Here is a 57671-nt window from a genome sequence, read left to right on the forward strand (position 1 = left end):
ATGATTCCAAAGGTCCTTAACGTAGGTTCGTTTACCTCGTGTTCTTCACCTCTCATTTTAACTTTCAGAGGTTCACGGATTATTTTATCTATGTCGTAAATTATCATTTATTTTCACCTCTAAAAAAAGCCTCCCCGTAGGAAGGCTATGTATTTTATGAATATGTACCAATGGTATAAGGCATACCATAATCTGCGTCAGTTTCTTCCGGATTTGCTGAAAAGTAAAAAACTAGATCCGCTCTTGTCTTACCTTCATTCTTGTACTCAACTTGATTAGTTACTACACAATAAACTCTTTTTCCGATTATGTCGTGAGCTGTAGAGGCTCCGGCAGAAACAGGATGAACATTTATAGCTCCGAATTTAATTGCTTGGCCATGTGCTGCCATCCCTAGTCCTGTTGTACCGGACTTGTAAGCTCCTGTAAGGTCTGGAAGTGTGTCAAGGTCTAATTCTACCGAACAAGTCAAAGTTGGCTCCTCAGAAATAAAATGATTTCCGGCTTGTGCTCCTGCTAGTTGGTCAAATTTTATCTTGTTAGTTTCATAAGGTGCTGTGAAGATTGTGTCCTGCTCTTCCAATGTTCTATTGATTGTTACAGCATTTCCACCTTCAAGAGTAAAGTCTATCTTACATACTCCAAGTGTTATAACGTCCATTATTTCCCTCCTTCCTACGAAGTTATTTCAATATTATATTTAAAGCCGTAGCTGTTTTTTAATCCTGTGGCCTCGATACTAAGAGTGTTGAACTTGCTATATGAGTATCTTTTATCCAAAGACATAGTAACAGCCGCTTTGTATAGAGTTATTTTTATTCCAGACGAAATTATTACAAGTTCCCCTGTTCTTAGAAGCTCTAGACTATTGCCTTTAAGACTTAGCATTTCAGCTAGATCTGAGGTATACGGAATCGCACATTGGAATTTAACCTTTTCATCAACTTGCTTGATTTCAACTGGTTCTTTCACTACGTCCGTTTTTATCTCTTCTGTTATAGGCGTTATTGTCAATTTGACTTCTTCACTTTCCAGAGTTGGACCTAAATTTATTCCGTCTAAACTTATTAATGCCGGGCCTATAAAATAATCTGTATCAAATCCCCAGACTAACATTTAAAACACCATTATCCCCGGTGCATATTTTTCCGGTTCCTCTTCTGGACTTATTGAGGCTTTCTCCTGTGCCTCTTTTATCTCCTTTATGGTGTCCCAGAATCCAGTCATAAGGTTATCAACATACCCTTCGTAGTCGTTATTTGATATCTGCTCAAATAACTTTGCTCCTACGTAGGAAGTACAGAGATCACTCAAGAGGCTAGGCCCGTTTACCCCTTCTTTAAGTACTGTTAGATTCACAGCAGCGTCAATTACTGCTATAGCTACATTTTCCAGCTGAAGGGCCTTAGAGATAAAGTCAGACTCCCCAAATCCCCAGTGATGTAAGATTGCATTTTTGGTCTGCTCCGGCATGAATTTATCCGGCATGTAATTATAATTAGCCATTTACTCCAGGCCCTCCCATCTATCTTATAGTCCTGTACAGTTGTATCTATTGAATTTATTGGTGTTTACCACGATTGGCATTGGAGCTGATTTAGCCCAGATACCTTTTTGACCTGTAGTTTCTTCCACTCTGAGTTCTCCAGCTACTAACTCGGCTCTTGCGATTTTAGATTCGTTGGATTTTACATCTCCCCACACAAGGCATCCGTACCCTACTGCAAGAGTTGCTGGATCTGAAAGGATAAGCATTGCAGAAGTATCAATGTTATTTCCATCTGTACCTGTGGCATCCATGAGCATCTCTATTTTCTTTCCTGCTACAGTAAGGATAGGAATCTCACCTACAAAAGAGAAAGATACACCATTTATATTTTGCGCTGCATTTAGAGCCTCATTTTTAACAGCATTAAATACTGTTACACCGGCTTCTACTTTTGGAGACACTCCGTATTTCTTGATATAAGCTGTGATTTTAGCAAGGACCACATCTGAAGCCACCTTATCTGCAAAGGCAAGAGTTATAGCAGAAGTTACTCCTACATTATGAGTAGTTCCTGACTTATCAGTGTAAGTCCCTTTTAGGTATGCATCGGCACATTGTCTTTCTATTCTGTTTGCAACAGATGCAGAAGCGATTCTTGCATATTTGGCTTCCATAGCCGCTATAGAGTCGATCTCCTTACCATCTGTTGTATAAGTAGGTACACCGGCCTTTATATTTGTCAGGTCAGATGCAGAGTAGGCATAAGTTCCTCCAACTATATCAGGAGTGAACTCTATTGATTTAAACCCGTCTTTCCCTAGCAAAGGAAGAACGTCCTCTCTTCCTACTATTCCAGCCACGACAAAGTGATCTAACATCTCATCTACTCTTATGGCTTCGGTATTAGAAAGAAATTTATTTCCGGCAGCCATGAACTTGTTCGAGTAAACCTGTGGAACCTGGATTCTTTGTTTAGCCGCATTGATAAGGGCTATCAAATGTATCATTTTTTCATTCATCTAATTAAACCTCCTCTGTTCCTTCGATTTTGTCAGTAAGGATGACTCCGCACTGTTTGAACTGGGTGATTGCAGCTGTATCAGTGTCAAAGTCCACCCCTACAATATCTTCCTTCGTCACTATAGCAAGAGATGTTATTGTCCCGGCTACGTCTGATCCCAAAGCTGTCAATGTAACTTCAGGTCCAGTATAGATACCTGCTATAACTCCAACTGCCGCATCACCATCTACATAGTTATAGAACTTCCCATCTGTATTGTCTTGAGCTAGCACTTGAAAAGTTTCTATTGTTGCATCTGCCGCTCCAAGAACGATTCTCATGTCAGGTGCTATTCTTTTTATATCTGCCGCAGGTGTTGTTGTTGATCTTGTGAATTCTGCCATCTTTTTATACCTCCATCATTAATTTTTGTGCATTTTCTATTATCTCATCTGCCGTCTTGCTTTTCTTCGGACCGGAATCAGATCCCAACTCTTTACTAAACTCTTTAAACAAGTGCTTGAAAGGCCCTCCCTCTTCTGCCATCTTCATAATATGATCCTTCATAGGCGTTTTTTCATTCTCTGAAAATTCAATTATGTTTCCATAATTTTCCCTTACAAAGGCTTGATCTACAGCAAACTCCATTATTCCTTTAATGGAAGGTGGAACCATAGCCATAACTTTAGCCTTAAGATTATCCCTCTCCATCTCTCTTGCAAATTCAGCTTTTACTTCTGCTTTTATCTCTTCTTCCGTTTTATTAGGTTTAGGTTCTGTTTTTTCTACTGTATATCCTTCAGACTGTAATTTTTCTATCATCTCTGCAACTTCCATCTCGGTTTTTACCTCCTCTTCTGTAAACTCTATATATTCCACCTCTCCAACTTCTTCAGAGAACTCAGAAAAAGCCTTATCCAGTTCCTTGATGTGCGGCGGGGCATAGCCAAGTAAAGCCAGATGATCAGGATCACCTGCAGGACTGATACCGATAGAAAAGTTTTCATAGGCTCCGCCCTCTGTGACTTTTTTTCCAAACTCGTTGTATTTGATTTCTCCATACAGAAACCCATCATCATCTACAGAGGAGCATTTGACTCTCCCTCCTATAGGTATGGCGGTCTTTGCATACCCAGATTTTATCCAGTCTTGGATGTGACCTGGTATTACTGAAAATTCTTTTCCAGCTTCCACCCACTTATTAAGAGTTTCTATAGAATAGTTTCCTTTCGTTCCATAGTTTCCAGCCTTGAATATTTTCTTTAAAATTTTAATCACCTCCCGAAATTAATCTCACTATATGAAAAAGAACCCCCAAGGATATGTGGGGGTTAGAGAATTTTTTTTAAATAATTGCATAAAACAAAAAAAGATGATTGCTCAAAAATTAATCTGAACAACCATCATTCTTTTAAAATACTTATATATTTGATTTGAAAATATTATTTATCATAATTTACTTTCATCATTTCTGTTTTAACTTTAGATTCTAAAATTGCTATCTCTCCATTTAATTTCTCAATTTTTTCCCAATTTGGTTTTTCTTTCATTAATTCAGATTCTAATTCCAGTTGTTTTCTTCTGATTTCTATTGAATATTTTTTATGGATTTCAAAGCTTTTCTCCCTCATTTCAAAATAAGTCTTTTCTTCTTCAGGAGTAAGTCTTCGCTGTGGCATATATCTGTCATCTCCATACATTCCTCTGTGATATCCGGATCCCATCATATAGTCATCGTAACCCGGACCCATCATATGTCCTCCATATCCTGACCCCATCATGTACCCGCCCATCATATATCCTCCATATCCTGGCCCCATCATACGCCCGTTGTGATACCCTCTAACTTCATAGTTTTTATCATTACTATCTGCATAAGCCACTGATGATAAAGCCAAAATTGTAGTTAAAACTAATATCCCTTTTTTCATGATCTCCTCCTCTGAGTTTGAATAGTTTAATAAAGATACGCTTTTATAAAATACTCTATCAATCAAAAAAAATTTATAAAAAAAAGGAAAAATGACATGTCTTGTGTAATATATAATTTACTTCATACTTTTCCAGTCCAAATTTCCCAAAGAGCAACCATATAAGTTGAATATATGGTTGCTCCCATCAACAAATGAAATATTCAAATCCTAATTGAGGTGATGCATATGAAACAAAATACAAATATTGAATTTTTTAAGTTTATAAGTAATTTAAAAATAAGAGCACAAAAAGATGCAGAGAATGCAAGTTTATCTAGAGAAATTTTAGTACCCACATACGATTATTATAACAGTCTATTTTCTGATTATCTTCCTTTGCATAAAGATGATCACTATGTTGCAATGGAACTGGAGGAATTAAAATTATATATAAACAAATTAAAATCTAGAATAGAATTTTTCTCTAAATAATATTAATCACTATATAAAATAGAAATATTTTTAATTTTTTCATTTTTAAATTTAAAAACCATTTTTGAAATTTGTTCATTCATATCCCAGGCTTTAGGACCATCCGGAATATCTTCCAGAAAAAATATTTTTTGCCTCACAATTACCTCAGTAAATTCATCTTTTATATTATGATTGATAATTTTCCAATAAATAAACTGATATTCTATATTAAAAAAATTAAAAATACTTTTAAACTCCTCGATCCCAAAAGCCAATTTTACAATATCACCATTTTTCATGCTGTAAATACCTATATCTTGGTGAACTAAAGAAATAATTTTGGGAAGATCCAAAGAGTTTAGGCTACTCACATAGTCCTCTGTTATTCTTTTTATTTGATTAATGTGCATAATATCACCTTCAAGGTTTTTACAATCATTTAAATTCATATAAAAAATACTACTAAACCAGACTAAAAGAGTAAAAATAAAAATGCAAGTGAATTTTATTTTCTAAAGTATTACTTATGTACTTATGCTAGAAAGCCAGACCTGAGCCTGGCTTTCTAGGGTGGGAAAGTTAGAGGAAGGTTATCTATAAAAGATAGCCAAAAATATAGACATATTCTTGAGAGAGTCTATTTAAAACTCCATACTTAATAATAGACGTTTTTCCTTTAATTATAAAAATATATATTCTCATAATTTTTAATCTAGTCTTTCTTTCTATTTTTTTTATTCACAAGTTATTTGTTTTTAATTTCATCAAAAAAACTATACAAATTAATTTATTTTATTTAAATATTTAACATCTTATATTTATTTCCAATAATTCCTACAATTACTCATTTTAATACTTTTTACAGAAATGCTTTTGTTAAAAGCATACGTCATCCTTTAAAAGTCAATCATCCTCTTCCTCATCAATTTCAAGCAATTCTTTTATCTCATTCATTCTTACGCTATTATCTTTCCCAGTTATTTCTTCTTCCATTTCAAGCATTCTAAATTCATTTAATAGCTCCATGTACTCTGTTTGAGTCATTATTTTATCAATTTTTTCCATTTAAAACACCTCTTTAAAAAATTTATCAAAATAAGTATTAAATTTTTTCATAAAATCTGTTTGTTTTTCTACTGGAATATATCTACTTGCAGAAAAAGCCTCTGCTAAAAACTCACTTGTATCACTTGCGGCATAGGTTCCATACTCCTCTTTAATCTTTATGTTGATTTCAAACTTATCAAGTCCATAATCCTCCATAAGTTTATTTTTTATTTTCACAGAAAGCCTATTTTTAGAGCTGAAGAGCTCATTATTAACAGCGTTAATTTCTGAAATGTCTTCTCTGGTAGTATACTCTTTCCCTACCCATTTAAAAAACCTTTCTTTCAAATCAGAATCAGTTTTCAGAGCATAAGCCGTATCTATAGCATGTCCATATTCATGTTCTACAGTAGCCAGAGCAGCCATATTTTTACTACCTCTTTTAGTTGATTCTAAAACATGCATTTTCTTTGCAGTATCATAATTTTTCATATGAACATTAGAAAAAGTTAGATCATTAGCAAGTTCGAGTAGGCTTTTATTTTTATTGGAGCTTTTTAGACCCATTCCATAACTTCCAAACTCTCCATTCCTTTTTAACCCCTTAACATTCATAGTAAGAACACTATCTATAGGATAATCATTCACAACTTTAAGAAGTTTCTTATCTATCTCTTTTGAAAAGTCAGCATCGATACCAGTATATTTTACACTTTTAAAAGCTTCCTGTGTGCTCTTATATAATGTTAGGTCCCCCCCTATATTTTCCTCTAAAATTCCCAGGATCTTATCTATATCATTTTCCTTTTGCTTAACAGCTTTTTTAATCCCCTTGGCAGGATTCCCTGCAAAATCTCCCATCTTACCCTTTAAGTCCTCTATGCTCTTAGGTATGGATCCAGATGTCTTCAATCCATACTCTTTCACGTCCTCTTTTGAAAGTGAGATACGCTTGGACCTGCAGTTATGATGGTTTGGTGGCATAAATGTAAACCAAAATTCGTGATCCAGAGGATATACTTTACCATCAAGAGACTTGCATATGCTAGACTCTCTACCATCCTCTATAGCATCATACAGTCCATAGGGTTTATTCTCTCTGTTCTCCTCTTGCTGGATATAGGCCCCGGTGTTATAAGCAGAGTGGAGATTATTTCTCCATACTAAATTTAAGTACCAGCCATTCTCCCCAAACCCTGTATTCTTAAGTATTTCATCTGAGTTTTTAATCCATTCCTTAAAAGTCTTACCAGATTTCAGGGAGTTCTGTAGGTTCCCTATGAGCCTCTTGGTAGTTTCAAGTTCAATGCTCTTCTTTATCCAGGTAAATCTTGCCCTAATCTCCTCTGTTATCGGCTCTATTGTAGTATACATTGCAGGGACTCTTTCCAATATAGCAGATATGGCCTCATCATAAGGAAGCTTAAAAGGATTTACCTCTTCTGAAAATTCTGCCATATCCATCTCTTTTTCATCCATAGCCCCTATAAGTGCCCCTATAATAAGCTTATTCTGAAAATCTGATAGGTCATAACTGAACCCTTTTTTTAGATCCTTTATAGACTTTATTTTTTTTAATTGCCTCAAGGCCTGCTCAAATATTTCCTTTGTAAAATCCTCTCTTTTTTCCTCAATAAATTCATCCAGAGTTTCAATATTTGCCTTTGTCTTTTCAAGGTAAAAATCTATTTTTTTTTTAGACTCGGAGAACTCAGACCCTATACCCGCTGACACCTCTTCCAAGTCACCTTCGTCCACCCCTATGATCTCAGCGGCTTTTGCTTTAGAGATTTTATAACCAAGATCCTTTGTCCTATTGAGTGTTTCTATTTTTATAGCTATTGTATCAGCTTTTTTCTTTTCAAGTTCCTCTTTTACAGTTTCCCCTTCATCTAGTTCCGCTACCCAATATAGGCCCTCTGTATCATAATTAAGGATAAGCCCGTCATATTTTAGAATCTCTTTTAATTCTCCTGTAATAAAGACAGCTATATCATCCTCAATCTTTTCTTTTTCTATCTGCTGTACAGAGTCCCGGCTATAAGATCCCGTTTCTCCCTCTGAGAATACAGAACCTTTTATAAACTTCTCTATTTTCTTCTCAAGCCTCTCCAAAAGGATCTTGTGCATTTCTATTTTGAGATCTGAAAGAGATATAAAAAAGAATGAATCTTTAAGAGAGAAGTTGCCTCCTAAAGGAATTGCCATAACATTTCCACTGGTCATAGCTTTAACAGACTCAGCCCTTGCTTTTACCTGTTTTCTTCCCTCTTCTGTTTCGGCCTCCATTTCATCAAATCCAAATACTGGGATAATCTCGCCATATTTAGCTTGGATCCCTCTTACTTTTGCCTCAAGGTCATTATAATCTTCAAAGGCCTGTGCCAATCCGTATGAAAAGAGTGATTTCCCTTGAGGGTATTCAAGATTGCCTTCCCAGATAGCTATTTGAAATTTATCCGGTGTCATTTCTATCTCCGTTTCACCTCTAAGATACCAGACTCCTGTGGATCTCTCATATTTGACTTTAGATCTAGGGATCTTAACAAGCTTTTTTAGAGTGAAGTCATCATTATAGATTTTTTCAAATACTGTGAATCCATAATAAGGAGTTAAAGACAGCTCTTTCAAGTATCCCTGCCAATTTTCTATTTTTCCAAATTTTCCGTTGATCTCTTGTATAAGGTCATTATCTTGAGGTCCGTTCTTGCTCCTAAGTTCTATGATTCTAGAACATACACCTCTCACGAGGGACAGTACAGGTGTTGAAACAGTTATGTTGTGCAACATTTTTTCTATGAGTTCCGGTTCAATAGATTTTGTTTCTGGATATATACTTCCGATACTCAAATTTGAAATGGCAATTTCTCGAATAAGATTTCTATTTTTAACAGGTTCTTTTGAAAATTCTGCAGGTTTCTTCTTTTTAAAAAAATTTAGCATTAAATCCTCCTCTCTAAATCCGAATTATTAGTTATACCCAAAAGTTGACTAAAGGGTTCATCTGTACTTCCCTATTTTTCTACATTCTTTGAGAAACCTTGATTTAAACCCTTTGAATGTCAACTTTTAAACCCATATTGGGGCACTGTTAAGAGTTCCTTTTCTAGCTTTTGATATGTATTCTTCTATGCTGTACCTGAAAGCATCCATGAGATGGTTGAATTCATCAATTGGTTTATTGACTGTATTCCCAAACTTATCTTTATCCCAGGTGTAGTTGCTTATCTCAGTTATGAAATTAACACATCTTGGATGAATATAGATTTTAAACCCCTGGATAAACTGGATTCCGTTGTTAATGGAGTCTTTCCCTTTAGCTGCACCGATTATTCTCCTGAGTCCCAGATCTCTTAGTTCATCTATAGATTTTGGTTCTGCTGAGTCAGCCGTTATTTTTTCTTTAGAGTAACCTCTTTTAGAGATCTCCTCGTATATCATTTTATTTCTTAGGGCTTTTTTGTAAATCTCATCAAATACAAAGATCTCTTTTTTTTCTAAATCTATTAAGCCACAAAACAATGCCGTAGGATCATTTGTATAACCAAAATCTAGACCAAAAATAGATTTAACGCTTTTTCTTGCAGATATATCATCTGTATCAAATTCTTTTTCTTCCCAGTTCTCATAGACAAGGCCATCTACAATACCCCATTCTCCAAGTCCAGCCACCTGATAACGTCTGGGGTTATTCTTTTTCATATTCTCAAAAACTTTCAGATCTGCCTTATCCAAAAACTCATTGCACTTGTAGTTGGTAGTCTTAGCCAATATGTCCGGGTCATTTTCTGCATCAAAGAACCTTTTCTTAACCCAGTGCTTTTCATTCCAAGGATTCATCGTGAGGGTGATCTGTTTAAAGAGGTTTCCTGGAGACTGCCCCCTTATAGATTCATCCAGCATATTAAAACTATCTTCATTGGTTATCTCGTAGCATTCCTCTAGCCACATCCAACAGAGCATGCCTGTCTCTACTGTTATGGATGTGATTTTGAGTGGGTCATCAAGTCCTCTGAAAAGAATCTTTTGTCCAGTAGGTTTATATGTAATTTCTATCGGAGATTCTTTTGTTTCCCAAAACTCACTTACTCCCAGCCTGTTAATTGCCCACTTGAGATCTGAGTAGCAGCTATCTTTTAAAGTTCTGAATACTTTTCTTACAACTAAGAGGTTTGACTGAGGATGCTCCATCATTTTGTAAATATAGTAAAGTGCTGTGGTCTTTGATTTTTTAGATGCACGGGATCCTTTACATACTTTGTAACGGCCTTTAAAATTCCAGTAGTCTTTATATCCTTTTCCAATGATGTCTGGCAGATATATTTTCTTACTCTTCAAGGGCATTCTCTCCATGAATTATTACTGGTATAGATCCTTCAACATTAAGCTTATCTGTGAATATGCTGTACCTCTTCCCCAAGAGCTCTGCAGCTTTTAGTCGTTCCTTCTCATCTGGTGCTTTCAATAATCTTCTTGCAGAAGAACATCCGTCCCCTTCACCTTCTACAACTACGATCTCCGCTACAGACTCTCCCCTCATTACCGATGTAAGATATTTTAAAACCTCAGAAGCATTAGCAATTCGTTTACTTTCAATTTGTTCAAGCCTCTCATCTATGTAGGCCTTTACTTCAGGTTTTTTCAAGTTTTCATTTCCAATTGAATAGCAAGTCTTTTCTGAATAACCTGCCCTTTTTGCTGCCTCAGTGGCATTGGCCAGTTCTATATAGAAATCAGCAAATGCCCTCTGTTTCAATGTAAGTTTCACAATGCCACCTCCAATACAAATTTTAAAACTCTCATATAATAAAAAATAACCCCCAAGGATTCATAGGGGTTAAAAAAAATTACTACCTCTTATTTTTAATCTTCTGAGGTGATAGCCTAGTTTAACATTAAGTCTATTGATTGTATTTTCAGAAGTTTTTACACTTATTCCAAGGTCATTTGCTATTCTTTCATGGGTAAAACCCAGTTTATTTTTCCTCCTCCAAACCTCAATCTCTACTTCAGTGGCGATAGATGTTCTTAGATCCTCTAAAAAAGCTTGCTGTATATGCTCATCACCCTCTGAAAATATATTATCGTTATCTACATTCAAATCCATCTTCTCACTATAAACTTCCAAATAAGCAGTTTTTGACATTTATCTTATCTCCTTTTGCTTTATACCTAGCAATTGTCTAATATATTGATTACCATTCCAGTTTTGGCCTTATCGACCTCATACCCCAAGAACACTGGTATCACATTATGACAATCGTCATCTTCCAGCCATCCATACTTCTGCATAAGATCCAGAGGTAATTGAGCTGCGTTGATATAATCAAATTTTCTCCTGGAATCCCTGATAAAATAAAATCCTATCCTGTAGGGCTTCTCTTTACCTTGGAGTAATTCCATAAACTTGTTCCTTTTGATTTTATATTCCATTTCAGAGGTCTTAATATATCTTTTGCAGGTGTCAGACATTACTAGGAATTTCCCAGTCCACTGTTTCGAGTTTTTAGAGCTTGGTACATTCCCTGGTATAAATATTTTAGTCTTGTCCATGGTTCGCCTCGGTTTCAATTTTAGCTATATACCTGTCCAAATACCATCTGGCTTTTTTTAAGTCTTGGATTTTGTTTTCTTTGTGTTCTGCTCGTGCTACGTATTTGACTACATTTCCTAGGTGGTAGGGAAGTCTCCAGTCCTCTATGGCATCTATGACCTCAATCTCCCCAAAAGTATAATGCTTAGGGTGGTTGATATTATCTGTCATAGTGTCCACTCTCCATCCTGGATAAAGTCCGGTCTATCTTCTGCTCAATGATACGCCTAATATCGCCCCTGTGCTCCTCTAAGACGTTTTGAAAGAGGTGGTGGAGGTTGTGCCCCTCTAATGCATTCTTGAAGTGGATACAGTGAATCTCGAAGTCTCTCTTGATAGCTCCAGCTGAATTAACAATCATTTGTTCAGCAGTAATAATCCTGTCTGCTATTTCATCTTTGACCTCGTTGAGCCTTTTCTGGGAAGGATCCATAAGAAACCTCTGAAGGGACAGAAGCAACTCCAATCCCTCACATTTGGTCTGTTCTAGTTGTGCAGAACCACCGAAGTGGTTGTATATGCTACTGTTCTTGATTTTATAATCCTTTGATATCATATGCCCTCCCTGTGAGATTATTTAGTATTCCCATCGTCTGGTTATATATTTCAAGCTTTTCTTTCAAAGCCTTATTTTCAACTCTGTACGCATCTATATTTTCATGTGCTATTTCAAGGTCAACTGCCATATCTGTATTCATTACCTCAAATTTTTTTAGCTTGTCATTAAGTTTTTCAATGCATGGATGAGGTGTTTTCAGTTTATGAGGCACACTCTTTTTAAGCTCATTATCCAGATACTTGTTGACGTTATCCGCATATTCTATTTGGGATTTGAGATCCGAAATAATATTATCTTTTTCAGCTATCTCTTTCTCCCTCTCCGAAATCACTTCTAATGCATCTTGGAGCATATTTTGCTTATTTAAGTTCATCACACCATCTCCACTTATTTTATTTTTAGGCTTTAAACGGGCTATTTTATTTCTTACTTGTGCCACTGCGACACCTAGTTTTTCCGCAATTTCATTTGCAGTCATTTTGCCCTTGTTGTCGATTATGAACTGCTCTTCCTCTTTGGTCCAAACTTTCCGCATTACTCCCCCTTTATGTCATCGAGTTGTTTTCTCTTGAATTTCCAAAACCTCCTCAGACTGTCCATGCTGCCTATGCTATACCTGGCCAGATATTTTCTCTGATCACCAGGCATCATGTTGCTGGCTTTCTTTCCCAGTTCTTCCAGGAAGGCCACAGTTTTTTCCAGGATCTCTTTTTCAATCACACTTAAGCGTTTTCCCTTTAGTATTTTTCATGTAGAGCCAGTACGCATATAGCTTTATCTCTGATTTAGTCATGGTTATAACCCCCTTATGCATTCGTTAAATCTTTGTATTTCGCCTTTAAACATAAACATATCAGTCCCTGTTGTTCCGTTCCTATTTTTCACTGTTAAGACTTCTACAACGCCCTTAAACTCACTATTTTCGTTGTAATAATCGTCTCTGTAAAGCATTTGAATGACTGAGGCATCTTGCTCTATCTGTCCCGACTCCCTCAAATCACTCATCATAGGTCTTCTGTCTGCTCTCTGCTCTACCGCTCTGGATAACTGAGAAAGAGCTACTACGGGGATTCTCAGCTCCCTAGCAAGATCTTTCAGACCAAGTGATATATTGGTTATCTCCTGTGTCCTGTTTTCTCCTGAGCCTCTTATAAGCTGCATATAATCCACAATTATGAAATTTAAAGGCTTTATCTGGTTGAGTCTCTTAGCTTCTGCTCTTATTTTCCCTATTGTGGCTCCTGGCATATCAACAATTTCAAGGTCTAGTTTCCCGGCTATTTCTCTAGCGGTTCCGATTCTACCCATGTCCTCATCGGTGAGCTTTTTCATGCCATAAGAAGTCATTATTTTTTCTAACTCCACACCACCAAGAATTGATATCATCGTTTCATAAGTTGTTTTTTATCCATTTCGAGTGAGAAAAAAGCTCCTCTGTGCTTTTGGAAACATAACTTTGACGTGAGATTCAAGGCGTAAGCAGTTTTCCCCATGGCAGGTCTTGCAGCTATTATCACAAGATCTCCCTGCTCGAAGGAAATTCTTTTGTCGAGATTATCATAACCTGTTTTCAGGTGGTCGCTCTTTAAGTCACAGTTGTCGATCTCGTCAAAAATACCATTCATGGTTTCCGAGAGTTTTTCCGTATAGTGTGGGTTCTCTCTCCCTTTTGCCTGTTCCAATTTCCCAGTTATTTTTTCAAGCATCATATCTGCTGTGGAATGTTCATCTGACAAGATTACGGTAATCTCTTTCGTGATAAATTCTCGCTTGATAGTGTCTTTCAGCTCGTCTATATACGCTGTAACATTTGAACTGTTGAATTCTACCTCAGTGAGCCGCTGTAGATATTCCATATCGAATTGATCTAGCATACCAGGCTCAACTTTATTTCCGGACTTAACAATCTCAGATATCTTTTTATGAAATTCACGTTCTTTCCCGGTAAAAAGTTTGTTGCTTAGTTCCGCTACTTCCTGTGCAGCCGTATCACTCAAAAGAGTCGTGGCCAATATTCTGAGCTCATAATTTTTCCTAAGGCTTACCATGATTCCACCTCTTTCAGGCTAGAATAGTAATCTGGTACTGTTGGAATGGCATTCTCTACTGGATCACTGTCTTTGTAAAACCCACCAATTATTTTATCCAGTTGTTTATTGCCGGTAAAAGTTTTTATTGGCGGCTTTTTATTACTTAGACCTTGTAAATATTTAGATTCACTAATAGCTTTTACCAGCTCTTTTGTAGAGTGGTTTTTTAGATCACTTGGATTAATACACATTTGAACTCTCATCAGAGGTGTATCGGTTGCTTTTGACACTAGTTCACAATAATTTTCAAAATCTGATTTTTGCATAGATATATTAATCTTATTTAGTCTATTTGTATTATTCTTATTCGGGTACGGTTTTTCGTACTGGTCATCGGTACGGTTTTCCGTACTGGTAGCAGTACTATTTTTAGTACCGGTACTATTTTCCGTACTGGTACTATTTTTAGTACTGGTTTTTGATTGAGTCTTTTCTTTTATTTCATCAATTTCAGGTTCAGTTATAAAGTATTTTGTAGCAGTTCCATTTTTCTTTTCAGCTTCAAGAAGCCCTATCTCAACTAGAAGCCCAATAGCTTTATTGATGGTCTCTCTCCTGGCTCCTGTAAAATCTACCAGTGCAGCATAACTTAGTTTAAAATAAACCTCGCCTTTTCCGTTTATCCAACCGTTATTTCTAGAAAGGTTGTAATTATTTAAGGCAAGCATATAAATTTCTCTATGAAGGCTTTTAAGACCTTTAATCTCATAGATCCATTTAGGCATCTGATAAAATTCTTTCTTTTCCATATCTTTTGCAGTAAGTCGTTTTGCCATAATTAAAAAATCACTCTCCTGTTAGAGCCGTGCCACCGACCCTCTTTATTTTTGTATTTTTATTGAAAGGCCCCACAGGGCAGAGTCGGTGGCTGACCCTGGAGACACTTCAAAAAAAATACAATTTCATTAAATTTTTGACCAAAAACGTAAATATGCTGGCTATATTTATGTCCGAACCAGCAACGGACAACCGATTTTAATTCAAGAAGGATCCTGCACATGCAGTAAAGACTCTTCCAAAGAGCCTCTTCGATACAGTCAAGAGAAGCGAAAGGCATGGATAGAGTACCCTTCGGGGGAGCCCCTTGACTGCACTGAGGAAGCCCTGAAATAGGCTTCTTGTATATATGCATCAAAAAAGGTAAATTTTAAGTGGTTGCTGTCTTACTACCAAAGGAGGTAATTTTGCACAAACAAAAATTTAACACCATACTTGCAATGAAATCATTTCAAAGTGTCCCTGGAATGGAAACTAATTATTTAATATTTACTACCCCACTAGGATTTGTGAGCGGTAATTTAATATCTGAAAATGAACATGACAAAGTATCGTTTGATGCCGAAGATATATCAAAGTTAAATTTAAGTTTCGGTCTCAAAAGTTTCAATCAAGCTGCCGATAATCAAGAAAAAGATATAGAAAAAATTGATTTTACTAAAGTTATCCCACTAAAAGATGTAACTATATCACTAGCTAATGGAAAAATAATAAATACCCCTTCGTATTTATTGTTTATTGATAGTGTTTTAGGCATCACAATTGGTAATTTGAATCTAGGATAAGTTTTTTTTAATAGAAGACAGCAACCTATTTTTAACATCGTTTTTATTTATTTTTCTTGGCATTTCCACTTTTATAGTGACATTCTTCTTGATAAAATTTTTATTAATATCTTCTTTAGCTTTCTCCACGCGTTTTTTAATATATCTTCTCAGTACTCTCTTTTTTCTCTTTTGAAAATTCCTCACTCTCTCACCTCCTTGGAATTTTGTTTTCTACCAATTTGTAGAACTAGTTTGTAAAAAAATATAACAAATCTATATTAGTGACATCTTTTATTATTTTTATTTGCTCCAGATTAAAAGTAAGACGTCCGTCTTTTAAATTTTTAAGATGGTAGTGTAAATTTTGTCGGGTACATCCTATTTTATTACTTAATTCATTTTTTTTTATATTTTTTTCTTTCAAGGAATTGTTTAAAATTTCTAACACATTTGCCTCCTTCACAAAATCACCTCATGTTACTTATTCTACATTATTGTAGATAATACGTCAAATTAATTTTTACTTTTTGTTTTTTAAAATAAAAGTTTCTTTTCTTACAAAAATAAAAAAGCCCCTCTATAGGGGCTTAAGAAATTTTTATTGACTCATAATTTGTTCTAGCTCTATGAATTCCTCTTGTGTAAGAGTCCCAGATTCTTTTTTGTAATTTAGATACTTATATCTTTTTCTTTCTTTAAGAGGTTTGAGTGCTTCCTCTTCTTTTTCCTTTTCCTGAGCTATTTCCAATTCTTCCAGCCTGATTTTCTCCAAGAATTTCTTTTTTCTTTCTTCGGCTTCGGCCTTGGTTTGCTTTTGTTTTATCTCCTCTTTCACCAGATCTTCTTTGCAGAAAAGAACGATAATCATCAGCAATGGCGAAAGCAGGATAGACAGCAATAGCCAAGCACCGAAACCTCTTCCCCTGTCTGTGGCAAGTTTTGCCACAAAGAAAGAAAAAGCCAACCAAATTAAAAATAACATAGTATATTCCCTCCCCCTAGATTGATATGAATAAGTATACCCCGAGGATGATGCAAATTCAAATAAAGAGATAAAAATATGGAGACATTATTTTTTCTTGAAATTTCATATTTTATATGGAAAACTTACATTAAAATATATATTAAAAAATAATTCAAAGGAGAGAAAATTATGAAAAAATTAATTTTAACGTTATTACTATGTATTAGTATCACTGTTTTAGCTGTCCCACAAGCATCTCCATGGGATAGTGTTACATATGCAGTAAAAAATTATTTGAAGGATAATGCAAACGATCCGAAAAGCATCAAATATGTAGAATGCAGCTATATACTAAAACTCAGCAACGGAGGGTGGGCTCAACGAGTTAAATTCAGAGGTAAAAATGCTTATGGTGGAATGGTTCTTAATGAATATGCATTTTTGATATCTGGAGACGGGAACAGTGCTGTGGTTGTTTCGGCTGGTTCTATGGGTGAATTTAGTAAAGCTCTTTCATCAACAGGAGTCAGTATAGTCGGATCTTATAATCATGAAGGAAAGAAAGTAGATTAGTAATAAAAAAAGAGCCCCGTATAGGGGCTTTTGGTTATGAAATAGCATTAAAAATCTTTAATTTAAGTTCTTCTGAAAAATCCACCTCATTTATCATAGATGTTATTATTTCTTCTAATAATTCTTTATCTATTTTTCCTGAGGCGACATGATAACTTATATTTTCCATATCTCTGATAAATCTGTCAAGCATATAAAGATAACCGTTTAAAAGTAAGAATTGTGCACCTAAAACAATTGCTATTCTTTTATTTCCATCATTAAAGGTATGAAATTTATTTGCACAAAAAAATAAATGTGTAAGTTTTTTTTCGAATGTTGGATAATAAAGATCATTTTGAATATGGGCTAAAGCACCCTCTAATATTCCCAAATCTCTTATACCAGTATCCCCACCGCCACTGATCTGTACTGTTTTTTTATGAAGTTTTTTTACAATATCTACTGGGAAATAGTTATACATATTATTCCCTTTCCTTTAAACGTTTAAATTCATCTTTATAATCTTCAAGCCTTTCCGAAAGTTCCTTACTTTTTTCACCCAAAAATCTTTCAAATTCAGCTGGTGGCAAGACAGATATATATTCTTTTAGATTTTTATGAAGTGCATCTCTGAAAGCTAGATCTCTACTAGCCATTTTTAATCTAGCTTTTTCTCTTAGTGGTTTAAATAAGACCATATTTTCAAATTGGTGAAATAATACATCCACTTCGTGACTTTTAAGCTTTCTTCCTAATTCAATACTTTTTTTGTTTAAAATATCAGCAAAACCATACTCGTAACTTGAAATTATATCTAATATCTCACTATACATAGTATCTCTTATATTTTCAGAACTATTTAACCTTAAAATTTGACGGTATTCTTTAGCTTTTTCATTGAAGATTGATACATATATTTTATCTGTGTATATAGCATATTTAAAATTTCCCATATCTACGCAATTTTTCAACGCATCTGTAAATTCTTTTCTGTAATTTTCTTGCTGAAAATAACTTATTATGAAATCTTCATCTCTTTGATTTATATACTTTGTGCTACCGCCTGTTTTCTGATTAATAACATCTATCACAATATCTAGTATCGCACTTCTTAGTTCTGAAGCTTTTTCACTTTCAGTAAGAAGCATACCTATGTTTAAAAATGCTCTGAAATTAAAGATACCTAATACGGTAGTTTTGGTGCCGACATCTATGTCGGTACCACTATGCTCTTTTACTAATTCTTTTAATGTTTTTAAGCGTTTCCCACGTAAAACAACATAACCATTTTTTCCTATTTCATCTGAATTTTTTTCAATATATCTTTCAACAGTTCTTTCGTCAATCTCATAAAATTCAGCTAATTGTTTTTTTGTAAACTTTATTTCATTTTCAAAAATAAACCCCTGCACCCCAATAGCCTTTTCAATTTCTTTTAAAGCAACTGGATTATTTAATATATTCTGTCTGTCTATTTCAGAAACAGTTAAATCTTTACCCAAAAGAATCACCTCTAAATCCTATTTTATACTATTGTGTAATATTTCTAATTATTTTGCTCATCTCGTCCCTTTTAAATTGTGGCTTAAACTTAATATTTAAATTTCCAGCAAAAAGCTTCTCAACACATTTGATTTTCATTTTTTCTTCAGTTGATAAACCTATCTCGTCTTTGCCTTTAGATTCGACTACAAGATTTAAAGTTTCTTTACCATCTTTATATCTCACCACATAAGCAAAGTCTGGAGAGTAGGTTCCTCCTGCAACTACTGGAATTTTAATACTATTTTTAGGTATTTTAGAAAAAACTACCACTTCTGAGATATGTTCTATAATATTTTCTTTTTCAATCTCAGAGTCAAAATAGAGTTCATTGAACAGGTAGTTGCTGTCAACTTTTTCTATGCTGTTATTAACTCCTACTTCTGATGAACAGATACTTTGTTTAGCTTTTCCGATTTCATCGGTTAAGGTAGTTGGGTGAATATTTGTACTGACCTCATCATATGATATGAACATATTTTTCAAAGAATTTTCAATTAGGTAATCTCTATAATATTTTTGAATTTCCCTAATTGTAGTTCTGTTTAGGTAGTTGTTCAAATTGAAATTATTTTTTGATATTCCATCTTTAATTTTAATTGAACTATTCTCTTTGAGATATAAGAACATATTATGAATCATGACGAGTGGAACCTTCATTATTTTTTCCAGCTCTAATAAAAACTCTTTATAGGTTAAGTGAGACATGTTTTGAATTTTATATGACACACTTTTTTCCTCGATAAAATCTATTTTATCTCCTTTTTCCATCTTATGTACTTTCAACTTGAAACCGCTGTTTTCAAAAAGGCCATTCCCCCAAAATTCTAAAATCATATTGTTCAACAACTCTTGCTGTTCTTGGTTGCTCTTAAAGTCATATTTTATAAGTACCTTTTTATTTAGCTCTTCCCACAGTTTTTTAAATTCTAAGTATTTTTCCTGCCTCAAAGTTACTTTTTTATCTCCATCTTTACTGCTTCTAACTTTATTTTTCTTAAGCTGTTCAAAAACTAAAGGATAGATCTCTTTTATTCTCTCAAATCCCTGATCTAAGAAATTTTGTTTTCTGTCAATTATCTTCAAGGTTTTAAGTTCATCAAAAACATCATCATCTTCTTTATTGTATGTTTTGGATATCTCTTTAAGAAGTTCATCAGTCAAAACCTTTGGTTGCTCGTCAAAAAGAGACCCGCTGTTTATCTCTTTTTGAAGATTTTCTACAAAATCTTTCTCTTCAAAATCTACAAAGTAATGGAGATAATGTTCTTTATCGGTAACCCTATTCATATACTCATTTACCGGGATTCTTAATCCTCTTCCTACTTCTTGGAGTTTATTTGTCTCACTTCCGCTTCCACGTAGTTTACATATAACAAAGATATTGGGATTGTCCCAGCCTTCTCTTAAGGTCCATTTAGAAAATATAAACCTCCTTGGGTTATCCAAATCTAATAGGGATTCCTTATCATGGAGTATCTCGTTGACCTCTTTCTCTATTTTTTCATCACTACCACTGTTATCTTTAGAAAAGTATCCTCCATGACAGTTTCTTATATCTTTTAAGCTATCTTCTAGATATTTTTTATATTCAAGATTATTTGTTCTTTCTATTCTTGATTTTATAACCCTTTCCAGTTCCTGTTCAAAAAATATTCTTATATGTTCCTTACTGCTGTCTTCCTGATTTCTATAGGATTCGATGGAGTCAATAAAGAAAAGAGACATTGTTTTTATCCTAGGAGAATTTACCTTAGTCATATTTTCTTCTTCTATATCAAAGTGTTTCTCTATAGCCTCTCTTATCATCTTTTCCTGTAATATTTCGCTGTAAGAATAAGGGTTAAGTTTATCTTTTTTCTTCATCTCTATCCCGTTAGACAAAAGAGCTCTAGTTTTATTAATAGCTTCAATAGTGAGACCCTTCATTTCAGAATGGACAACTGAAAAGTCATCTTTTTTACTAAGAGTAAAAGTCTGCTTTTTACCCAGTTCATTAATATAAATAAACTTGGCTTCTTTTCCGTCGTTATCATTTAAAACTATAGATTCATTTTTTCCGTCTTTGTTTTCCTCGATATTTACAACTATTCCCTTAACAAGATCGTTGTTAAAGGCTTTTATAGCATCGAGAGAGTAAACCAGATCATAATATTTTTTATCAAAGGTCGCTCCGTACCTAATAAGAAACTGTGGATTAAAATTCATTAGATTTTTCCATGTTTTTTTATCACTTTTAAATTTATGAGGTTCATCTATTATGATCACAGGCTTAGTTGATGATATACCGTCCAAGCAGCAGGAAAATCTGTCAAATAATGTAACATCATATTTCTCTTCTTGAATTGTAGGGCTATTTATCATCCCCTGGTTAATTACCAGTACATAAATACTGTTTTTATCCATCTTTGAACCTTCTATGTACTCCTTTACCTTTGGAGGGAAAGGTCTTTTAGCCGTGGTCTTTTTATTGCCACTATCTACAACTAGACAGTTGATATCTTTTTTATAAATACTGTTAAAGTGAAGTCTGCAAGCATCACTCTTTAAAAAATTAACTGTCCCGGCTTTTATTGATAGGGTGGGGACAACAACAATAAACTTGTTTAATCCATATTCTCTGTTCAGTTCAAAAATAGTTTTAGTATAGGTATAGGTTTTCCCAGTTCCTGTTTCCATATGAATATCCAAGATCAGAGGATCTCCCTCCTTATACTCTTTTTTGAGAGTGCTAAGCTTCTTTTCTCCTCTTATCCTCTCAATATTTGAATCTATGACATCTCTGTCCTTTGCCAAATTATAGTTACTATGCGGAGTAGTCTCATATATCCCTGCATCTCTAAAGACATCCACGATAGATTCTATGGCATCATTTTGATGTTTCAGATTATTTTCAAAATTAAGGTGTTTACTCATTAATACCTCACCTCAACTTCAATATTGGCTCCCTTTTTGTTGTTGTAGTTCTTAATATTTTCTTCTAGTTCAACTCTATATTTTCCTATTGTATTAGTAAACCCATAGATCACTATTTTATTTATCTCAAATTCAGGATCGTTGTCTATCTTTTCAATTATTTTACTCTGAACCTTACTAGAACTTATAGAGTCAATTAGATATAAAATCTCACCAACTCTATACCCCTCATAGATATATGTTCCCGAACCATCTCCACCCACAACAGTTTTTTCCCAGGAAAGTTTGACTGTCTCAATTTCTGTATTCAGGAAGTTTCCATCCTGTAATTTATACGTGTGAACAAGATCTAACCTGTCATTATTTGTTAAGGAAATATGTTCAGGTAATGTTATTTCATCTGTAAATTCAATCATTTCATCCAACTCTTTTATCTTATTATCTATTCCAAAGATCTTGAAACCAAGCTTTTTCTCCAGTTCTATCCTATCAAAATCTTCTTGATTTTTAGTCTCTTCCTCATCCAACATCTGCTTATTGGCTCTCTTGATTCTTTCGATACCTATTGAAGTGATGTTTTTAGGAAGTTTTTCTTTTTCACAAAACTTATATGCCTCGCTTTTTTGAGAAAGTTCCTCCTCAAGCTGGACCATTATCCATTTTCTGTTCCCGCCGTCTTCCAAATTAAGCTTATTTACTGCGTGGGATGTAGTGGCAGAACCTGAGAAAAAATCAAGAATAATATCCTCATCTTTAATTCCTTGACTTAGGCAGTAGCTTATAAAATCTACAGCTTTTGGTGAAGAGAAAACTTTAGTTCCGAATAATTCCCTTACACTTTTTGTTCCAGCATCACTAGAAAAAGATTTGTCTAGCCAAAACGATTTAGCCTTTACTATTCTCTGCTCTCCATTTTGAATCAAATAATCTTTTTGATAGATATCAAATTCATTCCTTTTATTTATATATTTCGCTTCTAATTCGTCGATTCTTTCCACTGCCGTAGCTTTTCCCCATCTCCAACAACCATCAGATCCATCTGATAGTTTAGGGTAAATTTTTATAGACCCTTCATTTTCATCTAAATAAATTTTTTTAGTCTCTTGATTATAGTAAATAGGATAGAACATTTTAGGTCTATCTTCTCTCTTTGAATTACTTCCTCTTTTTCTCAAACCTTGTAATCTATACTTTCCATTACAATCTTCTAAATCATATTCTTTAATGTAATCTTCTGGCATAGGGATTCCATAAGTAGAGTAAGATGTTGATTTTCTGTATATTAGAAGATTTTCATGAGCAGTTGCAATATATTCATCATCACTTCTTCCCTTTAAATTATTTACAACAGCAATATTAGCAATAAAATTTTCCTCGCCAAATATCTCGTCACACATAAGTTTCAGTTGTGCCAATTCGTTATCATCTATGGATATAAAAATAACTCCATCCTCTGTGAGAAGTTTTCTAGCCAAATACAATCTAGGAAACATAAATGTAAGCCATGCTGAATGTGAAGAGGAGTTCCCTTCCCACTTCAGTATTCTTTCCTTTTCCTCTTCATCTATGATGTTAGATCTTACAAGTTTATTAAGTTCCTTTGCGCTAAAATCCCTATTATCATTATAAACAAACTCCCCACTCTTTGTGTTGTAAGGCGGGTCTATGTAGATCATTTTTATCTTTTCTCTGTAGCCGCTATCAAGGTGTTTCAATACCTCTAAGTTGTCCCCTTTTATATAAAGGTTTTCACTGTCTCTGTTTTCCTCTTTACTGTTATGCTCCACATCCTCCCTGAGCATCTTTCTGGCTTCCCCTTGAGCCAATGCTCTGGCATATGATTTACCCAGCCAGTTAAGCCCGTAAGAGTCTTTAAAGACTTTTGTTTCAGGGCTTATAATCCACTGGAATTTTTCTAAATTAAAATTTCCATCTCTGTCGAAACACTCTGGAAATTCTTTTTTTAATATATCTATTTTCAATTTATTATTTTCCACTTTCTGCTCCTTTAGTCGATCTGTTATAATTCCATTTCCATTATAGCCTATGCCCTCTCCCCTCTGCTCAAAGTAAGTCTTAACAACCCTTCTGTGCCTTCTACGCTTTCTCCATAATCCAAATAACCTTCCCACAGACCTTGAACTCATCATTCTTACGAATCTCCCTTGGAGGGTAGTTCTGATTATCTGAATAAAGATAACACTTGCCGTCAAAGCACCTGTACCGTTTCACTAAGGCCTCTCCTTCATGGATAAAGATGCCTATGTCGTTGTTGGCAACCTCGATTTCTCTTTTGACCATTACGGCATATCCGTCTTTTATAGTCGGTTCCATAGAATCTCCCCAGACATTTATTATGACGCATCCCTCCGCCACGGATTTGGGTAGCAATAAAACATCTACTGGCTCTGGACTTGGCTCTAATCCAGAGCCAGCTGATACTGAGTTATACACAGGAACTTGAATCATTTCTGTTGATCCTGATTTTAATTTGGAAATGGAGATGTTGGATTGGTTTTTTATATTCTTACTGTCTTCAAGTTTTCTTTCTAAGTCTTCTATTTTTTCTATTATAGGTCTTGGGGTTCTATCTCTTGAAATTAAATACCTAACTTTCTCAGATTCTTTATTATCTGAAATAAAAGCAGATATAAATTTTTCTATAAAATCATCTTTTGGAATCCTTTCTCCAGTTTTGTAGTGACCTATTGCAGACACTGAGGCTCCCGTTGCTTGAGAAATATATTCTAATTTATAGCCTTTATCTGCCATAAAATTGCTTAAATATTTAGAAAATTCAGTTTTCATTCATTAACCACTCCATTCTTTTCTTTTACTTTACCTTAAACAATCTATATTTTATACAAAAATGTAAAATATTGTTTGACATTTTTTCTACAAAACAGTAGAATTAGTTATGGGATGAATTGAAGGCAAGTTTTTTTTAAATTTTAGCTCTACAAATAAGTAGAAAAGTTAAGGTTTTTTTTATTAAGGGGGAGCTTATGAATGAAAAATTAACAAAAGTACAGATCGCTCGTGAACTCATAAGACCATTTAAACTTACATTTATGGATATTAGAAAACATGATCTTGAGGCTCATGAAATACAATTGATAGTTAAAAATAATAAACAATATTCGGAAGTGTTTATCAGGCTACTTTTACAAGAGGTTCATAGCGGAGAGGTGAAAGGAAGATGAGAAAAGGGATAAGTGGTAAGTCAGAGGTATTGGATAAGTTGGTAGCCAAGTATGGTGATATTACTGTGGTTGAAGCTATCAAGAAAGAAGAAATAGAAGAGACACTGAGGAGGCGATAAAAGTGGCTATATGTAATCTTTGTGGGAACTGGATGGATAAGGTTGGAAACTGGGGAGACGGATGGACAGAGCCCTATGAAGAACTTTGGAGGTGTGAATGTGGCCAAGAGTTGGATATTAACCAAGCTTATGGAGATAGCTGGTCTATTGAAGCAGCAGAAGAAGAGGAAGATTAAATATTATGGAAATTTTTAGTTTTTTTAGGTCCCTCTACGGGTTAGAGGGTACTTATCAAAAACTAAAAAAGGGAGGTCACCTAATGACTGTTAAAGAGTTACAAAATGCCCTCAGGGGTAAGGTTAAAGGACTTTGGAAAATGAATAAACCTGAACTGCTGAAAGCTTATAAGGAGCTTGAAAAGAGCCCTGAGGCAATAGTAGAAAAAGCACTTGAAGAGAAACAAATATTAAGGCCTGGAAATAGAGAAGAATGGCTTGAAATTAGAGAAGGTGGACTAGGTGGAAGTGATATTGCTGCAGTAATCGGACTTAATGAATATTCGTCAAAAATAGATGTATTTATTTCAAAGACAGCTAGAAATAATGCAGTATTGAAACAGCAATATGAGGAGAAACAAAAGAAAATTAGAGAATCTGAAGCTGTCCAGATGGGGCATGTCCTAGAACCTGTGATAGCTGATATTTTTAAGAAAAAAAACAAAGGATATACCGTTGTAGATCTGCCAGTAACAGTAAAAGCAAACCCATGGGAAATAGCCAATGTAGACAGATATCTAATAAATGAAAAAGGAGAGGTGGGAATACTAGAAGTTAAAACAACTACTCTCTATAACAAAGATAAGTGGGAAGGTGACAGCTGTCCTCGTAATTATCTCTGCCAGGTCCTTTGGTACCTTGGGATAACAGGCCTGAAATATGCTTATATCTGTTGTCTAATAGGTGGACAACATTACAGACAATTTAAAATAGAAAGATGTGAGGAAACAATTAATTATCTTAGAACAGAAGGGAGGATCTTTTGGGAGGACCACGTTATCCATAATATAGTCCCGGAGCCAGATGGGAGCTCCTCCTATACAGAGCACCTTCAATTTTTAGCAGATTATGCTGAAGATAAGGGAGAAAAAATCGAAGTTGAAGCAGCTGCAGATAAAGTTGAAACCTACGAGGAACTTATTGAACAAAGAAAAGAACTCGATAAAAAAATTGAGAAAATTAAACAGGAAGTGTTTAAAGAAGCAATAGAGCGGGGATCTAAACGAGGACTTTGGGGGAGACGTAAGTTTAGTATTCAAGGAGGTCCTTACAAAGGATTTGACAGTAAAAAGTTCAAATTTGAAAATCCAGATTTATATGAGCAATATCTTGTAGAAAAAACGAAAAGACAATATATAAAATTATCTTAGGAGGAATCATAAATGGCAGAAAAGATAGCTAAAAATGACATTATACAAAAGGCAGCAACTAACAGATCTGTAACTAAAAAGAAAAGTAACAGCATATATGACCTTATCTCAAGCGATAAGATGAAAAGCCAGTTTGCTATGGCATTACCAAAACATGTTGATACAGAAAGGTTTGTAAGAATAGCTCTTACATGCATCAGACAGAATCCAAAATTGGCAGAATGTAGCAGAGAAAGTCTATTGGGTGCTCTTATGACATCTTCTCAACTTGGATTAGAACCCGGTGGAGTATTAGGGCAAGCTTACTTAATTCCATTCTCTGTTAAAGGGCAAATGGAATGCCAATTTCAAATTGGGTATAAAGGTATGTTGGAGCTTCTAAGGAGATCAAAACAACTTTCAAATATAAGAGTTCACACAGTATATGAAAATGACGAGTTTGAAATAGGTTATGGATTAGACTGTACTCTTAATCATAAACCAGTTTTTAAAAACAGAGGAAATATGATCGGATTTTATTCCGTTGCGGAGCTAAAAGACGGTTCAAAACAATTTCATTTCATGTCCTATGATGATGTAGTAGAGCACGAAAAAAAGCATAGGAAAGGAAATTACCAAAGTAATGTATGGAAACAACATTTTGAAGCTATGGCACATAAAACAGTAGTTAAGCAACTTATGAAGTGGCTGCCTGTTTCGGTTGAGTATCTTGAAATGGCTTCTAAAGACGAGGGCGTATATAAAGCCAGTGAAGAAAACCTTAAGGACGTTACTGAGGAAGTAGTAGCTCCAACTTTAGATTATGATGAAGATACCGGAGAGATAATGGAATCTGAGGATAATTCAGCTGACAACGTCATAAGTGACGTTTTTAAATAGATGTGGAGGGTGGGTTCCAGTCTGCCTTCCTAGATAAAAATTTTGTCTGGAGGTTTTTAAGGGGTATGGATTGGACTAAGGAAAAGATAAAGAAACTGAAAAAGATGAGAACAGAAGGGGTACATTACTACGGGATTGGGCTTGTCCTGGGGTGTTCTGAAAATGCTGTCAGGCAGGCTGTACAGAAGTTTATTTTCAAGCCTGGGAGACCTAGCAAAACTGACAGCAGGATAGATATGTCAAAAAGGAAAGTAGCTCTGAGAAGCGGTAGCCAGTACGCCCTTCACGACTTAGGGTTGCCTAAAAACACCTTTGTGGGGTGGGCTATGAAGGGAGATATACCGAAGGACTTTATAATCGTATTTTAGAAGTGATATGAATGAAAAAGAGAGATATAACCGAAGAAAGAAAATGGCTGGAATTAGTTAGGAGGGATTATATATGAAACAAATGCTAACCGTTGAAGATGTGATGAATATATGTCAAGTAAAAGAAAGTAAAGCTTATAAGCTTATGAAACAAGTTAATAATGAAATGGAAAAAGAAGGGTATATTGTTATCAGAGGAAGAGTAAACTCTAAGTATTTAATGAAAAAGCTAGGGATAGTCTCAGAGGAACCAGTGAGTTAGATGCCAGTCTATAAAGATGGTAAAAAATGGAGAGTTGTATACACTTTTAATCAGTGTGGCGAATTAAAACAATCCCAAAAGAGAGGTTTCAAAACTAAAAAGGAGGCCTCTCTTTGGGAGAGTGAACACAAGCTCAAAGGAAGTAAGTCAGTTAATATGACATTCACTTCCTTTTATGACTTATATATGGGAGATATAAAACCAAGAGTTGCTGAAACTACATATCATTTGAAGGAGTTAATATTCAAAAATAGCATTCTTCCTTATTTTCAAAATATGAAGATGTCGAAAATAACACCTATAATAATCAGAGATTTTCAAAATAAATTGATCACAGGGACTAATCCAAAAACTGGGAATCCTTATAAGGCACACTATATACAAAAGATTAATGCTCAACTTTCGGCACTTATGAACCATGCTGTGAATTTCTATGAACTTAAAGAAAACCCATGTAAAAAAGCAGGGCCTTTAAAATTAAGATATGATAAAAAAATAAACTTTTGGACATTAGAAGAGTTTGAAAAATTTACTGAGGTTATAGAACATAAGCCAATGAGTTATACAGCTTTTAATATCCTATTTTGGACAGGAATAAGAGTTGGAGAACTTCTAGCCTTAACATTAAGTGACGTAGATCTCAAAAAAGGAATTATGAAAATAGATAAATCTTATGCTAGATTAAAAGGGAAAAATATAATTAAATCAACTAAAAATGAAAGCAGTGAAAGAACTATAAAGCTGCCTCAAAACTTGGTTGAATTGCTAAAAAAATATGTTAAAATGATGTATGGATTAACCCAAGAAGACAGACTTTTTCCAATGACTAAAGAAGTCTTTAAAAATGATCTTGTAAGGTATTGTGATAAAGCAGGTGTGAAAAAAATTACGCCTCACGACCTGAGACATTCTCATGCTAGTTTGTTGATAAATTCAGGAATAAACCCACTAGCTATATCAAAGAGACTTGGACACGCTAAAGTGGATATGACATTGAATACTTATTCTCATCTATACCAATCTACAGAGGATAAAATGATTGAGTTATTGGAAGAGGTCAGTGGCAAAGTTTTGGCAAAGAAAAATTAAAAAAAGGGTATAAAACACCATAAAAAACTAAAACACAAAAATAAGAACCATTGAAAATAAAGGGATACAGAATATATAAAAAGTTGCCAAAGTATGGTAAGGTAGAGGTCGCCGGTTCGACTCCGGCAGGTGGCACCACTGAAAATAACACTTAGAGCAGGACTTCGGTTCTGCTTTTTTTTATTTGGTAGCAAAATGGTTGTTTTTCTTGATTACTTTTTCTTCCTTGGAAGGATATAAGTGTGAATAGGTATCAAGAGTTATATCTACTTTAGCATGGCCTAATCTCTTTAAAATTATCATATGGTTAACATCATTATTTATTAGTAAGGAAGCATGGCTGTGTCTAAGGTCATGAACTCTTATCTTTTTTACCTCTGCAATCTTATGATATCTTGTTATATCATTTCTAAACAGATAATGTTCTCTAGAAAAGTATAATTGTATTAATAACTTTTAGGAGAAAACTACTATGAATAAAAACAACTTAAATATTTATGCTGATTTTTTAATTGCATCTTCAAAATATGCTCATTCTCCAGATCTTAAAAAGATAACAAATGATAGATACTCTGAGGACAAAATATACCGTTTTCTAAGTTCCGGTGAATTTTGTGAAAAGAACTTTTGGTTAACGATTAAACCTACGCTTAAGAGTATTCAGAACAATAATGCCTGTATATCTGTAGATAATACAATTATCGAGAAACCACATATCAAGGAAAATGAAGTTGTTTCTTATTACTACGACCACACTAAATCTAAATGTGTTAAAGGTGTTAATTTACTTTAGTTAATAAATAGATATTTTAGCGTGACTCTCGGAAATTTATTCTGAGAGTTTTTTATATTTTTAGAAACTTTAAGAGCTCATAATAGCATAAAGCAGATCTAATCTATTTTCATAGTTCATGACTATGATGTTATGAAAAAGCTTTTCAATTATAAAATTTGGGAATGTTTATATATAAAAAAACTGTATTTTAAATAATTTTGATAAAAAGGTAGACTTTTATTAAACAAAGTTTAAAGGAGGATGGATGAAAATAGAAGCTGCCAAGAAAATTTTCGGTGAAATATTGAGGGAACAGTTAGAAAAAATAGAGAAAATAAAATCCTTTAAAGACAGTATAGACTACAAAAATTTAGACAAAATTATTATAGGGGTTATAGACGGAGATGGTATAGGACCCATCATAATGGAGCAGACAAAAAGAATAATAAATGAACTCCTGAAGTCTGAAATCGATGCAGGGGGAATAGAGATAAAGAATATAAAGGGACTTACCATAGAAAACAGAGTTTCCAAGATGGAGTCTGTACCATCTGATATTTTGGATGAGATTAAAAAATGTCACGTTATTTTGAAGGGGCCTTGTACAACTCCTAGAGCAGGTGATCCATGGCCGAATCTAACAAGTGCCAATGCTGTACTGAGAAGGGAACTGGATCTGTTTAGCAATGTTCGGCCGGTGTCCATTCCCGGTAAAGGTGTGGACTGGATATTTTTCAGGGAGAATATAGAGGGAGGTTATGCCCTAGGAAGCAAGGGTATACAGGTAGATGAAAATTTAGCCATCGACTTCGTACTGGAAACAAAAATAAATTCCGAACGTCTTGCTAAAAAAGCATTTGAGTACGCCAGAAACAATAACAAAAGTAATGTCACTGTTGTTACAAAGGCAAACATAGTAAAAACTACAGACGGGAATTTTATTAAAGCTTGTAAAAAAGTGGGAGAAGACTATAAAGAGATAAATATTGTGGAAAAACTTGCTGATGTTACAGCTGCAAGACTTACAGATCTTAAATTCAGCAAAGATTTGCAGGTATTTGTACTGCCAAATCTTTACGGCGATATTATCTCTGATATAGCAGCAGAATTCCAAGGTGGGCGTGGAACAGCAGGAAGTGCCAATCTGGGAAATAGGTATGCTGTATTTGAAGCCATTCACGGGTCGGCTCCGGCAATGATAAAAAGCAACAGGGGGCAGTATGCTGACCCCAGCAGTCTCATGAGAGGGTTTGGAATGCTCCTTAACCATATAGGGTACAGTGATAAATCAAAGGTATTAACAAGAGCTCTGGATATTTGCGGAGTTGAAGAGAGAAAAATTAAAATGACAAGTTCATCGAAAGGGGCTTCGGCCGAGGAGTATACAGATTACATACTAGATGAAATTAAAAAGTTGAAGTCATAAACAGCGGATTGAGTATAGAGGTCATTTTTAGATTATCAGGAGGGATTATGAATAAAACGCTGACTGAAAAACTTATTTCAAAATCACTTGTAGAAGGAGAAATGATAAGAGGCCAAAGAATCGGGGTAAAGGCACACCAGACTCTGTCTCACGATTTAAACGGAGTGATGTCTTATCTTGTTTTGGAGGCACTGGAGATAGACAGAGTCAAGACAGAAGTTTCGGTGCATTATACAGATCATAGATTCAGGCTGATTTTAAAAATTCAGACGATCATGAATTTGAGTATGGCATGACGTCGAAAATTGGAGTTTACGCATCTAACAAGGGGAGCGGAATCTGCCATCAGCTCCATTTGGAACACTGGGGTATACCGGGTAAAACTTTAATCGGAGGAGATTCCCACACTGTAGCTGCCGGGGGGATAGGGATGTTTTCTATAGGGGTCGGCGGTTTTGATGGAGCTATGACTATGGCAGGAGAACCTTTTTATTTTAAAATGCCTGAAATTATCAATGTAAAACTCACAGGGAAATTAAACCCTTTTGTTTCTGCCAAAAACATCATTTTGGAAGTGCTCAGAAGAATATCTACCAAAGGGGGAGTGGGAAAAGTTCTTGAGTATTCCGGCCATGGAGTGAAGACCCTGAATGTGGCTGAACGTTCTACAATAACAAATATGGGTCAGGAAACTGGTGCGACCACCTCTGTTTTCCCAAGTGATGAAAATACTAAAAAATGGATGAAGGCATATAAAAGAGAAAAAGACTGGGTGCCTATGTCAGCAGATGATGGAGCCGTTTATGACGGTGTGATCGAAATTGATCTTTCTGAACTGGAGCCTCTTATAGCGCTTCCTTCTCAGCCTGATAAAGTAGTTCCTGTAAAGGAAGTGGCAGGGAGAAAGATTGACCAGGTAATGATGGGAAGCTGTACGAATACTTCTCTTCATGATCTCCTTTCAATAGCCAATATTCTTGATGGGAGACATACCAATAAAGATGTGGATGCCGGTTTATACCCCTCTACCCGAACAGTAATCAGAGAAAGTATCGCAAGAGGAGCCTACGATAAAATAATCGCTTCTGGAGTCAGGGTGTTTGAACCTGTGTGCGGCGGATGTAACGGATGTGGGTTTGCTCCTAAAACCAACGGGGTTTCATTGAGGACAACTCCGCGTAATTTCAAAGGTAGAAGCGGGACAGCAACAGACCAGGTATACCTTGTAGCACCGGAAACAGCTGCTGCATCGACTGTCACAGGGGTAATAACTGATCCGAGGGATTTTAAAATATCTGATTATAACTACGAAATGCCAGAAGAGTTTATTTTTGACAGCAACTTATTTATTAGCCCTTCTGATAACCCAGACGAAGTGGTTATTACCAAGGGTCCAAATATAAGGCCTCTTCCTGAGGTTCAGCCCCTTTCTGACAATGTCAGTGGGGAGATTTTATTAAAACTGGATGATAATATAACTACCGACCATATCTGTCCGGCAGGGGCTTTATATCTGCCAATAAGATCTAATATTCCTGAGATGTCTAAACATGCGTTTAAAGTTGTAGATGAAAACTTTGCTGAAAGAGCTAATAAATCTGACGGGGGAATTTTAGTTGCAGGAGTTAATTACGGTCAGGGCTCAAGTAGGGAGCAGGCTGCAATACTTCCAAGATATCTCGGAGTAAAGACCGTTATTGCCAAAGATTTTGCAAGGTTACATCTTGCAAATATGGTGAACTGGGGACTTTTACCTCTCACATTTATAAATGATGAAGACTATGAAAACCTGGATCAAGAAGACCTGCTGTCAATTGATGCCACGGAACTTGTGGAAGGTAAAAAATATACCGTGTTTAATAAAAGTAAAAATATTAAGTTTGAAGTTACTTCTCCACTGTGCCAAAAGGACCTCGCTGCAGTTAAAGCAGGGGGAACTATCAATGTAGTTAAAAATAAATTAAAAGCTGAAAAAATAGATAATTTTAAATAGGAGGAGACCAATGCCAAAGATACTATGTCAAAATATTAAAGAAGAAACAATCTCGGAAGTGAGCAAAGATCTTACTTTGGAACTTGCAGATATTTTAGGGATACCTAAAGAAAGAATCTCTTTTATTGTTCCCAGCTGTGAAGAGTTCATTATAAAAGAGGGGGAGAAATCAAAAGCTCCACATTATATTAAGATTACGTGGAGAGAAAGACCTGAAGATTTGATGCAGGCTGTGGCAAAATCTATAAAGGCACATTTTTCAAAAGCAGGAGTAGATAATTCCCCAATTTATTTTGAAAATATCTTTAAAAAAATAAAATAAGTAATGTTAAATTGTAGAATTAATTTTAAATTTTGATAACAAGCTGAAAAATAATGATTTTAGAAACACCCTTACCTTGAAAAAGGAAGGGTGTTTTGCTTGGAAAAAGGAGGTCAAATTGAAAAAATTAAAAATAACAGAAACGGCACTGAGAGACGGACATCAGTCCCTGATAGCAACAAGATTGACGACTGAAGAGATTCTTCCTATCCTGGAAAAAATGGACCAGGTTGGGTATTACTCGATGGAGGTCTGGGGAGGAGCCACCTTTGATGCATGTATAAGATTTCTCAACGAAGACCCTTGGGAAAGACTGAGAGAGATGAGAGCAAGGGTAAAAAATACAAAGCTTCAAATGCTTCTTCGTGGTCAGAACTTATTGGGATACAGACATTATGCAGATGATGTGGTAGAAAAATTTGTGGAAAAATCTATAAAAAATGGGATAGATATCATAAGAGTTTTTGATGCTCTGAATGATTACAGAAACTTGGAAACTACAATAAAATCAATCATAAAATATAACGGTCACTGCCAGGGATGTATCGCATATACAACAAGTGAAATTCACACAGTGGACTACTATGTTGGGAAAGTACAGGAGCTGGAAAAACTAGGAGCCCACTCTATCTGTATAAAGGATATGGCGGGGATACTTCTTCCTGATATAGCTTATGAGCTTATCACGAAAATGAAAGAGGTATCAAAACTTTCTATAGAACTTCACACTCACTGTACCACAGGGATAGCATCTATGCTTTATATGAAGGCCATAGAGGCTGGAGTGGACATAATAGATACAGGCATATCTTCATTTTCAGGAGGGACAGCCCAGCCAGCAACAGAGGTATTCGTACAAGTATTAAAGGGAAGCGAAAGAGACCCTAAGCTAAACCTGGATATTCTCGCAGAGGTAGCAGATTACTTTAAACCTATAAAAGAAAAATACAGAGCTGAAGGAATATTGAACCCTAAGGTGATGGACGTAGAACCTAAGACTCTTGCGTATCAGGTTCCAGGAGGAATGCTTTCAAACCTCCTTTCACAGCTTGAAGGACAGGGGGCGGCAGATAAATATGATGAGGTACTTGCAGAAGTACCGAGAGTAAGAAAAGACCTTGGATACCCTCCACTGGTTACTCCGCTTTCTCAGATGGTAGGGACACAAGCGGTATTCAATATACTAGTAGGGGAAAGATATAAATTCATACCAAAAGAGATAAAAGATTATGTAAGAGGAAAATACGGGCAGTCTCCTGCACCTATAAGTAAAGAGATAAAAGAGAAGATCATAGGTAATGAGGCATCGATAACTCATAGGCCAGCAGACGACATTGCTCCGGAATTTGAGAAGCTTAAGGCTGAGATCGGACACCTTGCAGACTCTGATGAGGATATACTTATGTACGCGCTTTTCCCGGAAAATTCTAAAAAGTTTTTAGAGGAGAGATTTGAAGAGGAGATAGAGGAAAGAGAATATATGATGACAGTAGCAATTTAATCGGATATTAATTATAGAAATGCTAAGTGTTGGCATTAAAAATATTTTCTGAAATACCAACAAGTAAATCAAATCCAAAAATATTATATTTTAAAATATAAAACTCTCCAAAATTCTATAAGCTATTGAATTTTTTTAGATATCTATTTAAGTCAAGTTGCGATCTAAGTGACTTTTGTGTAAAATATCTCTAAACCAAATACGAGAAATATATAATTTTGGTGTTTTGCACACTTATAAATTTTAAACAGCGACATTTTAGGCAGATGAATATTAAGGAGTGAAATATGGGTAAAAAAAGTGTGAAAAATCTTTTGACTGGATCTATTCCTAAACACCTCTTTGACCTTGTCCTTCCCTCTATAGGAGGGATGTTTGCCATCACAATTTTCAATTTAACTGATACATATTTTGTATCCAAGTTAGGAACCAATGAACTTGACGCTATGGGATTTACCTTTCCTGTAATAATGGTTATTGGCTCTATTACAGGAGGAATAGGTATAGGTTCCTCTTCCGTAGTGGCGAGAGCTCTGGGAAAAAATAATCACCATGAAATTAATAGAACTACTACCGACGGTATTATTTTGTCAATTATAGTTGTTGTTATTATTTCTCTAATTGGTCTTCTCACAATAGATCCATTATTTTCACTTTTAGGAGCAGATAATACTATCCTACCTCTAGTTAAAGATTATATGTCTATATGGTATCTAGGGGTAGTGGCTGTTATCATGCCGCGAGTGTGTGATTCATCTATGAGAGCCCTAGGAGATATGAAGAGACCTCTTATTGTAATGCTAGTATGTGCTTTGACCAACCTCATATTGGACCCCATCTTTATATTTGGATACTTTGGAATTCCCGCTTTGGGTATAAAAGGGGCCGCTATTGCTACTATTCTTTCAAGAATTTTAGGAATGGTCACCACTCTTTCATTTGTGCATTTTCACTATAAGCTTATCGACTTCAAATACAACTATAAGTCTGAGATATTTGATTCGTGGAAAAAAATCCTTCATGTTGGGATACCAGGAGCTATAATAAGGCTTTTTCCACAGCTGCTTAGAGCTGTCTTGACTAGCCTAGGGGCCAAAAGTGCCGGAATAGCTGGAGTAGCTGCAATTGCAGCTGGTGCCAGAATTGAAAGTTTTTCTACTATTATAAGTATGGCTGTTGGGGCAGCTCTGGTTCCAATTGTAGGTCAAAACTGGGGGGCAAAAAAATACGAGCGAGTAGAGGAAGTAAAAAAATTGACGAATAAAATTTCGATTGTTTACGGGTTTATTCTTTTTGTTCTTTCACTTATTTTTACAAGGAAAATTGCAACTATTTTTACTGGTGATCCTGTAGTTATAGACCTAATCTATGCCTATGTAAATATTGTTATGCTCGGGAGCATAGGCTTAAATCTTTATAACTGGACCAGTGAAAGTCTAAATGCCACTGGTAAACCTAAATATGTACTTATAATAAATGGCCTAGGAACCTGTCTCATTATAATTCCCTCTATTTATATAGGATTTTTTCTAGGGGGGTTCCCAGGTATGCTTATAGGAATTTCTATAGGACAGATTATTTTAGGTGGAGTTTCTGTTAAAATTGGGAAGAAAGAGCTTGGTATGCAAGCAGTATAGTATAAAAGTTCAATTAAAAGTCAGAAAATTGATAAACTTGCGAGGGTTTCAAAAGCTGACATATTATAATGTATTCTCTAGAGGTTTAGAGATTACAACTGAGTTATTTGTGGAAATGGGAGGATGAAATGATTTATTTTTTTCTGGCTATAGGGGCACTTATAGCAGGAATAGTTACGGCCATGGCCGGTGGCGGTGGGATTTTTATTATAACTTTTCTGATGATGTTGGAAATTCCAATTAAAATAGTTATTGGTACAAACAGAGTCAGTGCATGCCTTGATAATGCTACAAGTTCATACAACTATTATAAGAAAGGGAAATTGGACACAGAATTTTTTAAGTATGCGATTATACCTGCTTTTTTGGGAACGGTTATCGGATCTAAACTATTGGTATTATTGAATGCTAAAATTGTAGAAAGATTAATCCCAATGATATTATTGGCATTGGTTATAAGGATGTTTGTTAATAAAAAAGCCGGCCTAGAAAATGAGTTTGAAGGGTTCACCAGAAAAAATATAATAAAAGGAATTATTGTTACATTTTTAATGGGGATATACATGGGTTTTTTTGGACTAGCAATAGGCAACTTTTTTACACTGGCCTTGGTTTATGTTTTGAAATTTGATTTTTTAAAAGCGGTAGCCACAGTAAAACCAATTAATTTTTTTATGGGCCTTGTCTCTGTAGTCATCTATGCAATGGAAGGTATTATTGATTGGAAAATTGCTATATTTGTAACTGCTTTCAGGGTGATCGGGAGTAAATTGGGAAGTAATTACGCCAGTGAAAAAGGTGCAAAGGCTGTGAAACCTATTTTTTTACTTTTATGTGTATTCACTGTTTTTAAAGAATATTTTTTGTAGTAAAATTGTTTCAAAATCACATATTATATTTTAGGTGTTTGTGAGGGCTCCACTGGAGCTCTTTTTAAATTAAATTTTCGATAATCAGGATATAAAAAGTCCCTCAATTAATTACACAAACACACTAGAATCAACTGGTAATTAAGGGAAGGACTAAAAATTCCACTTTAATTGAAATGTTTATAAGATTTGTATTTTTTTATCATAAGGATTTAAGATGATTTATAGATGTTTCTAAAAATTCTTTTTTGCCAAAACTCCCAGATTTTAGCACAATTAACATCTCTCTTCCTATGGCAAGTCCCGAAGGAAGGCCTGTTTCAATTTCTTTTAAAACATAGTTTCCTTTGATACCTAATTTTCTGCAGATAGTCCCGGAAGTATCTCCCCCTGCCACAACAAGCCTTTTTAAATTTATATTTTTGGTGATTGTTTCTGCTATATCCGCAAGCAACGCTGACACCATTTTGCTGATTTTTAGTTCATCTATATTGAGAGCTTTTCCTCGTTTTTTAGTTTCAGCAATTATTACGTTGTCGTTATCTGCCATTATAAGGATGTCGTTTCCTTCTTTTAGAAGAGCTGTTCCCTTTTCTACGATTTTTATTTTTTCCTTTTCATATAGGTCTTCTGAAAAAACTTTTCTAGAATCTAATACTAAGGTAGGCACTCCTATTTCTTTTAAATGTGCTGTTTGAGCCCTTGTTTGTGGAGTAAGGCTTCCAGATACAACTAACACTCCGTTATTATCATCACAGTCTAATTTATATACAGGGTTCTGTGACTTTTTATTTTCAAGAAATTTAGGTAGTTCTTCCCCTATAGCCGAACTTCCCCCCAGGCATTCATATCCCACAGAGGCTTCTGCCACGATTTTCAGGTCCTCTTGAGTCTCGCTATCTATTATACAGTAGTTGCAGTTTTTTCTTACCTTTTCAATGGCTTCTCTCAGTTTTTCTGCACCCATTCTGACTACCTCTATATCAATACTACATACCTTCTTATTTGTTTCTTCAGAAAGTATAGATACCAGATCAGAGCTTGTCATAGGGTGCACCGGGTCCTTTGCAAAATTTGAATTTTCCAGAAGTTCTCCGTTCACCCTGTGTATCCCGTGTACTGTGGTTCTCCCGTTTTTAGGGAAGGCAAGGCTGATAATTGCAAAATCTTTTTTCAATGCATCCATCATTGCATCTAGCTCAACCCCTATATTTCCCCTGAAAACCGAGCAGGTCTTTTTATGAAAAATCTCACATCCTGCTTTTTTTAATATTTCCGCCGATTTATAAACCTTAAATCTGCTTAACTCCAAAGGGTCTAACCTGCTGTCTGTATCTATAATCAGAACGTCACAGTTATTTTCAGGAACCATATCCTCTTCAAAAGTTAAAATTTTAACTGCATAACCGTTTTTTCTAAACATTATTCCTATATCATTAGCTCCTGTAGTGTCGTCTGCTATTACTCCTATCATTTTACTCTTTCCTCCTTAATCTCTTCTAATATTTTTCGGGCACTTATTTCGGGGCTTGAAAATATAGGTTTATTGCACGGATCAAGGCTTTCCAAGGCGCCGTTCATAGACATCTGAGCCAGGACGATCACATCATATTTAGAAGAAAACTCCTTGATTTTATTTTGAATTAATCTGTCGTGCTGGTTCTTATTGCCGTTTTTTAGCTCATCAAAGGCATTGTAAACAATTTCTCCTTCTACTTCCACGGTGGTTTTATTTTTATCTCCTAGTTCTTTTATAAGCTGTAATGTTGTAGACCTCGCTGCTTCAATAGTAGTCAAAACTCCTATCTTGCCTCCCATACTTACAACTTTTTCTAGCATAGCCATATCGGCACTTAGTAAAGGGATGTTTACAAAGTCTTTTATAACATCCACGTAGGGAGAAAAAGCCGAACATGCCAAGAGTATTCCGTCAGCCCCGCTTTTTTCAGCATTTTCTGCCATTGTGATGATTCTTTTTAGCATAAAAAATTCTATAGGGCTATTCTTTTTAAGGTCCGACATTAATCCCTCGTCAAGAAAATTCATTAATTCTATGGTGGCGTCAATTTTATTAAAGGCCTTTATTATAGGTGACATTGAATTTACTGTTGTATGAATCAAAGCTATTTTCATAACGCTGCTCCTTTTAATTTTTATAATCAGATACTATAAAAAAGATATTCCACCTACAGAAAAGAATCTATAGGTGGATATCTTAATTTTTTAATTTAACAGCTTCTTACATTGTTTTTAAAGTGTTTATAACTTCTTGTGTGAAACTTGTTGTTGATTCTTTTCCTCCGAGGTCTCTAGTGCAAACCCCTTCGGTAAGATTCTTTTCTATAGCAGCCTCTATAAGAAGGGCCATATCATTCATTCTTTTGTCCTCATGCTTGTCTGCAAGCCATTTTAAAAGTAATGTTCCAGATAGTATCATTCCCACAGGGTTGGCTACATTCTGTCCTCCGATATCAGGAGCAGATCCGTGAGCCGCCTGAGCCATAGCCTGAGTTTCGTTACTGTTGATTGCAGGGGCAAGTCCAAGACTTCCAGAAAGTTCCCCGGCCAAATCAGAAAGGATGTCTCCGAATAAGTTTGTAGTAACAATTACATCAAAATCTTTTGCTCTTCTCACGAGGTGAGCGGTCATTGCATCAATGTGGTAATCCTCTATCTCTACCTCTGGATAGAATTCTCTTCCAACTTCATAGCATGTATCTCTAAATAATCCGTAAGCCATCTGGATAACGTTTGCTTTATGAACTATAGCCAATTTCTTTCTTCTAGACATAGCCATTTTAAATGCTTCGTGGGCAATTCTTCTTGTTGCTTTCTTTGTGAATACTCCAGTTGCCAGGGCAATTTCAGGAGTTACAAGGAATTCTCCACGTCCTTTGAACATGTTTCTGTCAGGCATAAATCCCTCTGTATTTTCACGGAAAAGTACCAGGTCCATTCCGTCTACTACTGATTTAATTCCAGGTACCGGTTTGATCGGCCTTGCATTTGAATAAAGATCAAAATGATGTCTTATTGTTCCGCTTGGATTTAACTGTGAACTCCACTCTTCAGGGTATGCAGCCGAATCATGTGGTCCTAATAACCATGCATCACATTTTGTAAGTCCCTCTTTAGTTACATCAGGTACAGGATTGTTATATTTTTCAATACCTTCCCATCCTAAAGGCATTTTTTCAAATTCTACCTCTATACCAATTTTCCCTGCTGCTGCTTCCATAATGTCAACAGTTGATTTAACAATCTCCGGTCCGATCCCGTCTCCGTATAAAGCCCCTAATTTATAATTTTTCATTTGAACCTCCCTGTAAATATTGGTTTTTTTCTTCTTGAGTTAAGTATATCGCAGATTGAAAACCAAATAAAATACATTATTTTCATTGAAAAAGATAATAAAAAGTTATAGTTATTAATCATTTTAAGTTCAAATAATGATCGTTGTGAAAAAATATAATTAAGTATATATTAGTCTTAAAGAATACCAATAAAATAAGAGATTATAATTTGATTAAGGCGAAATATTTAACTTAAGCCTTCTTTGTGGATTTATGGAAACAGAAAAGTTCATTATTAATATGTGTTTTTTGCCAGGTTATCTTATAAATAAAATTATTTTTCGTCACGAATTTACACAAATAACACACAACCTGGTATATTTTTTGACTAAAAGTGTTTCTATGTATTTTTGAGAAGTTAAATATTCTACAGTAACTGGAAACTTAGGCTATACATGTTTATTATGAAAATTTTAAGGTCAGTCATTGCTTTTATAGTAATTGATCAAACAGCCCTTTAAAAGAATTTTTCTCTCAGTGCTGTTAATATTTAGTAATTCCAAATTGAATTTTGTTATCTCATCCCCTATGAGAAAGGCTTTGACATCTTTATTTCCTTCTTCGAGAGCCTTTTTTACACCAGTAATAAAGATAAAATCATCATTTCCGAAAGGAATATCTTCCTTGATTGTGAATGGGAGTATACCCCAGTTAATCAGATTTGATACATATCTTTTGGTGGCATATTCTTTTGCAATATTGGCCCATCCTCCCAAGACTTTCTGGTTTGATGCAGCCTGTTCCCGGGCACTTCCGTCTCCCGGTTTATTGGCATACATCAAAGAACCCACAGCTGTTTTCAACGGACTTATTTTATCCTGTCCCTCAATAGATCTTATTTTATCAAAAATACTATTCAGTTCAGGGCTTAACTCTCCGTTTTTACGGGCATATTCAAGTTCCCGGACCTCCTTACACTTCTGAACATAATTCGGGGCTTTTGTTATCAGGGTAAATTCTGCCAGCCTGTCTGGATCTGATCTGAAAGAAGAAGCTTCACCAGAGGGCATCAATTCATCTGTTGTGGTAACCGGATCCTCGATAAATGCAGTTACTTTTAACAATAAATTATCTTCTAACTTGGACATTTCAGGCCAGGGTTTTATGCACGGCCCCTCAAGCAATTCAACAGTTGGGTCCTCCAGATCTTGGGTTTTCCCGTAGTTATAGACCTTACCTTCATATGCCTGAGAATCAAAAACATATTCAGGTTTTGTGTATTCGACGTTTAAATCTGTGGCCGCCGTGATTATTCCGCCATTTACAGCCGTTGCTGCGATACTTCTTGCGTCCATCAGTGCAACCCCTGCAGACTGTCCCTGGCCTGGCTTAGCTCCTTCCCTGTTGGGGAAATTTCTCGTGTTATGTCTTATAGATAGCTGATTGTTTCCGGGAATGTCACCGACACCAAAGCATGGGCCACATATAGAAGACCTGATAACCGCACCTGATCTCAATAATTTTGAACTTGTAGTATTCTCCATCAGGTTTATGGCTGCATTTTTTGATGCAGGATAAATATTTAGTGTAAACTCCAGGTCTATAGATTTGCCATTTAAGATGTCTGCCGCATCGATAATGTTATCGTAAATCCCTCCTGAACACCCTCCGATAATTCCCTGTTCAGCTTTCAGCTTGCCCTTTAATATTTTTTTCTTGATATCAAAATTGACACCTATTTTTTTCAAGTCTTCGTTTGTTTTTTCACAAATTTCATCCAAGTTTTCATAAAGCTCTTTAATAGTATAGGCATTGGACGGATGAGCAGGGAGGGCTATCATAGACTGGATCTCATCCAGATTTATCTCTACTAATCCGTCATAATAGGTTATGCCGTTGGCTTTTAATTCCCTGTATTCATCTCCTCTCTTATGGAGCTTCAGATATTCCCTGACCTGTTCGTCTGTTTCCCAGATTGATGAAAGGCAGTTTGATTCGCTGGTCATAACGTCAATACCGTTTCTGAATTCAATATTAAGGTTTTTTATTCCCTCTCCGAAAAATTCCACAACCCCGTTCTTAGCATACTCCTTTGAATATACCTCCCTTATGAAGGCCAGTGCCACATCCATAGGTCCAATTCCAGGTTGGGGCTTACCGATTAATTTGATGCCGATAACTTTCGGGTATTTGATGTCATAAGTTTTATCAAGGAGCTGCTTTACTACCTCTCCTCCACCTTCGCCAATTGCGAGGCTTCCTATTGCTCCGTATCTCGTGTGAGAATCCGATCCCAGGATCATCTTTCCGCAGCCTGCGAAGTGCTCCCTCATATATTGGTGTAAAACACCCATGTGAGGGGGGAGGAAATATCCCCCCATATTTTTTTGCAGCACTTAACCCAAACTGGTGATCGTCTTCATTTATTGTCCCTCCTATTGCACAGAGAGAATTATGGCAGTTGCTGAGGACATAGGGTACCGGAAACTTTTTAAGTCCCGAGGCCTTTGCAGTCTGAATTATTGATACGGAATTATTGTCTGGAGAAGTAATGGCATCAAATTTTATTTTTAGATTTTCCATATCACCGGAAGAATTGTGCTTTTTAAGGATATCATAGGTGATTGTGTTTCTCTTTGCCTCTTCCATACTTATATTTATATCTGTCATTATCTGGCCATCTTTTATAAACTGGCCTTTCTCATATATTTTTATCATAATAATTTACCTAAAATGTAATCTGTATATTCCTTTGCAGAGGCATCTTTTACCTCGCTTGTGATTACAATTTTTCTTTCCTTTCTCCCGCAGATGTCTAATGCTTCTGATAATGATTTGGCTTTGTCGGGGAAGCCTATATGTGACAACATGAGGCCTACAGCTTTCAATAAACTTGTGGGGCTGGCATAGTCACCACGACCGTTCTCTACTAGGAAGGGGGCCGTACCGTGGGTTGCTTCAAATATAGCTTTTTTATTACCCAAATTAGCAGCACCGGCGGCACCTATCCCACCTAAATATTCCACTGCAATGTCCGTAACGATATCACCGTATAAATTTGGCAGTATGAGCACCTGAAAGTTTTTGTTAAACTCAGGTACTCTCAATTTTGCAGAGGTGACATCTACGTATCTCCCTTGTAACTCAATTCCGGGATACTCTTTCGCAACTTCCTGGCATATTTTAATCAAATTTCCATCGGTGGCCTTTATTACGTTTCCCTTGGTAATAACAGTGACCACTGTTTTCCCATTTTTTTTGGCAAATTCAAAAGCTGCTCTTGCCAGCCTTTCAGCGTTTGCCCTTGACAATATTTTGAAATCAACAGCGAGAATATCATCGACCTGAAGTCCCTTTGAACCCAATACATACTCCCCTTCAACATTTTCCCTGAAGAATGTCCAGTCTATTCCCTTATCTGGGGCTTCAATTCTTCTCACCTGACAGAAAAGATCAAGACCTCTTCTGAGGGCGCTGTTTGCACTGGGCAAGTTGGGATATTTATCTCCTAGACTGGGAGTGACAGTAGGACCTTTTAACAGCACATGGCACTTTTTGATCTCTTCAAAAACCTCTGTGGGAACACTCTGCATCTTTTCGACTCTGTTTTCAATAGTCAGGCCTTCAATCTGTCTGATTTCAATTTTGTTATTTTGTATTTCCTCTCTCAGAAGCTGATTGATGACTCTTAATGCCTGGCGGGATATTATGGGACCGATGCCGTCTCCGGGGATTATACCTATGACAATCTTGTCTAACTTCGAATAGTCGGTTATTTCTTTATCCTCTTCAATTTGCTTGATTCTTTTTAGTTGCTCCTCAATCATATCTCCAAAATGATCTTTGATCTCGTCTATTTTCATTTTTCACCGCCTTTTTATTTTATATAAACGTGTCCCTCCATTATCTTTCTTGTAGTTCTAACAACGGCGACATCTATAATATTTACTTTATCACCATCATATTGAATGTTCGGTGTGACTTTCATAACACCACTTGGATGAGCTATTGTGACCTCCCCGGTGTTCACCTTGGTTTTCATAAATTCCTTAGCCACAGTTCCATCTAACTCTGCTGCCACTGCTGTAGCAGTTGCTGCTGTTAAAACATAAGCCTTGTGTAGCTTGTTAAGGGATATAACTCTTGCACATATATCATGTGTTTCAGTCTTTATTAGTTCCCCTGTCAGTGTTTTGTATTCTTTAGGTGTGTTTAAAAATGCGATTTTAGGTATTGCCGGAGTTTCCACAGCTGCTTTTCTCCAGTCTGAGACCATACCTATCTTTTCAGCACATTTTCCTCTTATAGTTTCAAATTTTTCTAAAATATCTTTTTTGTTGATCTCGTCTAAAAGTTCTGTGGCATCAAAGCCAAGGTCTTCAGCTCTCAATAAAATTAAAGGGTTGGAAACATCTATAATTGTAAGGTCAATTTCCCCTATACCAGGGATATCTATAGTATCAGTTCTGTTTCCAGTTGGAAAAAGACTCTCTGTAACAGCTCCGGTTGGATCTTTGAATGCAAGTTTCACTTCTGCACTGGTTCCTAATACACCTGCTATTGAACAGTCACCGTAATTATCAAATTTACCATCTTTTATCGGGACGTCCACATCCAGATATTTATTGGTATTTTCATTGTATAGGTGAATTGTTGTTATATCTCCTTTTGGTTCTACTAGACCTTCATCAATGGCAAAGGGACCGACAACTGAAGACATATTCCCACAATTACTTTTATAGTCTACCTGAGGTCTGTCTATTATTACCTGGGCAACAGTATAATCAATATCAACACCGGGTCTTTCTGATTTTTTTATAATAGCTATCTTATTGTTTGAGGAGACGCATCCCCCCAGACCATCAATTTGTTTTGGGTCCGGGCTTCCCATTACTTTTAGGAATATTTCATCCCATTTTGACCTGTCTTCTGGTAAATCTCTCTCATGAAATACTGCTCCTTTGCTCGTTCCGCCTCTCATGAAGACCGTTGGTATTTTTTTCATTTTTTACTCCTCCTTTAAATTTATTTTGAAATTCAAAAATAATTTTCCAGATTATGAATATTTGAACTTTTACTCCTGATAATATATAAGCATGAATACAAGCTAAGTAAAAATACTGTTTTTCTATCGCTAAGAATAACTTTTTATTATAGTAGGGATATACAGTCATTAAAATTTTTGATTGGAATGTAAAATAAGAATGTATGGACAATAAAGAATCTGGAGCAATAAAGATAAAATCTAGGGAATAGTTCCATTCCTTTTTTTTATGATTAAGGATAAAAAAGTTGTATTTTTCAAAAGATGAAATATCACATATACTTGTAACACAGTAAGACAACAGATGATAACAAACTCTAAAAGCACATAAGGTTCGTTTTTGATACATTTTTTAAGAAGTTACAAAAGAAAATAGTGAATAAAAATATTTTTGCTGAAATAAATATGCATTAAATTTACAAAAAGTTATCCATTCCATTTGTTTATCTAAAATGATAGAAAAATTGTATTTTTCACAAGAGAAATTTTTCTATATACTTATACTAGAGTAGAATAAGTGTCAATTACGGATTTTAAGAGCACAAAGTGTTTTTTTTTAAAACAAAGTGGTAGAGGGTTCAACTGGAGTATAACTAAATTTGTAAAAGGAAGTGATATAGGTTATGAGAGAAATAGAAAATTCTATGGTGGAGACATTAATAAAACTCAGAGAAGAATTTGGTGCGAGTTGCCTGAAGATGTCTTTTGAAACAGAAAATCTTGGGATGTTTGAACTTTTAAAAGTGAAAGATATCGCCAACAGAGCCGGAGTTGACCTTCTTATGAAACTAGGTGGATGCGAAGCTCTTGCTGATATAGAGGTAGCTAAAAATATAGGGTCATCTATTGTACTAGGACCAATGATCGAATCAAGATTTGCACTGGAAAAATATCTTCAAATGTGTGAAAAAGTTTTCAAGGGATACGATGATGTCAAATTTCTTATTAATATAGAGACAATAGAGTCATGTAAAAATATTGAAGATATTTTGGCTGCGAGCAACGTAGATAAACTTGAAGGTATAGTAGTAGGTAGAACAGATCTTTGCAGGTCCCTTAATAATGGAGGAAAGGTAAATTCAGAAGAGGTACTTTCCATAGTGAAAGAACTTTTTGAAAAAACTAAAAAATATGGTGTTAGATGCATGTTAGGCGGAGGAATATCGCCAGAATCAATGGATTTCTTCGACGGTCTAGGAAACCTATTAGATGGATTTGAGACAAGAAAAGTAGTGTTTAAAGATGCAGAAAAACCAAAAAAAGACCTCAAAAAATGTTTGGACTTGGCGCTGGAAGCAGAACTTAATTGGTATGAGCTCAAGAAAAATTATTATAGTCAAAGATTCACTGAAGATGATAAGAAAATACAAGAGATGAAATTAGCTCTAAGGAAATAGAAAAATTTATCAAAAGAATTTATAAATTATTTAAATTCTAGAAAGGAGTTGAAAATGGGATTAACTATCGCCGAAAAAATAATAAAAAATCACCTGGTAGACGGAGATATGACAACAGGATCAGAAATAGGGATTATTTTTGATCATACACTGACACATGACGTAACAGGGACACTTGGTTATCTTGCTTTTGAAACAATGAATATACCAAAAGTAAAGGCGGAACTGTCTTTAAGCTATGTAGATCATAATCTGCTTCAGGCAGACTATAAAAACATGGATGATCATATGTTTTTAAAATCTACTGCGGAAAAATTTGGAGTGATACTTTCAAGGGCAGGAAATGGTATCTGTCATTCTATTCATTATCAAAGATTTGGGAAACCTGGAAAAACCTTAATAGGATCTGATTCTCATTCTACTACAGGAGGAGGGCTGGGAGTATTGTGTATAGGAGCGGGAGCTCTAGATGTTGCCATGTCAATGGCAGGAGAAGCATATTATCTTCAAATGCCAGAAATTGTAAAGGTTGAATTAAAAGGGAAACTTTCTCCTGGGGTTGCAGCAAAGGACATAATCCTTGAGCTTCTAAGAAGAATAGGGGTAAAAGGTGGACTTGGGAAAATCATGGAATATTCGGGAAAAGGGGTTAATTCACTTTCTGTACCAGAAAGAGCTACTATCACCAATATGGGAGCTGAAGTAGGAGCAACCACTTCTATTTTTCCAAGTGACGAAATTACAAAAGAATTCCTTGTTAAGCAAGGAAGAGAGAAAGATTTTGTAGAAATAAAGGCCGATGAAGATGCAGTTTATTCAGAAGTTATTACCATAGATTTAGATACTCTTATGCCTCTAGTAGCAATGCCAAGCATGCCGGATAATGTAGTTAAGGTATCTGAACTTGAGCAAGTTAAGGTCAACCAGGTTTTTATAGGAAGTTGTACAAATGGTTCTTATGCTGATATAGCCAAGGCAGCAAAAGTGCTAAAAGGGAAAAAAGTACATCCAGACGTGAGTCTTTCTGTAAGTGCAGGAACCAGGCAGACATTTCAGGAGCTTATGAGAGATGGGATAATTGCAGATCTTGTGACTTCTGGAGCGAGAATTATGGAGAATAGTTGTGGAGCCTGTACGGGTATTGGTCAGGCACCGAACACAGGAGGAGTTTCAGTAAGAACTTCTAACAGGAATTTTAAGGGAAGAAGTGGAACTATGGACGCAAAACTTTATCTTGTGAGTCCAGAGACAGCAGCGGCAACAGCAATTACAGGGTATGTGAGCCAAGTATTAGATGGTGAAAATGCACAAGTTCTAGAAAATATAGGAGAACCTGAAGTTTATCATATTGATGATACTATGTTTATATATCCTCCAGAGGACGGAAGTGGCGTTGAAATCTATAGGGGTCCTAACATTAAGCCGCTGCCTATCCCGGAAATATTAATAGGGAACTTAGAGGTCCCAGTAGTGGGGAAATTTGGAGACAATATAACAACAGATGATATCACTCCTGCAAGTGCTACTTTCTCTGCTCTCAGGTCCAACGTTCCTGAAATATCTAAGATAACATTTATGGGAAGAGACACCGACTTTGTGGAAAGAGCAAAGAAAATGGAAAGAAGCATTATAGTGGGTGGTGAAAACTACGGGCAGGGATCTTCGAGAGAACATGCAGCTGTAGCGCCGATGTATCTTGGTGTAAAAGCTGTAATAGCAAAGTCTATAGCCAGAATACATAAAGCTAATTTGATTAACTTTGGAGTGCTTCCTTTAGTCTTTAAAAACAAGGAAGATTATGACAAGATTGATAGAGAAGATATTTTATTTATAGAGAATATAGTGGACCAGATTAAGAGTAAGAAAGTTACTGTATTAAATAAAACAAAAGATATATCTTTTGAAGTTGAAATAGAAGTGACGGACAGAGAAGCTACAATTCTTGCTTCTGGAGGGAAATTAAATTTTGTAAAAAATAAAAATAAAAAAATATAAAAGGAGAGTGTCAAATGAAAATCAAATTAATCGAACCATTAGTTGTAAAAAGAGAGTATATCGAGAAACTTGCTAAAACACTAGAAAATATGGGGCATGAATTTGTATATTACGATACAAAAACAACAGATATCGAGGAGATGAAGGAAAGATCTAAAGATGCTGAAATCCTTATGATAGCTAATAATCCTCTTCCAAATGAAGTTATAGAGGCAGCAAAAGATCTAAAAATGATCTCAGTAGCATTTACAGGTTTTGACCATGTAGGAAGTCTGGCAAAAGAAAGAGGTATCACAGTTTGTAATGCAGCAGGATATGCTAACAACGCAGTTGCTGAGCTTGTAATTGGTTTGGCTCTTGACCTTATGAGAAACATATCTACATGTAATGATGTAATCAGAGACGGTGGAACAATAGCAGGACTTATCGGAAATGAAATAAAAGGAAAAACAGTAGGAATCGTTGGAACAGGAAGAATCGGAACTATGACAGCAGTTCTATTCAAGGCATTCGGATGTAAATTAATCGGTTATGATCCATATGAAAACCAGGCAGCAAAAGATCTTGGTTTAGAATATGTTGGGATAGATGATTTAATGTCAAAATCTGATATAGTGTCACTTCACCTTCCGGTAAATGATGCAACAAAAGGATTTATTTCAAGAGAAAAATTAGAGCTTATGAAGGAAACAGCACTTATGATCAACTGTGCGAGAGGAGGGGTAATGGACAATAATGCCCTGGCTGAACTTCTAAACGAAGGAAAAATTGCAGGAGCAGGACTTGATGTATTTGATATGGAACCTCCTATTCCTTCAGACTATCCAATATTATCGGCTAAAAACACTATTCTTACTCCGCATGTTGCTTTCGCATCAGATGAGTCTATGGAGACAAGAGCGGAGATCACATTTGACAATGTAGTCAAGTATGTGGAGGGAACTCCTGTAAACGTTGTAAAATTATAATTTCAACAAAATAGAAGGAGGTATAAAATGCAAGACTCAGCAGCATTAGAAGTGGGGAAAAAAGAAGGATTTAAAGTATTTGGAATGCCTGCACCACTATTCTTGTTTCCGTTGTCAGTAATATTATTTGCACATTTCACTGACTCTATACCAACAGGGATAGTCGGAGGATTTTGTTTCATGTATGTTTTTGGAATCATCTTCGGTGAAATCGGAGACAGACTTCCATTTTTCAAGGAATATATAGGTGGTGCTCCGGTATTGATATTCCTAATGGCAGCATACTTTGTTTATCAGGGATGGTTTACAGAAAGAGAGATCGAAACTGTAACCAATATTATGAAGAAGACTAAGTTTATCAATTTCTTTATAGTTGTTTTGATAACTGGTTCCATTCTTTCCGTGAATAGAAAACTCCTTATAAGATCTTTTGTAGGGTATGTTCCGGCAATATTAGCAGGTGTGGCTGGAGCATCTATTATGGGTATTTTGGGAGGATTCATCTTTGGAATCAGCCCTAAAGAGATAATGATGCTTTATGTATTACCTACAATGGGTGGAGGAAACGGATCAGGAGCTATCCCGATGTCTGAAATATATGAGGCAGCCACTGGAAATCCTAAAGATGCATACTACTCCTATGCAATTGCAATACTGACAATAGCCAATATCTGGGCTATCGTGGTAGCGGCACTTCTGAACAAGCTTGGGAAAAAGAAGCCTGCCTTAAGTGGTGAAGGTGAGCTTGTAAGAACCGGTAAAATAGAACTGGAAGAAGATGAAGAAGTGAAAGTCACTCACAGAGATATGTCAGGAGGACTAATAATAGGTCTGACAGCATACACTTTGGGATATGTTCTTTATAAAAAAGTCTATGGAGGCGTACACTATTATGCTTATATGGTAATAATCATAGCTGCTTTCAATGCTCTGAATCTTGTGCCGGCTGCTCTGAGACAGGGAGCAAAAAAATTACAAGGCTTTATATCCAAGCAGTTTTTATGGGTATTAATGGTCGGAGTAGGTGTAGCTTATACTGATCTTGGAGAAATAATGGCAGCTATCACACCAGGAAACGTTATAATAGCATTAATGATCGTAATAGGAGCTACTGTTGGGTCTGGATTTGTGGGACACTTAGTAGGGTTCCACGCTATCGAATCTTCTATAACTGCCGGACTTTGTATGGCAAATAGAGGAGGTTCTGGAGATATAGAGGTACTTGGAGCGTCTAAAAGAATGGAACTTATCTCTTATGCTCAAATCTCTTCTAGATTAGGAGGAGGAATAATTCTAATTATAGCAAGTATTTTATTCAAAATGCTCGCATAACAGCAAAATAGAATTATTTTTAATAAACAAAAGTGGTTAATATAAGGGGTTATTGGAAAAATCCAATAACCCACTTATTATATTTAAGAGCATTGGTTAATAAAATAAAAATAGTAAATATAACTCTATAAAATAGCTACACAAGGAGGGAAAAATGAATATATTGCTGATAAAAAGGTATAAATATGACTTGTGGAATTATTATATAGAAATATTTATAATTAAATTTATGAAGATAAATATAATAGCCATTTAAGGAGGAGATAACTTGGATAAATTGTTGATGAAAAAGTATGAAAATGCCATCTGGATAGGAAAGAGCCTTTTTGAAAGAGGAAGGGCGACAGGTTCCTCGGCCAATATGAGTTTTATCCATGAAGAAAAGATTTATATAACCGGAACCGGGACATGTTTTGGAAGACTGGCAGTAGAAGATTTTGCAGTAATTGATAGCAGAGGAAATCATGTAAGCGGAGCCAGACCCAGTAAGGAACTGCCGCTTCACCAAATACTGTACAAAAAAGATGAAGGCATAAAGGCAGTTTTACATACCCACAGCTTTTATTCTACAATTTGGTCATGTTTGGATCATGAAAATACAAACGATGTAATTCCAGAATATACCCCCTATTTAAAGATGAAGCTTGGTAAAGTAGGCCTTATTCCTTATGCCAAACCGGGAACAAGAGAATTGTTTGATTCTTTCAGAGAAAACATAGGAGAAAGCAATGGGTATCTTTTGAAAAATCACGGTGTAATACTTGGACATAAAGATCTAATGAGTTCTTTTTATACACTAGAAGAGTTAGAAGATAGTGCCCAGATAGCATGGGGACTGAGAAATGAAAATCAACCCAAAATATCTGAATTAAAGTAAAGAGTACCAATGAAAGGAGTTTATATGTTATTGGAGTTTTGTACAATTTTTGTTTTTCTTTATGTAGGGAACTTTATAAGTTCTTGTTTACCTGTTCCTATCCCGGGAACAGTAATTGGAATGTTATTACTATTTTTTAGCCTCCATCTTAAATTATTAAAGCTGGAATCAATTGAGAAAGCTGCCAGTATTCTCCTTATGAATATGGCTATTTTATTTATACCCCCAGGGGTAAGTCTTGTAAAATCTTTGAGACTTTTAGAGGGAAGCTGGATGAAAATAATATTGGTTATGATAGTTACGACTATAATAACTATAGCAGTTACAGGTATATTCATACAATGGTTTATAGGGAGATGTGAAAATGGAAAATCTATTAAATAATCCTTTATTCGGAGTAATTATAAGTCTGGGGGCTTTTGAAATAGGGAAATTTATATACAGCAAAACAAGGATGGCTATTTTTAACCCTCTGCTTATATCTGTAACTTTCATTATATTGGTCCTTTTAAAATTTGATATTCCTTTTGAATCTTACAGTCAGGGAGGTGATATAATAGTATTTTTCCTTGGTCCTGCCACAGTGGTATTGGCAGTTCCCCTCTACAAGCAATCTGAACTTTTTAAAAGTTATTTCGTTCCCATTATTTTAGGAATAATAGTGGGAGCTTTAGTCGCGATGATTTCTGTGGTGCTGATGGGAAAATTAATGGGTCTAAATATAACTTTACTTCGTTCATTTATGCCCAAATCTATAACAACTCCTATAGGTATAGAAGTGAGTAAAACATTGGGAGGAGAACCCTCTATCACTATAATGGGGATACTTATAACAGGGATAACAGGTTATATCGTAGCTCCTGCTGTATGTAAATTATTCAGGATAAAAAATTATATAGCAAGAGGAGTGAGTATAGGGGCTGCCAGCCATGCTATAGGAACAACCAAGGCAATTGAGATGGGGGAGATAACGGGAGCCATGAGCAGTCTGGCTATTGTTGTAACAGGTCTTGTAACTTTAATTTTAGCTCCTATATTAGCTGGGATAATTTTATAGAATAGTTCAGAATTATGATATAAATAGTAATTATAGTATAATTAAGTGAAGCATATACATTAGATGGCTAAAATAGAATTTAGGGGGAAATGATATGATGGATCGTGATTGGGAGCTTATTTCTGTTTTATATCAGGAAAAAAATATAACCAAAGCCTCGGCAAAACTATATATATCCCAGCCAGCAGTAACCAAACGTTTACAGATGATAGAGAGTAAGTTAGGTGTTCAGATAGTTGAAAGGGGGCGTAAAGGAGTTCATTTTACTCCTGAAGGAGAATATTTAGTAAAATGTGCCGAAGAGATGAGGGCTCGAATGAGAGAAATCATGTCCAATCTATCCTCTATGACCAAAGAAGTTAAAGGGGTCATAAAAATCGGTGCTTCTAATAATTTTGCTAGAAAAACTTTGCCTAAAATTTTATCTGAATATCAGGAGAGGTATCCAGATGTAAAATTTGAAATATCCACAGGATGGAGTTCAGAAATATTTAAACTGCTTTGTAACAAAGAAATTGAAGTGGCCTTTATAAGAGGAGAATATAAGTGGTCTCAGGGAGAAAAGTTGCTGTTTCAAGAAAAACTATTTGCTATAAATTCTGAAAAGATAAAAATAGAAGACCTGCCTAAATTTAAAAAGATAGAATATAATTGTGATATTAAACTGAAATCCATATTAGATAATTGGTGGAGAGAAAATTTTTCTGATCACTCATTGAAAGGACTTATGGTGGATAGATCTGATACCTGCAAAGAGATGGTAATGCAGGGATTAGGATTTGCTTTAGTCCCAAGCACTATTTTGAAAGAAAATGATAAATTATTTAAGCTTGAACTTTTGGACAAAAATGGAGAGTTTTTAAAAAGAAATACCAAGATGCTTTACTATGAAAATTTTAAAGAAACTAATTTGGGAAAAACTTTTTTAGAAATAGTAGATGCTATAGATTTTAAAAATTAAAAGAGAGTGTCTAAAAAATTATCTAAATAGCATTTAATTAATTAACTTCCAGTAGTAATGATTATTACTATAAGGAAGTTTTTTATTATGACAAAACGAGAGGAAAATCTGCAGAAAGAGAACAACTTGTAAATGCGATATTAGAGACTTGTGACATTAAAAAGAGCTGAAGATATTAAGGAGGCATTAAAAAATATTTTTGGAGCACGTCTAAAAATATGCTTGAAGCTGAAATGGATGAACCCTTAGGGTATGAAAAAGGTCATAAAACCCTTTTATAAGTTCAGAAAAATTGGGATATTTTATCGCCAAATACAAATTTTTACCAGATGTTAGAAAGGTTATTTGCACTACCAATGCCATTGAGAGCTTAAATAGCACGTACAAGCGCCTAAATTCCCAACGAAGCGTTTTTCCATCGGATCAAGCGCTTTTTAAGACTTTGTATCTGTCTACCAAGAAAGTAACTGAGAAGTGGAAAATGCCCTTAAGAAGTTGGGGAAAAGTTTATGGAGAATTATCCATCATGTACGATGGTAGGTTCCCAGAATAGAAAAAAAGCATGTCCTGCAGCCCATTTTTCATAAGCTTGCTTGACATGCTAACATTTAAAAGTTATATTCAAGGTAGAAGTAATATTGAATATATTGTTCAATTTAAAATTTCCACAGAAAGAAATTATCCTATTTACAGAGATTATTTCACAGTCTCAATAAAATGTGTAATTTTAGTTGGCTAAACTTAAAGAATCATACTAATAAGTTAGGGAATGTCTCAAATTATACGTATTCTTCTAAATGATGAGAAATTTTTTATACTTCTGCTTAAGCTTATCTATGTCTAACTGAATATACCTCCTTGTAGTAAGGAGGGTACTGTGTCTTATGATCCTTTAATGGTTAAATACATCTCCTACTTTTATTGATTTTTTATGAAAAAAATAAAGTGTAACCTGCACGGATCATCATTATCGACTCTTTCTTTATGAGGTTTCATTTTGACAATAAAAAAACAGAAACCACATAGAAAAAGCTTTAAAAATGCAAAAATTTAAATATAAAACCCTTGAAAAGAAAAGGATAGAGAATAGGTTGAAAAATAAAAATCTATGGTAAAATAGAGATCGCCGGTTCTACTCCGGAAGGTGGCACCACTGAAAATAACACTTAGAGCAGGATTTCGGTTCTGTTTTTTTTATACAATCAAAAAGGTGATCCAATTGGATCACCTATAAATGATTAAGAATATAATTTATTTATAATTTGGGAAACCTTCTTTATTATGATTTTTGACTTTTCAACAACTTTATTTCTTCCGTGATCATAGGAACTATTTTTGACACATCTCCTACAATTCCTAAATCTGAAATATTAAATATAGGAGCTCCCTTATCCTTATTTATAGCTATTATATACTCTGATTCTTCCATTCCAGCCACGTGTTGTATTGCTCCTGAAATTCCTAATGCAAAATAAATATCAGGCCTTACCGTTTTACCTGTTTGTCCAACCTGTCTGTCGTGATCTATCCAACCTGAATCTATAATTGCTCTCGATGCAGAGACAGTTCCCCCTATCTCTTCTGCAAGTCCCTCTAGTTTTTTGAAGTTATCGGCACTTCCGACTCCTCTTCCTCCAGAAATTAGGACATTGGCTTCTGTAATATCTATTTTCTCTTTTTCTTCTTTTATTATTTCAATTATTTTTACCTTCATTTTTGACTTATCAAATTCCACATCAAATTTTTCAACTTCACCTGTTCTAGCCTCATCTTTTGAGAATTTTTGCATTACTCCAGGTCTTACTGTTGACATCTGTGGTCTATGATCAGGGCAGATTATTGTAGCCATTAAATTTCCGCCAAAAGCAGGTCTTGTCATGAGAAGTTCTCTCTCTTCTGAAATCTCAAGTTTAGTACAGTCAGCAGTAAGTCCAGTAACAACTCTTGCAGAGACTCTAGGACCAAGGTCCCTTCCTATAGTTGTAGCTCCTACTAATACTATTTCAGATTTTTTATCTTTTATAACTGATGAAAAAGCCTGCGCGTAAGCTTCTGTATCATAAAACTTAAGCTCTTCTTCGTCTACTACGACAACTTTGTCAGCTCCATATGAAATTAGTTCTTTAGATAAATGTTCCACTTGATATCCAAGCAGAATCGCCGTAACTTCTTCGTTTATTTCAGAAGCAAGCTCTTTTGCTTTTCCTAGAAGTTCGAGTCCTACATTCTGAATCTCGCCTTCTCTTTGCTCTGCAAATACTAAGATTCCTCTATAATCATCTAAATTCATCTTATTTTTCTCCTTTTTTAATTTTTATTTAATTTAGATAACAAAGCTCTCTTTAAGTTTTTCTACGATCAACTTTGCTGCCTCTTTAGATTCTAATTCATAAACCTTCCCAGCTTGTTTGGCTCCTTTTGTAAATGACTTTCTTACCTTTGTAGGAGAACCTTTTAGTCCAAGTTTTTCAAGGTCTACAGTGATATTCGTAGTATCCCACACCTCTACATCTGTGTCATAGGCTTCAACGATACCTTTTACAGACATATATCTAGGCTTATTTGCCTCAGTCAATACTGTAACAAGGCAAGGCATTTTTAACTTGAAGAAGATAATATCCATCTTCTACAGCCCTTTTTATTGTTAAGGTCTTGTCTTCATCACACTCTATATCTTTTACATAGGATACCTGTGGCATTCCAAGATGTTCTGCAATTTGTGGACCAACCTGAGCAGTATCTCCGTCTATAGCCTGTCTTCCGGCTATGATCATATCATAGTCAAGTTCTTTTATTGCAGCGGCAAGGGCATTAGAAGTAGCTAAAGTATCTGCTCCTGCAAACTTTCTATCTGTAAGTAAGATTGCTCTGTCTGCACCCATTGCCAGAGTTTCTCTCAAGGCTTCTTGCGCTTGAGGTGGTCCCATTGTAATTGCAGTAACATGAGCTCCAAATTTATCTTTAAGTTTTAAAGCCTCTTCTAGTCCGGCTTTATCATCAGGATTAATAATACTAGGTACTCCATCTCTTATTAGTGTTCCAGTTACAGGGTCTAATCTGATCTCTGTAGTATCAGGCACCTGTTTTACACAAACTACTATTTTCATCATTATCTCCTTTTTTTAACATAATTCAAAAATTTTGTTATTTATTTTATTTAAGAAGTCCGGCTGAAATTACCATCTTTTGTACTTCAGATGTTCCCTCGTATATTTCAGTGATTTTTGCATCTCTCATCATTCTTTCTACAGG

The 57671-nt window shown here is 35.3% G+C and carries 61 protein-coding genes and 5 pseudogenes (2 of these 66 only partly in view); 27 read left to right on the top strand and 39 right to left on the bottom strand.

Going from position 1 to position 57671, the window contains the following annotated elements; translation table 11 throughout:
• The 8 genes from ILYOP_RS10450 to ILYOP_RS15265 all read right to left on the bottom strand — a co-directional run.
• Window positions 1-107 carry the start of a hypothetical protein gene (locus ILYOP_RS10450; RefSeq protein ID WP_013388478.1) on the bottom strand. Its footprint begins 205 nt before the window's first position, so the window shows 107 of its 312 coding nt (coding positions 1-107); its start codon is at window positions 105-107; the stop codon falls past the left edge of the window.
• 47 nt (window positions 108-154) lie between these two features.
• Entirely contained in the window at window positions 155-661 is a 507-nt protein-coding gene (locus ILYOP_RS10455; RefSeq protein ID WP_013388479.1) for a hypothetical protein, read from the bottom strand.
• 14 nt (window positions 662-675) lie between these two features.
• Window positions 676-1116: a hypothetical protein gene (locus tag ILYOP_RS10460; protein ID WP_013388480.1), complete on the bottom strand. Its 441-nt coding sequence runs from the start codon at window positions 1114-1116 to the stop codon at window positions 676-678.
• The gene (locus ILYOP_RS10465) at window positions 1117-1506 is read right to left on the bottom strand and encodes a hypothetical protein (protein WP_013388481.1); all 390 of its coding nucleotides are present in this window, start codon (window positions 1504-1506) and stop codon (window positions 1117-1119) included.
• 24 nt (window positions 1507-1530) lie between these two features.
• Window positions 1531-2508, bottom strand: coding sequence for a major capsid protein (locus tag ILYOP_RS10470; RefSeq protein ID WP_013388482.1), 978 nt, complete (start codon window positions 2506-2508; stop codon window positions 1531-1533).
• A 4-nt stretch (window positions 2509-2512) separates the two neighbouring features.
• Complete coding sequence (locus ILYOP_RS10475) at window positions 2513-2893, bottom strand: hypothetical protein (protein ID WP_013388483.1); 381 nt, start codon at window positions 2891-2893, stop codon at window positions 2513-2515.
• 4 nt (window positions 2894-2897) lie between these two features.
• Window positions 2898-3767, bottom strand: coding sequence for a hypothetical protein (locus tag ILYOP_RS10480; RefSeq protein ID WP_013388484.1), 870 nt, complete (start codon window positions 3765-3767; stop codon window positions 2898-2900).
• A 164-nt stretch (window positions 3768-3931) separates the two neighbouring features.
• Complete coding sequence (locus tag ILYOP_RS15265; protein ID WP_013388485.1) at window positions 3932-4420, bottom strand: hypothetical protein; 489 nt, start codon at window positions 4418-4420, stop codon at window positions 3932-3934.
• Between the two features lie 228 nt (window positions 4421-4648).
• Between ILYOP_RS15265 and ILYOP_RS10490 the strand changes: the two genes are divergently transcribed.
• Complete coding sequence (locus tag ILYOP_RS10490; RefSeq protein ID WP_013388486.1) at window positions 4649-4894, top strand: hypothetical protein; 246 nt, start codon at window positions 4649-4651, stop codon at window positions 4892-4894.
• 2 nt (window positions 4895-4896) lie between these two features.
• On the opposite strand, the gene ILYOP_RS10495 is transcribed toward ILYOP_RS10490, so the two are convergent.
• The 13 genes and pseudogenes from ILYOP_RS10495 to ILYOP_RS10550 form a co-directional block, all read right to left on the bottom strand.
• Window positions 4897-5325, bottom strand: coding sequence for a hypothetical protein (locus ILYOP_RS10495; protein WP_013388487.1), 429 nt, complete (start codon window positions 5323-5325; stop codon window positions 4897-4899).
• Between the two features lie 454 nt (window positions 5326-5779).
• Window positions 5780-5941, bottom strand: coding sequence for a hypothetical protein (locus ILYOP_RS15860; RefSeq protein WP_013388488.1), 162 nt, complete (start codon window positions 5939-5941; stop codon window positions 5780-5782).
• Window positions 5942-8866, bottom strand: coding sequence for a phage head morphogenesis protein (locus ILYOP_RS10500; RefSeq protein WP_013388489.1), 2925 nt, complete (start codon window positions 8864-8866; stop codon window positions 5942-5944).
• 126 nt (window positions 8867-8992) lie between these two features.
• Window positions 8993-10267 carry a PBSX family phage terminase large subunit gene (locus ILYOP_RS10505; RefSeq protein WP_041921276.1) on the bottom strand — a complete coding sequence of 425 codons (1275 nt, stop codon included), beginning with the start codon at window positions 10265-10267 and terminating at the stop codon, window positions 8993-8995.
• Window positions 10251-10691, bottom strand: a complete 441-nt coding sequence (locus ILYOP_RS10510; RefSeq protein ID WP_013388491.1) for a terminase small subunit — start codon at window positions 10689-10691, stop codon at window positions 10251-10253. Before ILYOP_RS10510 ends, ILYOP_RS10505 begins: the two co-directional genes overlap by 17 nt.
• 69 nt (window positions 10692-10760) lie before the next feature.
• Window positions 10761-11069 (bottom strand): hypothetical protein, encoded by a 309-nt coding sequence (locus ILYOP_RS10515; RefSeq protein WP_013388492.1) that lies wholly within the window; start codon window positions 11067-11069, stop codon window positions 10761-10763.
• A gap of 26 nt (window positions 11070-11095) precedes the next feature.
• A complete protein-coding gene (locus ILYOP_RS10520) occupies window positions 11096-11476 on the bottom strand; it encodes a RusA family crossover junction endodeoxyribonuclease (RefSeq protein WP_013388493.1) in 381 nt (126 codons plus the stop codon).
• The gene (locus ILYOP_RS10525) at window positions 11463-11687 is read right to left on the bottom strand and encodes a DUF3310 domain-containing protein (RefSeq protein ID WP_013388494.1); all 225 of its coding nucleotides are present in this window, start codon (window positions 11685-11687) and stop codon (window positions 11463-11465) included. Before ILYOP_RS10525 ends, ILYOP_RS10520 begins: the two co-directional genes overlap by 14 nt.
• A complete protein-coding gene (locus ILYOP_RS10530; protein WP_013388495.1) occupies window positions 11677-12072 on the bottom strand; it encodes a hypothetical protein in 396 nt (131 codons plus the stop codon). Before ILYOP_RS10530 ends, ILYOP_RS10525 begins: the two co-directional genes overlap by 11 nt.
• Entirely contained in the window at window positions 12053-12610 is a 558-nt protein-coding gene (locus tag ILYOP_RS10535; protein WP_013388496.1) for a helix-turn-helix domain-containing protein, read from the bottom strand. Before ILYOP_RS10535 ends, ILYOP_RS10530 begins: the two co-directional genes overlap by 20 nt.
• Window positions 12610-12795 (bottom strand): hypothetical protein, encoded by a 186-nt coding sequence (locus ILYOP_RS10540; protein ID WP_041921277.1) that lies wholly within the window; start codon window positions 12793-12795, stop codon window positions 12610-12612. The genes ILYOP_RS10535 and ILYOP_RS10540 overlap by 1 nt, the downstream gene beginning before the upstream one ends.
• Window positions 12796-12870: 75 nt before the next feature.
• Window positions 12871-14123, bottom strand: a pseudogene (locus ILYOP_RS16275) (replicative DNA helicase).
• Window positions 14117-14941, bottom strand: coding sequence for a replication initiator protein A (locus ILYOP_RS10550; RefSeq protein WP_013388497.1), 825 nt, complete (start codon window positions 14939-14941; stop codon window positions 14117-14119). Before ILYOP_RS10550 ends, ILYOP_RS16275 begins: the two are co-directional and overlap by 7 nt.
• A gap of 408 nt (window positions 14942-15349) precedes the next feature.
• On the opposite strand from ILYOP_RS10550, the gene ILYOP_RS10555 reads away from it, so the two are divergent.
• On the top strand, window positions 15350-15727 hold the full coding sequence (locus ILYOP_RS10555) for a hypothetical protein (protein ID WP_013388498.1): 378 nt from the start codon (window positions 15350-15352) through the stop codon (window positions 15725-15727).
• Here the strand turns inward: ILYOP_RS10555 and ILYOP_RS10560 are convergent.
• The 3 genes from ILYOP_RS10560 to ILYOP_RS10570 all read right to left on the bottom strand — a co-directional run bounded on the left by ILYOP_RS10560 (window position 15719) and on the right by ILYOP_RS10570 (window position 16691).
• A complete protein-coding gene (locus ILYOP_RS10560) occupies window positions 15719-15913 on the bottom strand; it encodes a hypothetical protein (protein WP_013388499.1) in 195 nt (64 codons plus the stop codon). The two genes, ILYOP_RS10555 and ILYOP_RS10560, sit on opposite strands and share 9 nt — an antisense overlap.
• A 43-nt stretch (window positions 15914-15956) precedes the next feature.
• Window positions 15957-16157: a helix-turn-helix domain-containing protein gene (locus ILYOP_RS10565; RefSeq protein ID WP_013388500.1), complete on the bottom strand. Its 201-nt coding sequence runs from the start codon at window positions 16155-16157 to the stop codon at window positions 15957-15959.
• 150 nt (window positions 16158-16307) lie between these two features.
• Complete coding sequence (locus tag ILYOP_RS10570; protein WP_013388501.1) at window positions 16308-16691, bottom strand: hypothetical protein; 384 nt, start codon at window positions 16689-16691, stop codon at window positions 16308-16310.
• Window positions 16692-16967: 276 nt separating this feature from the next.
• On the opposite strand from ILYOP_RS10570, the gene ILYOP_RS10575 reads away from it, so the two are divergent.
• Complete coding sequence (locus tag ILYOP_RS10575; RefSeq protein ID WP_148223711.1) at window positions 16968-17246, top strand: hypothetical protein; 279 nt, start codon at window positions 16968-16970, stop codon at window positions 17244-17246.
• A gap of 34 nt (window positions 17247-17280) precedes the next feature.
• Here ILYOP_RS10575 and ILYOP_RS10580 read toward each other — a convergent pair whose 3' ends face one another.
• The 5 genes from ILYOP_RS10580 to ILYOP_RS15280 are packed head-to-tail and all read right to left on the bottom strand — an operon-like array spanning window position 17281 to window position 24494.
• Window positions 17281-17709 (bottom strand): type II toxin-antitoxin system death-on-curing family toxin, encoded by a 429-nt coding sequence (locus ILYOP_RS10580; RefSeq protein WP_013388503.1) that lies wholly within the window; start codon window positions 17707-17709, stop codon window positions 17281-17283.
• 1 nt (window position 17710) lies between these two features.
• Entirely contained in the window at window positions 17711-18730 is a 1020-nt protein-coding gene (locus tag ILYOP_RS10585) for a DNA-binding protein (RefSeq protein WP_013388504.1), read from the bottom strand.
• 28 nt (window positions 18731-18758) lie between these two features.
• A complete protein-coding gene (locus tag ILYOP_RS10590) occupies window positions 18759-21686 on the bottom strand; it encodes a type III restriction-modification system endonuclease (RefSeq protein ID WP_013388505.1) in 2928 nt (975 codons plus the stop codon).
• The gene (locus ILYOP_RS10595) at window positions 21686-23836 is read right to left on the bottom strand and encodes a site-specific DNA-methyltransferase (protein ID WP_013388506.1); all 2151 of its coding nucleotides are present in this window, start codon (window positions 23834-23836) and stop codon (window positions 21686-21688) included. The genes ILYOP_RS10590 and ILYOP_RS10595 overlap by 1 nt, the downstream gene beginning before the upstream one ends.
• A complete protein-coding gene (locus ILYOP_RS15280) occupies window positions 23784-24494 on the bottom strand; it encodes a S24 family peptidase (protein WP_013388507.1) in 711 nt (236 codons plus the stop codon). The genes ILYOP_RS10595 and ILYOP_RS15280 overlap by 53 nt, the downstream gene beginning before the upstream one ends.
• A 197-nt stretch (window positions 24495-24691) precedes the next feature.
• On the opposite strand from ILYOP_RS15280, the gene ILYOP_RS10605 reads away from it, so the two are divergent.
• From ILYOP_RS10605 to ILYOP_RS10630, 8 genes are all read left to right on the top strand, one after another.
• On the top strand, window positions 24692-24889 hold the full coding sequence (locus tag ILYOP_RS10605; RefSeq protein ID WP_013388508.1) for a hypothetical protein: 198 nt from the start codon (window positions 24692-24694) through the stop codon (window positions 24887-24889).
• On the top strand, window positions 24886-25008 hold the full coding sequence (locus ILYOP_RS16160) for a hypothetical protein (protein ID WP_013388509.1): 123 nt from the start codon (window positions 24886-24888) through the stop codon (window positions 25006-25008). The genes ILYOP_RS10605 and ILYOP_RS16160 overlap by 4 nt, the downstream gene beginning before the upstream one ends.
• 2 nt (window positions 25009-25010) lie before the next feature.
• On the top strand, window positions 25011-25184 hold the full coding sequence (locus ILYOP_RS15865; protein WP_013388510.1) for a hypothetical protein: 174 nt from the start codon (window positions 25011-25013) through the stop codon (window positions 25182-25184).
• A gap of 83 nt (window positions 25185-25267) precedes the next feature.
• Entirely contained in the window at window positions 25268-26374 is a 1107-nt protein-coding gene (locus ILYOP_RS10610; RefSeq protein ID WP_013388511.1) for a YqaJ viral recombinase family nuclease, read from the top strand.
• Between the two features lie 12 nt (window positions 26375-26386).
• Complete coding sequence (gene recT / locus ILYOP_RS10615) at window positions 26387-27253, top strand: recombination protein RecT (RefSeq protein ID WP_013388512.1); 867 nt, start codon at window positions 26387-26389, stop codon at window positions 27251-27253.
• Between the two features lie 65 nt (window positions 27254-27318).
• Entirely contained in the window at window positions 27319-27621 is a 303-nt protein-coding gene (locus ILYOP_RS10620) for a hypothetical protein (RefSeq protein WP_013388513.1), read from the top strand.
• 73 nt (window positions 27622-27694) lie between these two features.
• Window positions 27695-27883 carry a hypothetical protein gene (locus tag ILYOP_RS10625; protein WP_013388514.1) on the top strand — a complete coding sequence of 63 codons (189 nt, stop codon included), beginning with the start codon at window positions 27695-27697 and terminating at the stop codon, window positions 27881-27883.
• Window positions 27884-28972 carry a site-specific integrase gene (locus ILYOP_RS10630; RefSeq protein WP_013388515.1) on the top strand — a complete coding sequence of 363 codons (1089 nt, stop codon included), beginning with the start codon at window positions 27884-27886 and terminating at the stop codon, window positions 28970-28972.
• Window positions 28973-29152: 180 nt separating this feature from the next.
• Here ILYOP_RS10630 and ILYOP_RS15530 read toward each other — a convergent pair whose 3' ends face one another.
• A complete protein-coding gene (locus ILYOP_RS15530; protein WP_083789133.1) occupies window positions 29153-29419 on the bottom strand; it encodes a tyrosine-type recombinase/integrase in 267 nt (88 codons plus the stop codon).
• 25 nt (window positions 29420-29444) lie between these two features.
• On the opposite strand from ILYOP_RS15530, the gene ILYOP_RS10635 reads away from it, so the two are divergent.
• From ILYOP_RS10635 to ILYOP_RS10665, 7 genes and pseudogenes are all read left to right on the top strand, one after another.
• Complete coding sequence (locus ILYOP_RS10635; RefSeq protein ID WP_041921279.1) at window positions 29445-29765, top strand: hypothetical protein; 321 nt, start codon at window positions 29445-29447, stop codon at window positions 29763-29765.
• Window positions 29766-30012: 247 nt separating this feature from the next.
• Window positions 30013-31173, top strand: a complete 1161-nt coding sequence (locus tag ILYOP_RS10640) for an isocitrate/isopropylmalate family dehydrogenase (protein ID WP_013388516.1) — start codon at window positions 30013-30015, stop codon at window positions 31171-31173.
• A gap of 47 nt (window positions 31174-31220) precedes the next feature.
• A pseudogene (locus ILYOP_RS10645) lies at window positions 31221-33166 on the top strand (aconitate hydratase).
• A 10-nt stretch (window positions 33167-33176) separates the two neighbouring features.
• Window positions 33177-33488 (top strand): DUF1904 family protein, encoded by a 312-nt coding sequence (locus tag ILYOP_RS10650; RefSeq protein ID WP_013388517.1) that lies wholly within the window; start codon window positions 33177-33179, stop codon window positions 33486-33488.
• Window positions 33489-33606: 118 nt separating this feature from the next.
• Complete coding sequence (locus ILYOP_RS10655) at window positions 33607-34989, top strand: oxaloacetate decarboxylase subunit alpha (RefSeq protein ID WP_013388518.1); 1383 nt, start codon at window positions 33607-33609, stop codon at window positions 34987-34989.
• Window positions 34990-35276: 287 nt separating this feature from the next.
• A complete protein-coding gene (locus ILYOP_RS10660; RefSeq protein WP_013388519.1) occupies window positions 35277-36626 on the top strand; it encodes an MATE family efflux transporter in 1350 nt (449 codons plus the stop codon).
• Between the two features lie 128 nt (window positions 36627-36754).
• Window positions 36755-37495 (top strand): sulfite exporter TauE/SafE family protein, encoded by a 741-nt coding sequence (locus tag ILYOP_RS10665; RefSeq protein ID WP_013388520.1) that lies wholly within the window; start codon window positions 36755-36757, stop codon window positions 37493-37495.
• A gap of 202 nt (window positions 37496-37697) precedes the next feature.
• Here the strand turns inward: ILYOP_RS10665 and ILYOP_RS10670 are convergent, their stop codons facing one another.
• The 6 genes and pseudogenes from ILYOP_RS10670 to ILYOP_RS10695 all read right to left on the bottom strand — a co-directional run bounded on the left by ILYOP_RS10670 (window position 37698) and on the right by ILYOP_RS10695 (window position 45793).
• On the bottom strand, window positions 37698-38969 hold the full coding sequence (locus ILYOP_RS10670; protein ID WP_013388521.1) for a four-carbon acid sugar kinase family protein: 1272 nt from the start codon (window positions 38967-38969) through the stop codon (window positions 37698-37700).
• Window positions 38966-39628 carry an aspartate/glutamate racemase family protein gene (locus ILYOP_RS10675; protein WP_013388522.1) on the bottom strand — a complete coding sequence of 221 codons (663 nt, stop codon included), beginning with the start codon at window positions 39626-39628 and terminating at the stop codon, window positions 38966-38968. Before ILYOP_RS10675 ends, ILYOP_RS10670 begins: the two co-directional genes overlap by 4 nt.
• 106 nt (window positions 39629-39734) lie before the next feature.
• Window positions 39735-40808, bottom strand: a complete 1074-nt coding sequence (locus ILYOP_RS10680; RefSeq protein ID WP_013388523.1) for an isocitrate/isopropylmalate dehydrogenase family protein — start codon at window positions 40806-40808, stop codon at window positions 39735-39737.
• Between the two features lie 459 nt (window positions 40809-41267).
• Window positions 41268-43506, bottom strand: a pseudogene (locus tag ILYOP_RS10685) (hydratase).
• On the bottom strand, window positions 43503-44651 hold the full coding sequence (locus ILYOP_RS10690) for an isocitrate/isopropylmalate family dehydrogenase (protein WP_013388524.1): 1149 nt from the start codon (window positions 44649-44651) through the stop codon (window positions 43503-43505). Before ILYOP_RS10690 ends, ILYOP_RS10685 begins: the two are co-directional and overlap by 4 nt.
• A 14-nt stretch (window positions 44652-44665) precedes the next feature.
• Window positions 44666-45793, bottom strand: a complete 1128-nt coding sequence (locus ILYOP_RS10695; RefSeq protein ID WP_013388525.1) for a 2-methylaconitate cis-trans isomerase PrpF family protein — start codon at window positions 45791-45793, stop codon at window positions 44666-44668.
• Window positions 45794-46455: 662 nt separating this feature from the next.
• Here ILYOP_RS10695 and ILYOP_RS10700 point away from each other — a divergent pair.
• From ILYOP_RS10700 to ILYOP_RS15535, 9 genes and pseudogenes are all read left to right on the top strand, one after another.
• Window positions 46456-47229, top strand: a complete 774-nt coding sequence (locus ILYOP_RS10700) for an aldolase/citrate lyase family protein (protein ID WP_013388526.1) — start codon at window positions 46456-46458, stop codon at window positions 47227-47229.
• A gap of 54 nt (window positions 47230-47283) precedes the next feature.
• Complete coding sequence (locus ILYOP_RS10705; protein WP_013388527.1) at window positions 47284-49224, top strand: aconitate hydratase; 1941 nt, start codon at window positions 47284-47286, stop codon at window positions 49222-49224.
• A 14-nt stretch (window positions 49225-49238) separates the two neighbouring features.
• Complete coding sequence (locus tag ILYOP_RS10710; RefSeq protein ID WP_013388528.1) at window positions 49239-50192, top strand: 2-hydroxyacid dehydrogenase; 954 nt, start codon at window positions 49239-49241, stop codon at window positions 50190-50192.
• Between the two features lie 27 nt (window positions 50193-50219).
• Entirely contained in the window at window positions 50220-51524 is a 1305-nt protein-coding gene (gene citS, locus ILYOP_RS10715; protein WP_013388529.1) for a citrate/sodium symporter CitS, read from the top strand.
• A 268-nt stretch (window positions 51525-51792) separates the two neighbouring features.
• Window positions 51793-52401: a class II aldolase/adducin family protein gene (locus tag ILYOP_RS10720; protein WP_013388531.1), complete on the top strand. Its 609-nt coding sequence runs from the start codon at window positions 51793-51795 to the stop codon at window positions 52399-52401.
• A gap of 24 nt (window positions 52402-52425) precedes the next feature.
• On the top strand, window positions 52426-52785 hold the full coding sequence (locus ILYOP_RS10725; protein WP_013388532.1) for a CidA/LrgA family protein: 360 nt from the start codon (window positions 52426-52428) through the stop codon (window positions 52783-52785).
• Window positions 52766-53458: an LrgB family protein gene (locus tag ILYOP_RS10730; protein ID WP_013388533.1), complete on the top strand. Its 693-nt coding sequence runs from the start codon at window positions 52766-52768 to the stop codon at window positions 53456-53458. The genes ILYOP_RS10725 and ILYOP_RS10730 overlap by 20 nt, the downstream gene beginning before the upstream one ends.
• Before the next feature lie 94 nt (window positions 53459-53552).
• The gene (locus ILYOP_RS10735) at window positions 53553-54419 is read left to right on the top strand and encodes a LysR family transcriptional regulator (protein WP_013388534.1); all 867 of its coding nucleotides are present in this window, start codon (window positions 53553-53555) and stop codon (window positions 54417-54419) included.
• Between the two features lie 287 nt (window positions 54420-54706).
• Window positions 54707-54972: pseudogene (locus ILYOP_RS15535) on the top strand (transposase); the annotation flags it as partial.
• A gap of 726 nt (window positions 54973-55698) precedes the next feature.
• On the opposite strand, the gene ILYOP_RS10740 reads toward ILYOP_RS15535, so the two are convergent.
• The 3 genes and pseudogenes from ILYOP_RS10740 to ILYOP_RS10750 all read right to left on the bottom strand — a co-directional run.
• Window positions 55699-56709, bottom strand: coding sequence for an electron transfer flavoprotein subunit alpha/FixB family protein (locus ILYOP_RS10740; RefSeq protein ID WP_013388535.1), 1011 nt, complete (start codon window positions 56707-56709; stop codon window positions 55699-55701).
• A gap of 33 nt (window positions 56710-56742) precedes the next feature.
• A pseudogene (locus tag ILYOP_RS10745) lies at window positions 56743-57526 on the bottom strand (electron transfer flavoprotein subunit beta).
• 46 nt (window positions 57527-57572) lie between these two features.
• Window positions 57573-57671: the final stretch of an acyl-CoA dehydrogenase gene (locus tag ILYOP_RS10750; protein ID WP_013388536.1), read on the bottom strand. It continues 1047 nt past the right edge of the window; only the last 99 of its 1146 coding nucleotides appear in the window; its start codon lies off the right edge, out of view; it ends in the stop codon at window positions 57573-57575.

It is taken from the genome of Ilyobacter polytropus DSM 2926 (genome assembly GCF_000165505.1).
In the GTDB taxonomy this organism is placed as follows: domain Bacteria; phylum Fusobacteriota; class Fusobacteriia; order Fusobacteriales; family Fusobacteriaceae; genus Ilyobacter; species Ilyobacter polytropus.

What these genes read in the sequence shown, in the direction of transcription:
- ILYOP_RS10455 (WP_013388479.1), bottom strand. Translation starts at nt 661, where the DNA reads ATGGACGTTATAACACTTGGAGTATGTAAGATAGACTTTACTCTTGAA.
- ILYOP_RS10460 (WP_013388480.1), bottom strand. Translation starts at nt 1,116, where the DNA reads ATGTTAGTCTGGGGATTTGATACAGATTATTTTATAGGCCCGGCATTA.
- ILYOP_RS10465 (WP_013388481.1), bottom strand. Translation starts at nt 1,506, where the DNA reads ATGGCTAATTATAATTACATGCCGGATAAATTCATGCCGGAGCAGACC.
- ILYOP_RS10470 (WP_013388482.1), bottom strand. Translation starts at nt 2,508, where the DNA reads ATGAATGAAAAAATGATACATTTGATAGCCCTTATCAATGCGGCTAAA.
- ILYOP_RS10475 (WP_013388483.1), bottom strand. Translation starts at nt 2,893, where the DNA reads ATGGCAGAATTCACAAGATCAACAACAACACCTGCGGCAGATATAAAA.
- ILYOP_RS15265 (WP_013388485.1), bottom strand. Translation starts at nt 4,420, where the DNA reads ATGAAAAAAGGGATATTAGTTTTAACTACAATTTTGGCTTTATCATCA.
- ILYOP_RS10490 (WP_013388486.1), top strand. Translation starts at nt 4,649, where the DNA reads ATGAAACAAAATACAAATATTGAATTTTTTAAGTTTATAAGTAATTTA.
- ILYOP_RS10495 (WP_013388487.1), bottom strand. Translation starts at nt 5,325, where the DNA reads ATGAATTTAAATGATTGTAAAAACCTTGAAGGTGATATTATGCACATT.
- ILYOP_RS15860 (WP_013388488.1), bottom strand. Translation starts at nt 5,941, where the DNA reads ATGGAAAAAATTGATAAAATAATGACTCAAACAGAGTACATGGAGCTA.
- ILYOP_RS10500 (WP_013388489.1), bottom strand. Translation starts at nt 8,866, where the DNA reads ATGCTAAATTTTTTTAAAAAGAAGAAACCTGCAGAATTTTCAAAAGAA.
- ILYOP_RS10505 (WP_041921276.1), bottom strand. Translation starts at nt 10,267, where the DNA reads ATGCCCTTGAAGAGTAAGAAAATATATCTGCCAGACATCATTGGAAAA.
- ILYOP_RS10515 (WP_013388492.1), bottom strand. Translation starts at nt 11,069, where the DNA reads ATGTCAAAAACTGCTTATTTGGAAGTTTATAGTGAGAAGATGGATTTG.
- ILYOP_RS10520 (WP_013388493.1), bottom strand. Translation starts at nt 11,476, where the DNA reads ATGGACAAGACTAAAATATTTATACCAGGGAATGTACCAAGCTCTAAA.
- ILYOP_RS10525 (WP_013388494.1), bottom strand. Translation starts at nt 11,687, where the DNA reads ATGACAGATAATATCAACCACCCTAAGCATTATACTTTTGGGGAGATT.
- ILYOP_RS10530 (WP_013388495.1), bottom strand. Translation starts at nt 12,072, where the DNA reads ATGATATCAAAGGATTATAAAATCAAGAACAGTAGCATATACAACCAC.
- ILYOP_RS10535 (WP_013388496.1), bottom strand. Translation starts at nt 12,610, where the DNA reads ATGCGGAAAGTTTGGACCAAAGAGGAAGAGCAGTTCATAATCGACAAC.
- ILYOP_RS10550 (WP_013388497.1), bottom strand. Translation starts at nt 14,941, where the DNA reads ATGGCAAAACGACTTACTGCAAAAGATATGGAAAAGAAAGAATTTTAT.
- ILYOP_RS10570 (WP_013388501.1), bottom strand. Translation starts at nt 16,691, where the DNA reads ATGTTATTTTTAATTTGGTTGGCTTTTTCTTTCTTTGTGGCAAAACTT.
- ILYOP_RS10580 (WP_013388503.1), bottom strand. Translation starts at nt 17,709, where the DNA reads ATGTATAACTATTTCCCAGTAGATATTGTAAAAAAACTTCATAAAAAA.
- ILYOP_RS10590 (WP_013388505.1), bottom strand. Translation starts at nt 21,686, where the DNA reads ATGAGTAAACACCTTAATTTTGAAAATAATCTGAAACATCAAAATGAT.
- ILYOP_RS10595 (WP_013388506.1), bottom strand. Translation starts at nt 23,836, where the DNA reads ATGATGAGTTCAAGGTCTGTGGGAAGGTTATTTGGATTATGGAGAAAG.
- ILYOP_RS15280 (WP_013388507.1), bottom strand. Translation starts at nt 24,494, where the DNA reads ATGAAAACTGAATTTTCTAAATATTTAAGCAATTTTATGGCAGATAAA.
- ILYOP_RS10605 (WP_013388508.1), top strand. Translation starts at nt 24,692, where the DNA reads ATGAATGAAAAATTAACAAAAGTACAGATCGCTCGTGAACTCATAAGA.
- ILYOP_RS16160 (WP_013388509.1), top strand. Translation starts at nt 24,886, where the DNA reads ATGAGAAAAGGGATAAGTGGTAAGTCAGAGGTATTGGATAAGTTGGTA.
- ILYOP_RS10610 (WP_013388511.1), top strand. Translation starts at nt 25,268, where the DNA reads ATGACTGTTAAAGAGTTACAAAATGCCCTCAGGGGTAAGGTTAAAGGA.
- recT (WP_013388512.1), top strand. Translation starts at nt 26,387, where the DNA reads ATGGCAGAAAAGATAGCTAAAAATGACATTATACAAAAGGCAGCAACT.
- ILYOP_RS10620 (WP_013388513.1), top strand. Translation starts at nt 27,319, where the DNA reads ATGGATTGGACTAAGGAAAAGATAAAGAAACTGAAAAAGATGAGAACA.
- ILYOP_RS10625 (WP_013388514.1), top strand. Translation starts at nt 27,695, where the DNA reads ATGAAACAAATGCTAACCGTTGAAGATGTGATGAATATATGTCAAGTA.
- ILYOP_RS10630 (WP_013388515.1), top strand. Translation starts at nt 27,884, where the DNA reads ATGCCAGTCTATAAAGATGGTAAAAAATGGAGAGTTGTATACACTTTT.
- ILYOP_RS10635 (WP_041921279.1), top strand. Translation starts at nt 29,445, where the DNA reads ATGAATAAAAACAACTTAAATATTTATGCTGATTTTTTAATTGCATCT.
- ILYOP_RS10640 (WP_013388516.1), top strand. Translation starts at nt 30,013, where the DNA reads ATGAAAATAGAAGCTGCCAAGAAAATTTTCGGTGAAATATTGAGGGAA.
- ILYOP_RS10650 (WP_013388517.1), top strand. Translation starts at nt 33,177, where the DNA reads ATGCCAAAGATACTATGTCAAAATATTAAAGAAGAAACAATCTCGGAA.
- ILYOP_RS10660 (WP_013388519.1), top strand. Translation starts at nt 35,277, where the DNA reads ATGGGTAAAAAAAGTGTGAAAAATCTTTTGACTGGATCTATTCCTAAA.
- ILYOP_RS10665 (WP_013388520.1), top strand. Translation starts at nt 36,755, where the DNA reads ATGATTTATTTTTTTCTGGCTATAGGGGCACTTATAGCAGGAATAGTT.
- ILYOP_RS10670 (WP_013388521.1), bottom strand. Translation starts at nt 38,969, where the DNA reads ATGATAGGAGTAATAGCAGACGACACTACAGGAGCTAATGATATAGGA.
- ILYOP_RS10675 (WP_013388522.1), bottom strand. Translation starts at nt 39,628, where the DNA reads ATGAAAATAGCTTTGATTCATACAACAGTAAATTCAATGTCACCTATA.
- ILYOP_RS10680 (WP_013388523.1), bottom strand. Translation starts at nt 40,808, where the DNA reads ATGAAAAATTATAAATTAGGGGCTTTATACGGAGACGGGATCGGACCG.
- ILYOP_RS10690 (WP_013388524.1), bottom strand. Translation starts at nt 44,651, where the DNA reads ATGAAAATAGACGAGATCAAAGATCATTTTGGAGATATGATTGAGGAG.
- ILYOP_RS10695 (WP_013388525.1), bottom strand. Translation starts at nt 45,793, where the DNA reads ATGAAAAAAATACCAACGGTCTTCATGAGAGGCGGAACGAGCAAAGGA.
- ILYOP_RS10700 (WP_013388526.1), top strand. Translation starts at nt 46,456, where the DNA reads ATGAGAGAAATAGAAAATTCTATGGTGGAGACATTAATAAAACTCAGA.
- ILYOP_RS10705 (WP_013388527.1), top strand. Translation starts at nt 47,284, where the DNA reads ATGGGATTAACTATCGCCGAAAAAATAATAAAAAATCACCTGGTAGAC.
- ILYOP_RS10710 (WP_013388528.1), top strand. Translation starts at nt 49,239, where the DNA reads ATGAAAATCAAATTAATCGAACCATTAGTTGTAAAAAGAGAGTATATC.
- citS (WP_013388529.1), top strand. Translation starts at nt 50,220, where the DNA reads ATGCAAGACTCAGCAGCATTAGAAGTGGGGAAAAAAGAAGGATTTAAA.
- ILYOP_RS10725 (WP_013388532.1), top strand. Translation starts at nt 52,426, where the DNA reads ATGTTATTGGAGTTTTGTACAATTTTTGTTTTTCTTTATGTAGGGAAC.
- ILYOP_RS10730 (WP_013388533.1), top strand. Translation starts at nt 52,766, where the DNA reads ATGGAAAATCTATTAAATAATCCTTTATTCGGAGTAATTATAAGTCTG.
- ILYOP_RS10735 (WP_013388534.1), top strand. Translation starts at nt 53,553, where the DNA reads ATGATGGATCGTGATTGGGAGCTTATTTCTGTTTTATATCAGGAAAAA.
- ILYOP_RS10740 (WP_013388535.1), bottom strand. Translation starts at nt 56,709, where the DNA reads ATGAATTTAGATGATTATAGAGGAATCTTAGTATTTGCAGAGCAAAGA.